Source organism: Rossellomorea sp. GAMAL-10_SWC (assembly GCF_049568075.1).
In the GTDB taxonomy this organism is placed as follows: domain Bacteria; phylum Bacillota; class Bacilli; order Bacillales; family Bacillaceae_G; genus Gottfriedia.
Map to the genome: position 1 here is coordinate 2,190,541 of NZ_CP144911.1, position 57,671 is coordinate 2,248,211.

A 57,671-nucleotide genomic window follows, 5' to 3' on the forward strand; every position below is an offset into this window, starting at 1 on the left:
ATCATGTGTTAGTTCAATACGAACTGGGTTCATCACAAGATTAAAATACATTCTTTATTCATCTTCAAATTTCGGATTACTTTCTGATTTTTCCATATACAATTCATATTCTTTTTTCTGTTCTTTAGACATTGATTTCGGGTTACTAGCATTAATTACATGTGCTCCTTTAGGAGCATTCATATCAAAAATACTTTGAGATATATGTGCATTAAATTCTAATTTCAATAATTTAGAATTTTCTACTCGAGTATAATTAGGATGAATTTCAATTTCTCTTACAAGGAATTCAGTTTCATTATCAAACCATAGTTCCATTTTTTCAGTATCTGATAATTGAACCAAATATTTATTTACAGACCGATTAAAAAATATGTCAGTTCCTAGATCTTTTATTTTGGAAGGATCAAGTTCAGAAAAGAATGTCTTTTCAAAGTTTAGGCTGTTTTTTTCATCATTTTTTTCAATTAAGAAAATATCTGCTTCCTTATCATATGAAACAATGATTTTACCATCTGAAATTAAATAGTTGCCATTTTGACTTTCGTCCCTTTCTTTTTTCCCTGAAATATATGTAGTAAAGACATCACCATTCTTATATTTTTCAACTGCCATAATGACACTATTAGATGGAAGATTGTCCATTTTCTCGAATTTATCAGCAATTAATAAATTTAATGCTGCTTTTATTGATGCTTTAACAGGTGGGACATTCATTAAACTGATACCCATTACTAAAAATACACTACAAGCTAAAACAAACTTTTTCCAACCTTTTATTTTTTTCTTCTTTTTAATTGATTGTTTTAAAGTTCTTTTTACTTTAGCACTTTCTAATTCATTTACTTCCATTTCCTCAAATTCATTTAAATCTATGTCAAGCTCATTCAATAATGCATATATATCTTTCATATTAAACTACCTCCTAGATTAAGATTCGTAGCTTTTTTTGAAAGTTTCTTCTTTCCTCTATAAATCCGATTATCTATTGAAGCTTTAGTTAGACCGAGCTTTGTAGCAATAACTTCCGTTTTTAATCCTAAAAAGAATTTCATAATAAAAATATCCCGATCGACTGGCTCTAATTGATTGATTAACTCGATAAGTTCTATTTTATTTTCCAAATAAATTAGTTCATCCTCTACTGACTTTTCAGCATTCAAATCCATGTAAGCAGATGTGAATTCTACATTTTTAATAAACTTTCTGTAATAATCAATCGCCTTAAACTTAGCAATCACACAAATCCATTTCTTGAAATCCGTTGAATTACCATTAAATTTTTTGGAATTATTCCAGATTGAAAGAAAAATATCATTAATACATTCTTCCATGATCCCATCGTTTCTAATGGGAGAGAGAACCTGATGTGTTACCCCCTTAATTAATGGCAAATATTGATCAACAATAAATTCTAATGCATCTTCTTTTTGTCGTTGTAATCGCTTTATAAAATTTTTATCATTAGACTTCATTTAACCATTCCTTTATTTTTTTGTAAAAGGCTTTACACTTAATACAACGTATATAAAATATTTTTTTCTCACATTTTTTTGAGGAAATTCCGCTATAGAATTTCAAACTTATTTTATTGAACTTTCCTGTCTTTTACTTTCAATAAAAAAGAGTACCGACTAGGTACCCCTCATCTTCAACTAACACATTCTTAGTTGCATTATGTATCTAAAAAATTACTTTATTATCCTTATCTTGAATTTTAACTTTCTCAATTTCATTCACTCTATTAAAAAAATATACTTTTTTATTTATTTCAATATCCTTTATAAATTTCTTACCTTTACTATCTACAATCACTAGCTTATTTCCTTGTTTTAATAGAGAGAGATTATCAATAACTACTCCAGAAAAATTCTGTTGATTGTCCATTTCTCCAAAAGTTGTGACAGTATTATCAGAATTTAATGAGGATTTAAACGAACCACCTTCATAAACTTTCCCGAATATCTTTGTTAATTCATAGTATCCATATATATTTTTATTTTCATAAAATAATATTGTTTTATTTCCAACATTTTCAATTTCTGGAGATTGCAATTTATGTTGAACGGCAAAATTTTTAGCTTCTTTTAATGACAAATGCTCTACACAAAATCTTTCAAATAAATTAAAACCTAAAAAAATTATTAATAAGACAGCTATAAAAATAAACAGCCTATTTTTAAAAACCATGCTTTTCTTTACAACCTTTAATAGCGCAAAACCTATTAAAAATATTACTGCTAAAACTATTAATATATTAATTAAGCTAAAATTACTCATTTCCGCTCTCCTTAAAAATTTATCTTAACAAGATTATTCGATACCAATATTAATTTCTTTGAACAACTAATCCGCTAACTCTTTAATTTTCAATGTGCATTCATCTTTATTCATTTGGATAAATTCTATCAATTGATTTCTTAGTCTGATTAACAATCTACGAAAGTGTCTGCACTGTTCAACAATATGTATTAATTCATTAAGTCATTTTCTGTTATCTTATTACCGTCTTTATCAAAATACTCATATTCATACTCAAATTTGTTGTCTTTGGCTTTTGGCATATCTTCTAATTTCATTAATACTGCTGATTTTGGATGTAAGACAAATACGATTTCTTTAGTTGATTCTCCTATAACTTTTATTTTCATTTTGGATACGGGATTTTCACTATTTGAAACGACTAGCATGTGTTTCAAGTTTAAATCCTTTCCTAATTGAACTAAAAACATCGAAAGAGGCTCCTCTGCATAACTTTCAATATTTGTCCATTTATAATTGCCATCTTTATTTTTATAGAAATGAATGTATGCAGGTTGATTGTTGTATAAGAATGCAACTGTCCGATCATTTTTTGTATCAAAAATTTTTAAGATTTCAATTGCGTCTTTGTCTTCATATCCATTTGTTGATTGAATAGCTTGCATTATACCTCTTTCACTGTTCCCATATACTTGCGTAGATGGTTTTAAGAAAATAAAGAGGACAGAGCAAAGTATTATTACGAGAAAAGCAATTCGTATTTTAGACTTTAACATACTATTCTCCTATGAAATCATCGTTATTGAGTACCTAATTTCGTTTATTATTTTGGTTTACTGTCTTTTTGTTTATAATAATTCTTAGCCTTCTCCAAACTTTTAGGAATTCATTGCCTATATCTAAGAGTTAGCCCTATATAAATTTAATTCATAAACTGTTCTTGAAGTAATTGGATTGTCTTTGAATCAAGTTTGTAAATTTTTCCTCCTATCCCAGATACAAGGTTTTGCTTGTAATTAACATTGTATTCATCTTTTTTACCCTCATCATTGATAAACCACAAAGTTATATCAGAACTTGGCATTACAATATCTCCTGATTGCTCTTTCTTTCCTTCGAATCCCTTTTCAAATGTTTCAATGCGATTATGGTCTTCATCTGCTGTGTATATAATCGTGTCGATATCTGTTTTCCCAACAAGTGCAACAGTTTGAGGATTTTTACTTTCTGTTTTCGTTTTCATTGAACATCCGAATAAAATTAGCGTACAACATAATAGCATGAAAATTCTCTTCATATAAACCTCCAGTTTTTAATCATACTCTAATCTTATTCCCTCAAATTGATACAACATCCTTCCCTTCAACTAAAAACACATCATTTGGAAGACTTCTTCCAATTGTATAAGTAGAAGGAACTATTCTCATACGTTGATACTAAAATATGATCTAAAGTAAATATTCTATTATTTTATCTACTTAATCACACTAATGTTTCTTTTCACATAATCAATTGTTTGTTGAGTAATTTTCATTAAAGATGTATCCTTTTTTAATTTTCTATTTTCTAATGGATTTTACAAACAGATTAACGCTTTTTCAACCATATCTCCATTTATCACTTCAACGTTTTCAATAAAGCTATTAATTTAGAAATCTTAGATCTACAAGAAAGTGCCTAGAAAAATAAAATTTCCTAGGCACTTTCTTCGTTTTTATCTTAAACATAAGTATCAAACCATTTTACTACTCTTTCATAATAATCAATTAAGTTCTTTTCACGCCATGTTCCTTGCCAGTGATCCTCATCATAAAGAACCATTTCCGCTATTTTTCCTAATCGATTAAGCGATGAAAATATTGGTCCAGCTTCATCTTTACAAATGTGGTCTTTTGTTCCCTGTACAATTAATACTGGTGCATGAATATTGTGTAATTCAAAAAAAGGTGAATTCCGAATATATCGTTCCTTATTCTCCCATAAAGTCACTGCCAAATTAGGTTGACCATCTTCAATCCATCCGTAATTATAATTTGGATAGTCAAACTTTGTGTACATGCTGATTAAGCTTCCCACCCCACCAGAAATAACAGCCGCTTTAAACTGATGAATGCGGGTGATTGCTACGAGAGCGGAATATCCTCCGAATGAGTGACCAATGATTCCAATTCTGTCAGGATCAATTGCTGGGTGCTTCACGAGTTCATCCAATGCACTTTCAATTGCATGAGTAATTTCTGTAGCTGGTTCATGACTGTTTCGATTCATTGGCAAGTCTGGTAAAAATATGGCATATCCTTTTGAGACAAGAAGTTGATGGTTATCCGCAAGATTTGAACTCATTCCGAATTTCCTACTATTTTCAGATTGCATCGATCCCCCATAGACTCGCATAATTACTGGAACCTTACCCGTTCGTTTCTTTGGAAGTAATAGTGCACCTCTTAATAATCGATCTCCATGCTTCCAAAAAATAAGTTCTGACTCGCCAAATTTAGTCGTATCAATCGTACTTAATTTTGAACTGAGACGAATTTGTTGAGTTTTTACATCCAATATTTTAATACTAGGAGGTTCATTTGCGGATTGAGAGAAGAAAGCAACTATTTCTGATTTATTGGTGTTCTTATATACGGCTCCTCCTTCGAACCAAGGTAAATGTGCACTTGGCTCTTCGACTAATTTCATGCATGCTCCCGTTATGTAATTTACTTTATAAAATCCATAGATTGCATACATCTTATCGATTGTTTGAACAACGACTTGATTTGCTTGGTCTGAATCTGGCATGACAGCTAAGATATCACGACCATCAATCTTAATCTCATTTATAATGTCTCTTTTGTATTTTCCGAAACGCCATAGGCATCCTTTTACGATTAGTAACAGATCACCATTAAGTAATGTTGTAGGTCCATCATATTCTCTCCCTAATAAAATAGTAGGTTGGGCACTGAAACATTTTACTTTTTCAGATGACTCAATATCAATTGATAATACCTCACCACCTAATATTTCTCCAATCGAAGTGTAGATTAATGAATCCCTGGACTGTTCCCACGAAAAACTTAATCCATATTCCATTTTGATATTTTTTTCAAGATGAACAAGCTCATTCTTCTGTTCAATTGATGTAATACATAAATCATAGATTAATTGTTGAGAATGGATATTCTGGGTCCCTAAACAATTTGTAAAAGCAAGATATTTCTCACTTTTTGATAATGCCATTCCAACTGGAAATACATCATGAAAAAGAATGTTACTTTGCCCTGTTTGAATATCAATAATTGAGATATTTGAATGATAGCGATTTATCCAATTATGATTTCCTTGCTGAGCTGTTTTTTCTTGATTCGTTTTAAATACTTTAGGTTGTACGTCACTTTTACTAGTTTGTATATCCTTCGAGAACTTAGATGAATAGAAATATGAATTATCAACTTCTTTTAATGGAATCGATTTTACAATAATGCACTTTCCATCATTCGCCCAAATAGGTTTTTCGAAGCCAAAGAATGGTCGAACAATAACTTCTGATGCGAGTTTCAAAGTTTTATCAGAAGGTGCCCATAACCAAACTTGGGCATTGTTATTAATATCTGCATAGAATGCTAGAGTTTCTCCATTTGGTGACCATACTCCACCCCAACTACTTTTCGCTTTATTTGTTATCTGAAATGTTTCACCTGTAATTAGATTACATACCCATTGTGAATTCCCATCTACTACTTGCGATACGCCACTGGTCACATGACAATGAGCTTTACCATTCAAACAAAAAGCAAGCCACTCTCCATTAGGAGACACTGACATCTGTACTCGATCAGCAGGTTCTTTGATTTTAAGTAGCTCACTCACGGAAAGTTTCCTCATTTATATCCGCTCCTTTATATGAAGTTTTTTTATATGATCGCTGCTAATACACAAATCTTATTTATGCTACGCTGAAAGAAAAAAGCACTTAACTAGACGTTAAGTACCTTGGAAATTTGCTCTTGTTACAGATATATTTACAAGTAGCCAAATGCTTTAAATTGTTTATACCTATTTGCTGCAAGAACTCCCATCCATTGTTGCCTTGCGATTTCAAAGTGTTTAGGGTAACTTCCCCAACTCCATGAAATGTCCCAAACTCCATCCTTATTAATTTGTTGTACATAAAAATCTAAATTTTTTTCGATTAAATGACCAAATCTTTCGCTTAGTGGATGGCTGGGATGATCAATAAAGTCTAATGGTAGAGGTTTATACCCTGTTCCCCAATTAGAAACGTCTTTAGCTATGCATTTTTCTGCTAAATCTAGTATTTTAGTAGAAATACTTTCTAAAGAGCGTTGTGTTCTAAGTTCTAGCAGTTCTTTATACGGTTCGATTATTTTTATAAATTGTTGATAATTATTTATTTCATGTCGATCCATTTCATTTTTTTGCATTAAATGTTTAACTGCATTTTCAATTGAATGCCATCCAATTTCCGCAGACCCACTTTTCACAGTCGACCAATGAACTAAGAAAGCAGCTAGTTCTACCCCAGGATTAAACATCCAATTTTCTTGCACACCCTCCGTCCAATGCCACCAAGGAGCATGTGGATAGTCATTTGTATCTTCTAACACTGAATCCCACATACCTGATTCCCTATCATTTGTTTGAACAAGATATTCAATCATTTGTTTTACCATTTGATGATCTGCATCCAAATCGATTTCCATCAAGATTTGTCCTGCAACCCACGTCCCCATTGGAGAAGAATTTGGTAACAAAAAATCTGGTTCTATGGCTTTACCAAAACCACCATCTTCATTCTGATACTTTTTTAATTCGTTCAACACTGATTCTTTATCACCATTCTCAAACTCAAAGTCAAACCTAGCGCTTTCTAATTTCCGACCGTTCATCTTAATAAATGCTTTACCTTTCTCGAATTGATTTATCAGAATTTTATTATACAAACCGAACTCTCCTTATAAAGAAATCATGTCATAATTCCTTAAAGTACGTAATACTTCCATTGTAATAATACTTTTCCATTCCTTCTCCCCTGTATCAGCTTCCCAGTTTAAGATAAAATTACCCTCGTCTTCTTGGGAAAGTATCTCATTCGCTAGACAAGGTATAGTATGTTCCATAAGGAGAGAATATAGTGGACTTCGGGGTGAGGGAGCATACCAATAAGGTTTTGCGCAATAGTCTTTTGACCAAATCTCTTTCCTTGTTTCGATTATGTCAAATATATTGGTTTCAACTTTTTCTACTATTTTTTCACGTAATGAATCTTCAACTCGTTCAGCTAATCGAAGAAAACAAAGTGTAGCAAACCAACCATCCTTATTAAGCAATGGTAGTTTTTTCATAGCCTGTTCTGTCACTTCAGCGAGAAAACGAGTAGGAACAAGTTCCTGATATTCATGTAAATAAGCAATTAACTCTGCACATGGATTCGCCCACTTATCTGTTATCAAATAAAATTCAACAGGCGAATCTTTTTGATTTGGATACCAATATTTGAGATCTTTATCATAGGAGTTCATTATATAATTTATACCTTTACGAACAATTTCCTCATTGCTTCTTGCGTTAATATCATGTAGGATTTGAAACGCCATATTGGTATCCATAGCATTTTCAAATAACCTTTCACCTTCACCTAAATTTTTGAATCCACCATTTTCTCCTTGATACTTTTCAAGTTCATAATTACAGATTTTTTACTCCCGTTTTCAAAATGGTATTTATATAGTTCTTTTTCTAAATCTCTACCTTTAGTCATTAAATATTCTCTTGCTAAGCTCAATTTAACTTTAGATAGCTTTAGGGTCACTTAGTTTCCTCCATGGTATTTTTCTCTAAACTTCCTTTAAATTGTGTATATTTTCATTTACCATTAATAGTTATCTTATTAGATACTTTAATCATCTATCTTTCCATAACCATTTGTATTTAGCTCCACCAATTTCCTGTGTTTTTACTACTCAGATTTACATACGAAGGAAATAGAAGAATAATAAAAACACCAAATATAGAAGATAGAGATCCCAAGGTTATAAAAACCTGTGTATCAAAAGAGATATATTGTTTTTGATCACAATTGGAGCAATTCACACCTTCCCTTGAGTAAGAAAGCTTCCACAAAGATTTCTTACTCCATTTATAATCGCAATTTTGACATCTTGCCATAATATCTCCTTTTCACGTTTATTTTAAGATAGTAAAATATGTATACCATTTTCACAGAAAGTCGATTTAGATTGATTTTTTGTTTTTTATTTTTATGAATTCATGCTTTTAAATAATGCATCTCCTTAGGTGTTGCATTCTATGAATAACCTAATTCGAAACATAGTTTCAATCCCGAATTCTCGTTAGTATAATTGTGTATACTATCAAATTCTACATTCTTATATTAAGTCCTTTTTAAGCTCTAATGTCAGAAAGTGAAAAAGAGCTGAATTTTCAACAGCTCCTTTTTTGGTTAAGATAACGCTAGCTTTATTTGAAGTACAATGCTTCAAAAATTAATTATCACTTTGATTTGCCATACAAAAAAAGAAGCCTTCCACTAAGAAACGCCCCTTCCGTATATGATATATTTAATCGAACTTTTGGCATTGTTTATTGCTATCTTCTTGCGAAATATGTTTCTCAATTTTTAAATTTGTCACTTGTAGCCCTGTTATGTTAGAATCCCTTACAGAAAAAGTAAGTTTATCATAATCTCCACCGTGGTGTCCTGAATAGTTTAAAGCACTCGCAAAAATGATATGTCTCCTGGGGTCCCCATCAATAGGTTCAATTCTGATTTTTGGACACATAAAAAAATCAGAATAAGATGGACCCAAATAATTTAAATACCGTGTATACAATGCCTCTTCAAGCAACTCTTCTTTAGTTAGTCCGTCCAATTCTTTTCTCCACCCTACTACAAGCCAATCATAAAGAGTTTGTGACTTTAATCGCATTTTTTGGTTATTTTCCGAAACAATTAATTCTCCATCTTTAGCCGTGCAGGTTTTGCGTTTATTGTCAATTACACACGTATAAGCGGGTTCAATGGTAATCACTTCATCGTTTGCCATTTTTAACGTCAATTTATTGGATGGATTATCTAAAGATACCTCGATTGTTCCATTTACTCGGCTAGAGTTATTAAGCCAGTGTACCACTTTTCTGACTACAAGTTCTTGAAAACCATCGTTAATACTGAATAAACGCTCTTGCCCAGAATCATTTTTAATTTTAATGTATTGAACCTCTTCATGCTTTAATGAGTGCGACATTAATTGTTCCAAAAAAGGAACCCTTTGATTGATATTATTCTTTGCTTCAGCTATTTGGCTGAATGAATTAATTAAATATCCTATGAGGAATAGAATAACAAAATTATATTTCCTCATAATAGTGATTTTCCTACAACTATAAATATTAAAAAGCCATTTCTTACATGACAAGTTGTATCATCATAAAAATTACCTGTTCTCAAAATAACCAAATGGTAACCTCCTAGCTTATATTAAACTCTAATTTTTAGTTTTGGAAATATCCATTACGATTATTCTTGTTCAACTATACTGTCATTTAGTTCAACAAGAAATATCAGGCTTGTTCTTAAACAAAGTCATTATTTAAAGTTTTTATCTATTGTACCTCAGACCTCTTAAAAAACCAGAACAAAAGTTCTCACTTTTAATAAATTATCGTATACAAGAACAGATGTTTGTGTATAATAAATAAAGATATAAATAAAAACGAGAACGTACATTCTGTTAATTGGAGGTACTTATTATGTACGATTATTCAACTTTTCCTGAAGACTTGGTTTATTTTGTTGATATGAAGTCATTCTTCGCTTCAGTTAGTTGTATATTAATGGGATTAGATCCACTTAAAGTTAAATTGGCAGTCGTTGGTGATACAAATAGAGATGGTTCAGTAGTCTTAGCAGCTACACCTGAAATGAAGAAATTAGGAATTAAAACAGGAAATCGACTTTTCGAAATACCTAAACAAAATGACATTTATATTGTCAATCCATCTATGAGTTTGTATGTAAATATTTCAAATAAAATTACTGAACTTATGCTTACTAAATACGTCGCTCCTATCGACTTCATGCAATATTCAATTGATGAATTTGCTTTTTCAATGAAAGGTTATCAAAAACTTCATAAGCTATCCCCTGTGGATCTAGCTTTTAAAATCCAACAGGATATTTACGATCATTTTGGCATTTCGAGTTCTATTGGAATTGGTAGTAACTTGTTACTCGCAAAAATCTGTATGGATATAGAAAGTAAAAAACATCCGAGTGGTATATCACAGTGGACCTATGTTGATGTCCCTACCAAAATGTGGAATATTACTCCCTTAAGTAAATTCTGGGGCATTGCTAAGAAAACTGAACAGAAGTTAAACAGATTAGGCATAACTACTATTGGTGAGTTGGCACGATACCCGAAAGAAGTTTTAATCAAACAATTTGGGAATGTGATAGGTACAGAATTACATCTTCATTCTAATGGAATTGATTACTCTCGAATTGGTGAAATGAAAGACTACAAACCGAAAGATAAGTCAATTGGCAAAAGCCAAGTTCTATTAAGAGACTATCATTCACATGAAATTAAAACTTTAATACTAGAACAACTTGAGGAAGTTTGTTTTCGATTAAGAAATCAATACAATCAATCAAGAACTATTCATTTTGGGATTGGTTATAGTTCTGGCATTGGCGGATTTTCTAAAAGTGTCACCATTGATGAACCAACAAATTTAACAAAAGACTTTTATCAAGTTTGTCTTAAAATTCTAGAAGAAAATTATAATCAAGAACCTGTAAGGACTATATCGATCGCTTTAAAGAACTTTGTAAAAACTGACTCAGAACAAATTTCATTTTTTACTAATCCAATTAAAAAGCAAAAGGAGCAAAATTTATCAGTTGTGATGGATTCAATAAGAAGAAAATATGGAAAAAATAGTTTGTTGAGAGCATGCAGTTTTACAGATTTCAGTACTATTAGAGGTAATAATAAGAAAATTGGAGGTCATTTCGCATGACACAAGATCGAATGGGTCGAGGAATTATTAAATGGCAACCTTTTGTATCGATTCCACAGCAGTTTAAAGGGATTGCTGAAATTATCGATAATCAAAAAAAGGTAGCTCATCCAATATTAAATGACGATGAGCAGGAACGTATCAATTATATTCTTGTTGAAGCAGTCGAAAGAAAAAATGATGTATCGTTAGTTTATTGGGTTAAAGGTAGTATCGAAACCGAAATAGGAAAAATCAAAAATGTTGATCAGATAAACGCTTCTATTAACTTTGTAGATAAATATGACTCTATTCGTACTATTTCTATGATTTCAATAGTTGATGTCATTTCAATGCTCTAGTCTATTTGCAAACAAACCGAAACACATATCAGTTTGTTAATATTTTTCTGGTCACCCTGAAAAATCGGATGTGACTTTTAAGACTTAATATGAAAAATCTTTTAAAAATAAAATATATTAAAATGTACCATATATTATGTAGAATATTTTAGTTTAAAAAAGGATCTTCAATGCTCCTTTGTTTCAGGAGGAAGAACTGTAATATAGTTCATAAATCTAAAATATAATTCAACGTTGTTATTTAAAGATAAAAGCTAAACAATAAAAGAGGATAATTACTTATCCTTTTTTTGATTTATCTTACGATTGATTATTCACTTAAAATTATCTCTTTTAAGTAAAACAGTAATTTTATAAATTGTCTTTGTAAATAAACTGACAATTTTAGTTCAATAAAAAACAACTAAATAATCTGCCACTTTATGTAAGCTACGCATGAGTTAGGTTAATATGAAAATTTCATATCTAATTAATTTAGCTACACGCTCCCGTATTTTAAACAACTACTTTTGTTATTTGATTCTTATTCTTAAGTACACCTATTCATTTAATTAATAAAAAAACGCAATTATTAACCGTCGAATACTGTTTTGACACCGATTTTCTTATTTTCTACTGCTGAATTGTTGTAGCAAAAATTCAATTATCTTTATTCACGTACTAAAAGAGCTTGAAATTATTCAAGCTCTTTTTACATTTTTCTTATTAAATGACTACATTTATATGACAGACAAACCGAATTTCCACTTGTTAATTTTATTCCCCATAAATGTTTCCAATTCTACTTCCAAACAACTCCCCATACAACTTATCCGCATAAGAATCTGTCATTCCCGACATATAATCAACTACAAATCTTTCCCACGAAATATCATGTTGTTTCATTGTATCCCACTTATTAACCCATTCTCTTGGCATAATTTTTATTCCATCTTCTGGCTTTTTAAAAACTTCTAATAATCCTTTTATTATTACCTCACCTCTTTTTTGGAGACGTTGTACTCTTATGTCTTCAACTAAAGTAACCCAAGCTAACTTTTTTAAAATAATCATAAATCTCCATAATTCTGAATCTACCTCTTGAGGATTTTCTTCTTTTACCAATGAAATTTTATACCAATTACCGTCTTCAATTATTCCAACTCGATTAGCAAAAATATTAACATAATGTCCCTTTAATTCTTGACGGGCAATTGATTCGTTATTATTGCATTTTTTCAATATTTTATTCCAAACCTTTAAATATTGAGCCATTACTTTATTAATTTCTTCTTCAATTGAAATGTCTTCCCAAATTCCAGGGTCTTTCCTCTTGGCATTTTCAACTTCTCTTATTAAGGATGATTTAAGCCATTCTGTTTCTTTTAAGAATTCAGAAGTAATTCGAATTTTACCTGCCTTCATACCATCCTCAATATCATGTGTGGAGTATGCAATGTCATCAGATATATCCATAAGCTGAGCTTCCAAAGTTGCTTTATCCTTTGGAATTTCCCATGCATTTCTTATACTTTCAATGGTATTCCATTCTAAAGTATAAAGTCCTTTACCATTTTTAGATTCATTTATATAATATGGATACTTATTAATTCCCAGTAATACCGCATGAGTTAGGTTTAGACCAGCAAAGTCTCCATACCTTTCTTCAAGATACATTAATATTCTGAAATTTTGAGCATTTCCTTCATAAAATTCAGTTTGTTCTTCGGAATCATTTTTAGGCTTTAGAAATTCATTCAAATCATGTTCGCCTTTATGACCAAATGGTGGATGTCCTAAATCATGAGCCAAAGCAGCACATTCAACTACAAGTGGATCAATTTTTAATCCTGGATTGTCTGGGAGTTTACTACAAGTATCTGAAACATTTAGCCTATAAGCTATTTGTCTTGCTATTTGGGCTACCTCTAATGTATGAGTTAATCGAGTTCTATAATAATCACCAGAACCTGCTCCAAAAACTTGTGATTTCCCTTGCAACCTTCTAAATGAAGGAGAATGTATTAAACGTCCATAATCCCTGTGAAATTCACTACGTGTATCATTGTTATCCCTTGGATTGCTTTCAACCACTCTTTTTATTCTTAATTGGTTAGCATTAATTTTTTCGCTCACAAAAAAACCCCCATATTTTAACATATATGGGAATTTTATCACAATTTTCCTAATTATTTCTACTATTATAACTTTTCTGTTACAAAGCTCAGCAACGTTTCTCTCTATGAACTTGAATTTATGTAATATTTAATGCCAAATCTTATACAGATTACATTTCCTATTGGCTTCTATACTCTGCCTCATTTATTCTTAAACTTTTTTATTTATAAATTTTTATTAATAATTTTGGTTAATAACAAATACTCAAATTCATCAAGCTCTTCATTAAATTCTGAACTTAAGATTTGCCAATTATTATAGATCGCAGGTAGTTCCGCATCCATTATATTCCATAATTTAGTTTCTAAATTTCTTATTGTTGGAATTGGGAAACCTTGTTCTGCTAAATATAAACCAAGTTTAGATCTAACACCTAACTCAAAAAAACGTATAATTGATTCAAATGCAATTGATTCTGTATTTATATTTTTAGTTGGTAATGAACAAACATACTTTAGAATATTACTAAAAATCGATAAAAATTTCGGGACTTTATACTCAATTATATTTCTAATATTAGAAAACACATCAATGTATATTTTATCAACAATTGAGTTCTCCAAAGTTTCAAAATCTTTATACTCATTTAGATGATACATAATTAACCTTATTAATCCATTAGATTTAGCATAATCAGATGCAACTTTCCCAAATTTTTTAACTTCATAATCATCTAACATTCCAATCTCTTTGAAAGCACCTAAAATCTTATATAATGTACCTTTTCTTAAAAATTCTCCAATATTAGAACATTCTAATACCAAACTCTTTAGTTCTCTTGTACTTTTATTCTCTAGATATTGGATTAAATTAATTTGATTCAATTTATCTACTAGTCTATTCTTAACGAACACAGAGCTGTCAATATTATACTCTTTAATCAATTCTTCCCTTTGAATTTTCTTTTGAATATTTTTTTCAGATAAATCCTGTTCATCAGCATTATCTAAATCGATGTTTGAAATCTCATCTTCACCAAAAGTAACAAAGTCTAATTTTTCACCTTGCTCTTGTAATTTGTCATATACCTCTTTTTCAAGGTAGAATATTCTTCCAACAAAATGGTGATAATATCTCCCTGCACGTCCATTTATATTTTTAATGTCAAAAGTCTTAAGTGTCTTTCGTCCCTTACTTGTACCATAAAAAATAATATTCTTTGCTTTCGTGTTAACACCTTCAGTGATTGAAGTTGTCGAGAATAGAGTCTTTAATTCTCCTCCATTAAAAAACTCCAGTATTGCATTTTGAATATATTTAGGAAATGCCCCGTGGTGTACCCCAATTCCTCTTTTAAGTAATTCTATTATTGTCCAGTATACGTGGGTTGGTTTATTCTTGAATAAAACAGAATACCTTTTTGAAAGGTGATCTACAAACATTTTTAACTCTAACGATTGATTCTCTATTGGTTCGAATAAGATTAGACATTCACGAGCAAGACTAGTGACTTTTTGTTTAGATTCAGCATAAACAATTGTTGCGCCATAATTCCTTTCCTCAATTAGCTGAATTATTGTTAATAGTTTCTCAATTTTCGTTTTTGCATTACCATACTTTATTTTAATATTATCTTCAAGGTAAATTTGGCTACTCCATGATTTAATATGAATTTTATTTACAAATTCAGTATCAATTTGAAATGGCGTAACTTCATTTTTATTTAAAAAATTTACAAGACCTCCCCCTAAATTTTCTAAGTTAATATATGGTCCCGCTAAATAAAACTCTTTTACAGACTTTGATAGTAAATATAGAACGATTCTAAAAACCTTATCCCTTTCATCTTCTGCATAAGTTTCATCTTCATCATTAGTTTCAAAAAAATTATCAATTTTATAGATTTCATCCATAAAAAAGAAATCAAACTCAATTTCTGGGAAATCATTCATAATTTTTAGGACTCTCTCTGGCGTCAAAATAAAAATATTGTTACCACTTTGGATTTCCATATGTGTATTACTAATTACTTTGTAATGTAAATCATATTTTCTAACAAACTCTTGAAAATTATCCACGTTCTCATTTAACAAAGAGATTGTTGGAAAAATTAATAATATGTTACTATACCTTTCTTTATTTCGAAAAATAATCTCTCTAATTAGAAATGTCTTTCCAAATGATGTCGGTGCACTTACAAACATTTTCTTACTTTCTATATTTTGATATGTATCAATAATTTCTTTTTGAAATTTATCTAATTGTATTCCAGTTTCACTAGTATAAAATTCATTAATAGCTTCATTTCTATAAATATATGAAACATTATTTTCAGTTAATTCATCAGGTAAATCAAGTTCATTTAATATGTTATATCCAAATGTCCTTAATTTTTGTGATGCCATATATAATAATTCTTTCGTTAATTGATCATCAAAACCTAATTTCTCATCTGATATTTTACAAATAAGGTTTCTTAAATCCTCAAACCTTTCTTTGGATTCATCATAATTATTTATTGCTTTAACAAGCTCTCTATTAATGTTCATCTAATAGCCCCATACTTTCTCTTAATGCTTTTAAATCCCTAATCGGAATAAACCATACTAAAATTTCATATTCATTTTGCAATAACGTTTCAAATTTTTCATCAAATTGGTCAATAATTTTTTCTAGTTCAGTTTCCAGTTCTGATTCAAGATTTCCTTCTACTTCGTAGAAACTTGGCATTCCGTATGCTAGTAAACACGGGAATACAATTTTAATTCGTTCATTTTTAAAAAACTCACTTAATGAGTCTGCTCTAGTTTCTGGAGATAGATCCTCATTGTCCCAGTATACTTGATTGATTTTCTCTAGAACATCTATTGCCTTTGGTAATGTTTTTGTCTCCTTATCAGAAACAAAGAATAATTGTTTGGCAGTATATAACATATTCGCTTTATCTGTTAAATCCTTCTTAATATCTGTAACACAATATGATCTAGATCCCATTTTTGCTTGACCTAGCCAAAGGAACTTGTTATCATCTTCATCAACAGAAATATGTAAACCGTCATACCCCTTCAGTTCTTGGTTATCTGTATCCTGTCTATAAACTGCTCTAGTAGCAAGCTTATTTACATTATTACTAAACATGGTAATTAATAAATCAAGCAGTAATTCGCTATACAAGCCATTGCCCGCGCCTTTTCTTTTTGGAAGCCTAGTATCTAGAGCAATTGTAGCAGCTTTTTCTAAATCATTTAATCTCCCTTTTTCGTAAGCCTTTATAACTTCTGTTTCAGAATATGCATAATAAAATATATACTTCCTCATAAAGTTTCCAAGTCGTTTTTCAGATTCAGTATCGAAATGATGTCTAAAAGGTTCGTATGTATGTGTCCCCTTTTTTGGCTCATGTTTAAAGATAATTGAATTCCTCAGATGTTGCCCAATTAATTCTTCAAATATTTCGTAAAATTTATCTTCACTCATAAAAATTCTCCATTCAAAATAATTTCCAAATATTCCTAATTTCATAATAGCATGATGTTTTATATTTGTATTTATCTTTAGAAAATTGAGACTCATTTAAAAAATGTAATCTAGATATTATTAATTGATTTTCTTTCTTAACATGATCGATTAATTTTCCTTCTTTTTTCATGCCAATTTTTTGTATTCCCCTTCCCGAAACAGGATTTGTATTAAAATAACGAGCAAATACTTTATGATATTGCTTTTCAACAAATGCAAATCGTAATATAGCTTGAGCTGCTTCTGTTGCATATCCACAACCCCAAAACTCTTCATCAATCCAATAAGCAATTTCACCATAATTAAACTTTTGGTTATTAGATAACGAAATTGCTCCAAATAATTCTCCTGTTTCTTTATCTGTTACAGGAATTCAATGACTTATTACTATTAAAATTTTCAATGTGATTATCAATTCAAGATAGCATCTTGGATCGAGTATGAGAAAGGTAGATAAAGAGTATTTTTATAGATATTGTAATTATTACAAAGCTTAGTAACAGCTGCTGCATCTGACTTTTGAAACAATCTTAGTACTAATCTATTTGTTGTAATAATTATCTTATTATTATCATATATCAACTTCGACATAAAAAAAGCGATAACCTTTATTAAGCTATAGCATGCATTAGTTGTATAAGATTTTCTCAAGATTGTCTAATTAGAAAATCTTTATTAGCTCAAAAAAACAATATTTATAAGAGACTAAATTAAAGGAACCACACATATTAGATATATCTAACTTGTGTGGTTCCTTTAATTTCAGGTGTTTTACCTGTTCAACCTAAATATAAGATTTCGGCTCTTTTTTGTTTATTCATAGAATTAAGCGTTTTGATACTTAACAGTTCTTCCGTCATTTCGATCGCTGATTTTAGTAACTCTTGGAGAGATTGATGCTCTTGTTTTGTATTCCTTCTGACAATCTGGACAATAATATTCCTCTAGTTCATTATGACCTGCTTGTTGGGTTACTTCTACTCGGTAAACACAACCACAAAAATTACAAGTCTCTTTATCATTACTATCTAAATACGGATTTCTTGCAGCCCAATCAGACATTTAATTCACCTCTAGTAAACATTTATTTGTTAAATTATACCATATAAATGAGATTGGTAAACTTAAAAAGTATATCTATATTACTACCTCCGAAATCACATGGCTATATTTATAAACTTCGGAAAATTTTCGATTGGTTTAATTGCTACTATAAAATGAGTACTCTAGTAGTTACTACAATACCATAAATAGAAAAAGAGTTGCCGAAGTAACTCAAGCTATTGAACTAACGCATACGTTAGTTGAATAAGAATTTATTAAATTTTAAATTTATTACTATCTGGAAGATTCGAATACATATCAAATAAATCCTTTGCAGTTTGTTTGATAAATTCATCCCCACCCGTTCCAGTGAATGCAGTAACAAATCTTGTATAAATTATCATTAAGAGAGTTTTAGCAGATGATTCGTCTAAATGTTTAATTTTTTCCCTTACTTCTTCAATTTCTAGCAATACAAGTACCTCCTAATAAATGTTCACTAACCTATTGGTTACCTAAATCAACTAACGCGCCAGTGAGTTGAATAAGGGTTCCTAACCTTTCAAGCCCAGTCGAGTTTCACGGCTTTCCCGTGAAGTAGCTCCCAGGAATGTGAAGTTACGTTAAAGCGATAAACCGCATGAAGTTCGTCTTCAGTAAAGCCGTCAATGACGCCTTGCTTCGTTGACCCATCACTATACTCCTGTTTTATTAGCCAGTCAAAATCAAATACTCGTTCCCACCCAAATCGTTCAGGGAGAATGTCTTCGTATGGTTCTTCTTCCGCAGATGTTAGTCTGCCCTCGTTCAGTGGTACATGCCAAGCGTCATAACAACTCCACAACACTTCCTTCTCGCTATGCTCGAAGATAAATAAATAATTTTCTTTATAACCTTCTTCAATGTCCCAGTCCGTTGCACCATCACGGTACCCTTCAGGAATTTCTTCCCATACCCATATCAGTGCAGATGCACTCGTTTCACGGATGTGTTTCTTAAACTGTTCGAGCATCCAGGTATACGGCGTTCTCATCAATTCATCGAAGATGAATGAAGAATCAGCTTTGTAATTACCGCTTTGACGACAGACTTTCCACCAAGCTGTTTTTTGAAAAGTGTACAGTTTCACTTAAGCTCTCCCTTTTCTCAATATCTTCTTTTAGTATATTTTTTACTAAATTCTTATGCAACTAAACTGCCATTTTGTTGAATAAAGAAATCGACTAAACTGCCGATCTTGTTGTACAACTAATGCATGCTTTCTAGTTGTTTAATTGTAGAGTTATCATATTTTGCACCAAATTAAAAGTGCTTTTGCAAAGAAAAAAAACACTGGTACGACTTCACATTCTTTTAGAAGACAAAATAAAAAAAGCCAGAGAACTACCCCTCTAGCTTAAACCAATTTCACTTCTTTTATCTCCTTAACTAATCTTTCTAAAATCTCCATCGTTTCTTCATCTGTATAAAACTCATTATTAATTGAGTTAATTGAGTAGTAATCAATATCGTTATCATCTATAACATTAAGTAAGATTGCTCTACTTTTGATACTCTCAACATGTTCACTTTCATAAACAATATTAAATTCTGCTATTTTATCTAATTCATATTCATCATCATCATTATGATCACCATATTTGACGTGTTTTTTTAATCCGCCAAAAGCTGTTTCAATCTCATCGGAGTATTCACAATCGTCTAAGTAAAATAGTAAATCTTCTACAATGTATTCATGTAGACTATGAGCATATTTCATCAATTCATCATCATCTTCATCTTCATTGATAGATTCGATATATTCTTTTTTTATTTCATTAAAAGCTTCACTGTACTTTTCTTCAATCATAATTTTAGAAGCGAAAAGTTCAGTTACACTTTTTGTGTATTGTAAAACATCATCATACCCTTCTGTATCTTCAAACCCTTTTAATTGGTTCAACATATATAAAGCCATTTCTTTCGTTAATCCTTCTTTATTCATGTTTATTTACCTCTCCCTCGCCTTTTAAACTGTATCTAATATCCCGCGACATACCTGAATCATAAACAAAATCGCAAAAATGACATCTATATGCTTTCTGTGAAAGTACAAATTATAAATACTTGCTAATAGAAAAACGAAAAACAACATGTTGCAGGATGAACGCTTACTTCTCTACCTGTAACATTATAAAACTTGAATATCATCGAATTCACTCCTCAGTTATGAATCTTTCTACTACTTCAAATTTACCAATTTATTATAGCATTCCTTATTAAACTAAACTGCCATTATGTTGAATAAGGAAAAGGAGTTTTGTTCAAAAGATTGACCCAAATTGACTTTATTAGAACGCTACATAATAAGGGTCTTCTTCTTCATTTAGTGGTTTTTTTATTTTTTCTGTGAAATTTGACTACGTAATTCCCTCAATGTCTCCTACTGTAAAAAACCTACCTCTTATCTTTCGCACTTCAGGTTTGCAATTCTCCACCTATAGTTTATTCCAATTGTTGCATCTATTAGCTTGTCTAGATTCAATTATATAATTTCAATCTCTTATATAAAAAAATAATGACCCAAATAAAAATAGGGTCATTTCTATCTACATAACACAAATTTGTTGAAGTACCTTAAAGTAATCCTCATTATTTCTCCATGCATACGAAGCATTATTTAAATGAAATGGATTGTGCCCCGACCAAAAATGTAATCCCAAATCAACCAAATAATTTGTACCTTCTCCATCATTTAAAGAATACACCAAATTAGAATTTTCCTTCTTAAAATACCAATCAAATGGTCCATTTATACGCTCTGTGAAATCGATACGATTAAAAATTATAGGAATAGCAGCTACATAACAAGCCTTTTTATAGTCTTTATGATCATTTTTAAAATATTTTAATAAGAATTCATAATTGTTCTCGTGTTCTGGGCAAATAAAGTACATTAATTTCCCTCCTTATTAAAAGCTGCTTGAAAAATTAATTAAAATAGTATATGTGGACAGCATCTGTTTCATGATTACCGACTATTTATTAAATCAAATGAGATAGATCAATAAACTTATATTAAAACACAAATATTTGAAGGGAATATTCTTTATTTATCGAAATTATGTTTAATAAAGCCTGATTCGGAGGGAAATTATGTTACTTGACCTGGGTGAAAAAATGCGGGAATTACGGCTTCAAAAAGGGTATGGTTTAAATGAATTTGCTAAAATACTAAATATTTCACCGAGTTACTTAAGCCAATTAGAAACAGGAAAAACGGAGAATATCTCGTTCTCGCTACTTCAGAGATTTCAAGAAGAACTTGCCTTACTTCCTCTAAATGTAGATGAAAACTCAAGAATTAGTCGTCTATTTCAACAATTAGAATTGCTAAGAGAAGTGGACGAAGAATCGTATGAATTTGTTTTATTTAGTTTAGAATCAAATATTAACTGGTTAATTGAAAAGAAAGTTAGATAACAGTAATCTCAGTTTTTGCATTTTTATTTAGTATTAGATTATTAAAGAAAATAGCATGCATATTACCTAACATTCGAATATTCATCTACATTGTAGATTAGATATACTGGTTGTTGTTATTCTTCGTTATAAGAATTAGTGTATTATCTTGTATCTCAGAAACAGCATATTATTAAGCTGAGTTTCGTTCATCTGAAACATGTTTTTATTTTGGAAAACACAATTACTCAGTGGCTGATTTTACAAATAAACGCTGTTGTAAAAGACATGATACATCGGAATTTAATTATGCGCTCAGTTCATTGGTGTTTCATCCTTAATTTATTTATTCCCATCCTTTTCAAAATGTTCAGCTGCAACATATTTGGCTGTCAGTTTCAAAAATGGTTTACACATTTCAAACTGTTTTCCTGAGTATAAACATTTATATTTCTTTTTATCTATTGGTTGGTTCCATTCTGAAATTCTATTTAATAATACATTTTTGATACTCCTTAAAATTTCTTCTTTATATTTTGAAAAGATATCAAATGATAATATTGAATGCATTGCATCTAGAATTTGTTCATCATTAAAGGGTAAATTTGTATCCATTAATTCTTCCTCATTAACTGTTTTCTCTTCGAAAAATGCAAGTTGAGTAGTTCCATCCTCTTTTTTTGAATTATTTTTTGACTTACTTTTACTGGTATCAGTATTATTTAAGTCGCTTTCTTGTAGAGAAATTATTATTTGCTTAATTAAATTCAAATTTTCATTAAAACTTGACATACTGTTTGTTATCTCGATTAATTGATTTTCAATTGCTTTTATTGATACGAGTTCCTCTGCTTGTGCATGAAAAGAATATGTAATCTTTTGTTCAATAGATCCTAACTTTTCGGTTAACGTTTCAATTGAACTTTTTATTATTTTTGAATTGTTAAGTAACTCAAGCATTTTAGGCTTCTTTTCATCGATAAAATTCAATAGGTCTTCCTCTCTAATATAATAACAGTGATCTTTCTTCTCACTTTTTATTAAATTTTTGCTGACCCATCTAGTTACAACTTGTTTTGATCGAGAAATTTCAAATTGCTCTAATAATTTAAACGCTTCGTCGACAGTGTAATATTTCATTACTCATCTCCTTATGAACGATATTAACTAAATTAATTTTATGAGAGGAAAATTAAAAAATTGACTAATTTAATGCCTGTTAATACTAATTAAATTTCAAAAATTACAAACAGTAAGAGGTTGATAAATAAAAAGTACCCAAAAATGATAAATAGGTAGCATTTATCTTCAAGAGATTATTTCATAAGAAATCCTAAAAATCTATCTTATAAGATGCATTCCTTGCAATTGTTCCATCATCTAGAAAAACAAAAGTAAGCCATTGAAATTTCCAACAGCCTACTTTTGTTATTTCTTATATTGTACTTCTGCAAGTAATATTGATTGATGTGTTTAAGACAGGAACGGATACGAAATTATTGTTTTACTAAACGTTTCACATTTCAAATCATTTTTTTATGTCCATTGTACACCACATTCAAATAAATCAGTTTGTAACGAATTATATTAGTATTTAGGCTTTCATTTTCTAAAAATTCCTTTAATCAGTACTCCTTTTCTGCTACTTATGCTTAAAGGTTTTTATAGCAACTATTGACGTTAAGGAATCACTTAAAAAGATTTATTTGGACAAGCTCTTTAGCTACTGGAGTAATATTACTTAGGTAAACTGTATTCGACGCCTTTCTCTCTAAATCGAAGTCATCCTCTATAATTCTACTAAAGATTAGATATAATTTCATTTAACCGAATAATCTTAATAACCGCTTGTCTTTAACCGAGTAATCTATATAGCCGAAAATAATCAGTCTAACTATTCACAATTTTTAAACCAATGGACAAATCCCCTTGAAATCAATGGGGACAAGCAATTTTTTAAATTTTTTTTCGGTAAATAGGATGTAAACCGATCGGTTTACATCCTATTTACCGATAGGTATAAATATGGATTTCCTAATAACCGAAAAAAATGCCATCTAATTTATTCAAATCTAATAAAGTATTACTCAATTAAGCTAGTAAACAGATATTAGTCGTTCTGATTGTTCGTATTTATTCCTCCAATACAACTTGTCCAGTTGGATCTTTTTCGGATATTAATTTTATTCTTCAATTTCCTACTTACGAAAAACGGTTCACCCCCTTCGTAATTCGTTGTTACTATTATTTTTTTCATTTTTCTTCATTTTTTTAATCATTTTCAACTTAAGAATTGATAAAAAATAGATTTTTGCAAAAAAATAAACCAAAAGCTTCATTAGCCCTCGGTTTACGTTGACACCATTTAATTGATTACATCTAAATGCAGCTTACCATCTAGATCCACATATAGATCAGAAATTAACTCCAATATCATTTTTCTAAATTGAACATGACTACTTTCTTCTGTTAATTGAAAACCTTTAAAATGGATTGAGTGAGGACCTTCCGCATATTTTATTGCTTTTTCTAGCTGTTGGCGCTTTTGTTTTAATTTTCCTAGCTGATTGTACATTTGTTCTCTTTCTTTTTTCATAAACAATTGATAATGAAGTAGAGACTCTAAGAACAATGCATTTTCCTCATTCTCTTCTAGATCTTTCTGGAACATTTCTTGAAGGAGCATTTCCATTTCATTAATTTGAATGCTTTTCTCGCTTGTTTGCTCATTTAAATGAAGAATAGTGTCTTTGATGTTTTGTTGGTCAGCTATTAATTGTTGTGTTGCTTTATTGAAAGCCTTCTCTTTGCTCGATGCTAGTAAGTTTGATAATAATTCATCTTTAAAATAATCATGGATCTTTTTTGCTGTTACTTTTAATGAGCATTGATCGGACTCACAATAATAATAAAGGTCGCCGTAGTTGTTCTCACCAACTTCCTTTATCTGATTCTTCGTTTTTAATAATTGCTTACATTGTTGACATCTAACAATATCCTTTAATATAAATGGTGTATTGTACCGTTTCGGATTATGCCCTTTACTTTTCTTTTTTTCGTATAATTGCATTACATATTCCCATTCTTCTATTGAAATGATGGGAATAATTGTCGGATTCCTTGCAAATTTCCATGTTTCACGATCAGTCAACGTATTCTTTTTCAACCGATTCGCGGTTATATATCCTGCATAAAATGGATTTGTAATAATCATTTTTATTTTATCCTTACTCCATTTTTGAACACCATCATTCAGCTCAGATTGTACTTTTACGACGATTTCATTAAAGCCATAACCACGTTTAAACCAATCAAATATTTTAATAACAATTTGTTTTTCTTCTTTCACAAGTGAAAATGTTTTTGTTTGACAATCATAACGATAGCCATAAGGAGCTTTTCCGCCAGTCCATTCCCCCCGTTCTTGCTTGCTTCGTAAAGTATCTGCTGTTCGTTCTCGAATGTAAATATATTCCATTCTCGTCATACCATCTTTTACTGCACGCGGAATTACTTCCATCGATGTATATAATTCTCTGTCTAACACACTAATTACTGGCATTCCTACTTCATTCATATCTTTTCTAAACTGCTGATGTTCTACTGTGTCACGTGCAATTCGGTCATCCTTATAGATTGCTATAAAATCAAATTCTCCCATTTTCGCAGCAGCTTTTAATTTTTGCAATGCAGCTCGTTCTTTAAGTGGTGTTTTAACAGCGGATACCCCTGCATCTATGTATTGATGATTTTCCAAAAAGATACAATTATGTTCAGCTAAAAAATTCTCAACAGCATTTTTTTGCATTAAAAAGTCTTGTTTATCAGTCGAATATCGTGCATAAAAAGCTGCCTTTCGATTAGGTTGAATTACCTCATGATAAGTTAGTGGTTTTTGTGTCATGATTATACATCTCCTTTGCTGTAAAAAATGGATGTTTAAACTGAAAATCTATTTCGTATTTTCCGATATGAACACTTTCAATAATATCCGTATAAAAAATGTCCAATTCATCAATTGATACTTTCTCTAATACATTTCCTTTAAATAGATCATGTGACTTTTTAATTTTATCCATAAATTTATTTATTTCTTCTAACTTTTCAAAATAAAAAGCTATTTCTTTCTTAATCTCTTTTAATTTACGGTAACAATCTACGAGATTATCTTTATGAAGTTGGTTTTTACTTTTAATAAACTTTTCCGTTCGCTTAATTGCTTCATCTTCTAATCCTTTGACCAATTGAAAATTCTTCTCAATGATAGTATTTAAACGATTTACGTTTGCTTTTTGCTGCCGCTTATAAAGCTCACTAAAATGGTTAGAGAGTAGATTTTGAAAGTAAAAGTCAGATTGAACTTTAATATTATGCTCAACATCATCTAAAAAGGCTCTTGTTTTACATTCCTCGTTTTCACAATTTACAATCCGATAGTTAGTACCACCCACCATTTGCTTACTTAAAACTAAATTCGCTTTACACTCCTTGCAATAAAGGAATTTTAGAATAGGACAGCGAAATTTTACTTTACCCTTTTTATTTTCGAGGATTTTTTCAAAAATGGCATTTGCATCAAGCCATTCTTTTTCTGTAACGATGGCTAAATCGTCGTATTTTCTCTCATATTTCTCGTTACCAAATTTCATGATTCGAGTGCCTGCATACATCATGTTACCAATGATCTCTTTTAATTGTGTCTCATCCCAAGAACGCTCTTTTCCTTTTTTGGTCATTCGAATAAAATCATTTTCCCTTAAATACCTCGTAATAGATGAAACATTTTCATGATTTCCATGTAAGAGTGTATCAAAAATGGCTTTTACAATTTTAATCTCATCTTCATCTATCTCGATTTTGGGCAACTCATTTTCTACTTCAATTTTTTTAAAACCAAATGGGAGATTACCAAGTTTAATCCCTTTAGTATAATTCGCGATCCTTGTTTCAAGAATTCGAAGCGCAATTTGTTTCCCTTCGTGCTCAGCCATCGCACCTAATATGGTTTCTAAATATTCACCAACAGGTGTGTACATCATCGGTACTTCATTTTGTGAAGTAAAATGAACTTTAATATGATGTGTTTTAAACAGTTGGTACAATTCCAAGTGTTCTTGCACATTTCTTGCCAGCCGATCACGCTTATATACAACAATTCCTTCGATTAAACCTTTCTCAATTTGTTTTTGAATTTTATGAATTCCTGTTCTATCTTTTAGCCCAAGTTTCCTTGCAGACGTATCAATATCTTCAAACTCTTCATCAATGATAATCCGATTCTTACTAGAGTAAGTTAACGCCATTGATTTTTGCATTTGAATCGAATTTTCTTGTAGATCTGTTGAATTACGATAATAGGCTACTGTCTTTTTCACTGTTCTGTTCACTCCTTTCTTATTCAATATACGTCTGTCCATCTTTTTTAGACGCATTCGTGATAAGCATTTCTTTTGCAAATTCTACATATAAGTCAAACCATTTTGTTGCTGCATGTTCATCATAGACATAGCGAATTGATCCGATTGATAATTCATGAATTTCATGTTTTTTCATTTGATAAATTTCCTTTCAATTTATATAGATAGTATGACCAGCTAACAGTTTATTATTCTTAATTAAAAATAAACTGTTTTTATATAAAAATACTTTGCAATATCAGCATACGCACTAAGTAAAAACCCAAAAAGACAACTGCCAAATTCATAGCAATTGTCCGAATTACATCATACAAATGATGGAATGAATGTTTCGTTTTAGACGCGTAAAACTCTAAAGTACATAAAAATCATTACCAAATTATTATTCGACCTATTGAACAAAAGTGGGAAATCAAACTAGGTGAAAGACTAATATTATGGCTTCAATGCTTTGATCTTCGAAAGAGAAGGGTGGCTTGTTTTACATCTAGCTACTAAATTACAATTTGTAATTTTACTAAGTAATGCAGTTTTTAAGTTAAATAATAACAATAGGTAGAAAGTAGAAAGTGCTATGTATTTCATTTGAACAAGAAAAAAAGCTGCGGAAGCAACTTAAGTAGTATGATTTTATTTAATAAATCAATTTATTTTCTTTTTATCCTTACTGTATACAATAACCTTAACTTTTTCATCACCAAGTAAAGACAAAATATCATCTGATTTTAGGTACTCATTGATAGCTTTATCAATTTTCATTCCTAATTGTTTTGCTGTTGGATCATAACTTTGTATGGAAGTTCTTATCATAATCATAAATGGTTTACTTTTATAACCGACTCCAGTAACCTTGTACTCTTTTTTTGACAGTAGTCCTTCAGCTATAGCAGGAATAATCTGACTTCCTTTATCAGCTGCTCTAACTTCTACCGTTACTCTAGTTACTTTAATGTTATATCCAGGATAATGATTTGATTCAGCAATTTCCTTCGCTACCTGTTCAACATCCCGTTTCACTTCGTTATAATACTTTTTTGACCCCTCCATATTAATAAAGATGGTATCTTCCGTCGGGTCAGCTTGAACCATGTTAAATGTATAATTTAAAGTTGTTAATCTTTTCGTAATTTCACTTTCAAGTATTGTTTTTTCTTTCTTTTCTGCTTCATTTAATTCATAGTCGATCCGTTCTTGAAATTTGGAAATTTTCACGGAATAAGAATCGTAGCCCTTTGATTTGAGTATGTCGTTTACAGTCTTATTGATTCCGCCTTTTACCTCATTATAATATGTCTCTGATCCATCTACCCATATATGGATTGTTTTCTTAGGTGAATAAGTGATACCGAAACTACCTATTTTGTATCCTCTCTCTTTCAGCTCTTCCCAAATCACTTTCTCTAAAGGTTTCGATTTAAAAATATGATTAAGATACGGTATTTTGGAAATGACTTCTGCCATCGTAGGTGAAATAAAAGCAGCGCTGATGAACAAACTGAACAATAATACAGCTACACTGCTACCGTAAAGTATCTTCCGTCCAAGTGTTCTTTGTTTACTCTTTCCATTCTTGATTGCAGCTTCTATGGCATGATTTAATTTTTCTTCTGGAATCTGTATGTTCTGAATTTCTTGTTTCAATTTAGTTGAGAAATTATTCATAAGATATACTCCTCTCGCAGATCCATTTTCAACTGATTAATCGCTCTATGTAAGTTTGTTTTTACAGTTCCTTCTGGACATTTCATTGTTTGTGCAATCTGTTTAATCGTGAAATCGTTGAAATATCGAAGAATGATTACCGTTTTATATTTTGAATCCAGTTGGTCAATTGCATGAAGAAGATCCATATTTTCTTCAAGTTGCTCACATCCTAATTGTTTGGATTCAACTATTCTTTCTATTGGAATCATTCTACTTTTTTTCTTCATCCAATCTAACGCATTATTAATTAAGATTCGAGTCAACCAGGTTGAAAAGTACTGTTCTTCTTTCACATTTTTTATTGCAATAAATGCTTTATAAACCGTTTCTTGTACTATTTCCAATGCATCATTTTCATCTTTTACGTACAAATAAGCCGTTCTATACAGTTTCTCTTTCTCAACTTCAATTAGCTCCTGAAATGCTTTACTATCACCTTTTTTGGCTTGATTGATTTTTTCCTCCATCAACAATGTCACCCCTCCAATCTTTACAATTATTAGACTGAAAACTATCCCAAAACGTTTCAAATTTAGCCATTAAAATAAAGAAAATAATTATACAACTAAAAAAAACCATGTTTTCATCAAGTTAAATTCTTTAAAATATATACTATTTTCGTCTGATTTTACTAAAGGTCCTTCTACGATAAATTTTATTTGAACATTTACAGCGAACTTTTTTAACACTAAGTCACTTGGTTCTAGTTCTTTTCATACATTCCCCCTAATAACTTAGACTAAGATTAGGATGGAATGTATAAAGATAAAGCTAATTAATAAAAGTGGGGATTACAATGAATTGGGAAGAGACATATATCGGGAAGCTTAGAAATTTTGTAGGTCATCAAAAGTTAATAGTTCCATCAATTAGAGTAATTATAGAAGATACGATTGGAAACATCCTCTTTATTGAGAGAATAGGTGAGGGTAGATGGAGTATGCCTGCTAGTTCAATTGAATTAGATGAATCTATTTTTGAGTGTTTGGTTCGAGAAGTAAAATAAGAAACAGGCTTAGATGTAATTTCTGCAAAAGTAATTGCAATCTATTCCAATCCAAAATATGGTAAAAAAATAAGTTTGGTGATGAGTACCAATTATTTGAATTCTTGTTTTTGGTTGATACATGGAAGGGATCGTTGATAAAATGTACGGAAGAAACAAGTGATGCAAAATTTTTTATTTTAGACGAAATTCCTCAATTCACGAATGAATTCTGGACATTATTTCATAAAGAAGTAATTGAGGACTATATACAATTCAAAAACAACGAGTGATTAATATTAAAATAACAAAATAGAGGGAAACCAATTTAGGTCTCCCTCTATTTTGTTTCAATACCAACATTAAATTTGTTCCTCTAAAGCATGCGTTAGTTGTATAAAATGGAATAATTTGTTGGACCATAAAAAGGGTTTTTATCATTTAAATAATAAGGAATGAATTCAATTGTTTTCGCTTGATACATTTTATCACGATATTCATAAACAATAATAATATCTCCAATAAACATCGCAGGTGATATTTGTCCACTAACTCTGACCATTAGTTGCTTCTTTATTACCTCATAATCAACAATACTCCCAAAACCAATATCCTCAAATAAATGTGATGGTTCAATCGATTTAGTATCAACAATAGATTCTTTGTCACCTATAATAACTTGGGCTTTTTCTGTGGTTAATTTTGTTTTTACATTTTTATATATATTTGCTAAAGGATTATCAACAAGTACGTTAATCAATCCATTAGTATATCGGTAAACGTAAACCTCTTCATCTAATACGCCTGTGCCATAACCTTTAGTTAATGTAATAATTAACTCTTTTTTTTCATCTCTATTAATATCTTCATAATTAATTTTTGGTGCATATGTTGGATTGGTTACATTCATCCAGAAAGGTCTAAAATACGTTTCACCCTTAAAATCAATTTTAAAATCCCTATACAGACCTCCAAACTTCTTAGCATACAGGGTTATATTTTCTTTGTCTGACTTTGAAACTACCACATATTCTCCACTCTGGGCTTCTATATTTTTGGGAACCAATAAAAGTAATATTGTCACTAAAATCATATATTTTTTCATCAAAAAACACCTCATTTTAGTGTTCCAAATGAGGTTTTTCTTATTTAACTAATCTGAAACTTAGCTCAATAAAAAAATCAACTTTTCAGCCAATCGTGTTTTTTAATTAATGCAAGAGTTAGTTGTACATGCCATATTTCTTTTCTTCCAATCTGTCACTTAATTTGTTAAAGATCTGAACGACCTCAGGCATTGATAATTTTTTTGCTAACAAACTCCCTTTTTCAATTGATTTAGAAGCTTCTTCGAATAAATTTGATTTAATTTGAGCATCTGCAAGGCAATACCAGTAAAACCACACATTCATTTTTGAAATTTTATCATTATAAACCTTTTCTATAACAGGATAGTATTTAGAATATAATTCTTTATCATAAACTAACTTTTCACCATTCCATTTTAATACATCTACTAAATAACTATCGGCAATATACGCTCGCCAAACTGCCATACCTACTTTTTGATTATCATACACTAGATCGATTTCATGATAAGGAACTTTTGCGATATTTTTAAATGAGTTATCAATCCACTGAAAAATTTCAAGGTTGCTTCCTACTGCTGCACCAACTGTAACACCAAATAAATATTCTTTTACACCATCACCAGTAATATCAGCTAATCCTGAAAAATCTAAATTTACTCCTTGAGTTTTTGTCTCCCATACTTTTCTCCACTCGTTATTAATCTTCTTTAATAATATTACTCCATACTGGGAAGGAGAAGGTTGCTCTTTTTCTTTAATTTTAAAGGTTACGACTAATTCTTTCTGCCCATCCTGGTTAAAGTCATAAAGTTGAATTGGAGAAGTAGACAAAGGTTTTTTAGGGTTTACAAGTATAGCGTTCGAAGGGGTAAACTCTTTAACAATTTTCATTAGCTCTTCATCTGGTTTTTCGTCAGCCTGAACAAATATCGGTGATAGATTTAGTGCAACAAATAGTAAGGTAAATTGCATTATTTTCTTCATTAAATATGTCCCCTTTTAATGGTATAGGACTATATTTCCCTATTATCGATTTGTATAGTATGGACTTTATTTAGAAAACCCTTGTTCAACTAATCTGCCATTTTGTTGAATAAAAAAAGAGCTGATCACAGCTCCAAAATGTTATCAAACTAACGTATTGCGTTACTTGAATAACAATTTATTTATCTCTGTACTTTTCTAATTCTTCTTCTATATATTTTTCATTAAAATGAGTGTCCTTTTGTTTTAGTAGAATTTTTATTAAGAGTCTAAGTTTGTTATTCATACTTAATATTGCCCATGTAAAAAAAGCAATCGCACATAACATAATAAACGATATTAAAGCAAACCCATCTCCCATAAACTCTTCTCCCATAAAGTCCCCCCTATAAATGGTTTGATTACCACTAATATAATCTTATTCAACATGCTACCATTTACTTCAAAAAAAATAAGCTGCCGTAGCAACTCATGATGTACAACTAACGCATGCGTTAATTGCATAATATTTTCATTATGTTCTTTTAGATTTCTTAATTAATTTATTAAATAGTGCAATAACTCCAACTATAATTATTAAAACTAAAGCTGGAAAAAGAATATTGTTCATTTTACGACCTGCCTTTTAGTATTTATTTATATATAAATTCATCAAATCTTTCTTTATTCCTACTTTTTCTTATTGAACTAATCTGCTATTTAGCTGCATAAGATAACGATCCTTCGTTATGGAAGAATCTCATCAGTTAGTTGCATAAGGTATAAATTTTCACTACACATTAATGATTTTGTGGAGTACATCGTAAAGTCGTTTTGACACATAAATCGGTCCTTTTTTGTACACGATAAAATCTTTGTACACGGGCATGCTTGGTCCTGCCGAAGACTGGATGTTTGGCGGGTGACTGATAGTATACGCTTTCGCGTGATGTTTAACTAAATACGGTTTAAAGCTATCAGCGTTGTTTTCTCTTTTGTTCAGCGAAACCGTCGTCGTAAACGCTGCTTTAGGATGAAAATAGAAAAACAATTTCGTGCGAATCGCAAGCGATGGGGTTGCATGCAATCCAAGGTAGAAAATGCAAAAAATAATGGTTATGAGTATGAATTTTTTACGAGTCATTGAAATCCATCCTTCTGTTCTGTTTAATGGTATCTTTAAAAAATTATACCTACTGTACGGATACTTGTAACTTGGGGGAATTTCTCCTTTTTTTCGTAGAAATTATATTATTCTTATACAACTAATCTGCCTTGCTTAATAAAATAAGATTGACTAAGTAGCCGATCTTGTTATTAAACTAATGCACTGCGTTAGTTGAATAAGACTTATATGTATTTAAACACTAATTCTTTATATATAATTTTATTATTCTGATTCCGTCTTTTACAATATCGACTAATATTTTTCTTTGTTCGTTATTCCAAGTAGGTTTATATTTTTTGCCTTTGGGTGTTACAATTGGTAAGTTATTACCCCAAAACAATTTTTCATACACTTTATTTATTGATTCTTCTCTTTCATCTCCATAAAAATTTTCTCCTACTGAATAAGCTAAATCTGATATGTGGTTCCAATAATCAAGAAAATAAACACTTTTAATTATTGGATTTTTACGAGTTAGCCAATTTATAGCATAGTCTATTGAAATTGAATTTATTTTGTTATCCATAAATTGAATGTTCTTTACTTTAGCATAATCAAACAACATATTTTCAGTTTCAAAAACTTTTATTTTATTATTTTCCGTAAGAAAACCATCTTTATCTGCACTATACCAAATGCAATAGAATTCATTTTTATTAATATAAAATAAAAAAGGGTAGTATTCCATCCAAAGACCTCCATTTATGATTTTAATTATACAGTATCTTATTTAACTAAACTGCCATTTACTTTAATAAAAAAAGCCGCATATTAGCAGCTCTTGATCTTCAACTATTGAATTAGTTAGTTTAATAAGTTGGCGAATAAATATAATCAATATCAGTATCAATAACAAAATCGATTTCGATTTCATCATCGAAAGGCAACTGTTCAAAACGGTGTAATCGACAAAAAACATCTGGTAGATTCCTAATGTCATTTACCATACTTAATGCCTGTAAATATTTTTGTTTCAATTCTTTTTTAGAACACTTCCTACCTGTAAGTAATGCTTGTGTAAAGTATCCATCAATTTCGACGATCATAATGTTCACCACTGGTTGCTAACCAATCAATATAGCTTCAATTTTTCTTATGTAACTAAAGCGCTGCATTAGTTGTATAACATTATTCTTTAGTGTCCAGTTTATTTTTGATTTCCTCAAGCAACTCCTTTGGATTCCAATCAGTACCAATTAATTTATCACCTTTTAGATTTACTCCCAAAACAAGTGCATTTTTTTGAAGTTTAGGTAACCAATTGCTAATGAAGTCTTCTAAAGATATTTCTAGTGGATGGTATTCACGGTAAAAATTAACGTTTTTAATAATGACCTCAGTTCTTAATTCTGATGACCAAAAGGGCATTGATTCTTCTCCATTATCGTTCGTCGTGGTTGGTATTCCTTCTTCGTTTTCTATTGTAAATACCTTTTGATGTTCTATTATTTCATTTATGAAGCTATATCCATAATATTCATCCACTAACTTTATACTTTCAATTTCAGCTTCACTCTCTGCTTGTTCTTCATCAAAATCAGGATCCTTAAGCCATTGATGGTAGTGTATAATTTCGTGTGCCATACAATTTAGAATTGCAAAAATTGCACTCCCTTCTCCTCCTTCCATAACTAGTTCTTCATAGTCTCCTGTCGCAACTCTAATGTAGGGTTTTTCATTTTTATCGTAGGGTCCTAAAAAAGTTGCACTAACCATTTCTTTATCAATTGCTTTTATTTGTTTAGCTTTTTTTAGATAAACAACAACTCTAATCGGAAAATTAAATTCATTTCTTAACCACTTTGCAAAATCTAAGCAAGATCTCCTAACCTCTAAATGAACGCCTTTTTCACACCTAATTCTTAAACCTATTCGTGGATATTTTTCTATCATGTTACCACCCTAAATGCACAAATTTCGATCTTATATTTTATTCTTTTCACTGTCTTAAAAGTCCTTTTCTTATGCAACTAATCTGCCATTTTGTTCAATAAAAAATGACCGACAGATTGCCGATCACGTTGTTCAACTATCGCATGCGTTAGTTGTATAAGTACTAACTAATCAATAATAAAAAAGTCATCAAAACATTCGCCATTTAGCTTGAAAAGCATTTTATAGACTCCAATTTTATTATCTTTATAAACGATTGGAACATAAGAAGTAACGTAATCAAAACCGTACTGCATATATGCATCTTTATTCCAAGCATCTATAAAAAGACCTAGTCCTTCCATATTAATAAACAACTGCTCTTTATCAAAATCCTCTCCAAAATTTTTCTGAAATTCATCATTTTGTTCCTTTTGATAATTTACAAATACTTCCCAAAAACTTTCAATTGTATAACTTTCAATAGAATGTTTTTCTGCCCATTTTCTTAGTTCATTTGTATCCATTTATAATTCCACCTTTCATGAAAAAACGGAGTTTACATCTTGAAAAATTAAATCATAGGTTTCCTTTTCCTTATTGAACTAATCTGCCATTTTGTTTAATAAAAAAAGCGATCTTCTATTGAAGAATCGCATGAATTAGTTCAATAAGAACAAAGTTTAAAATTTAGTTAATACCCTGTTAATATTATTCCATTCATAAGTCAGAAGATTTAAATCCTTACCCGCAATTTTTATCTTCTCAGATTTCAATAATTCAGCACCAAAATACTCATAGAAAAAACGAGTTTTATTATCTTCTAATACCTCAACAAACACTCTATTAAAACCTAACTTTTCAAATCGATTAAAAAGTTGTTCCATTAGTTGCTTGCCAATCCCTTTTCCTTGATATTCTTAAAGTAGATAAATTGATGTTAAATCCCCTGAATTATCGACTTGATTCTCTTCTCTTTTTCCACAAGTAGCAAATCCAATAATTTCTCCTTCATTATTTTCTGCTACAAAAACATAAGTACCCTCTTCAGTTAGATTCTTATTCCACGAATCAGTTCTTTGGTCGTATGATAACTTCTGCAATAAAGCATCTGGCATAATATTTTTATAAGTAGTTTTCCAACTATCAACATGGACTTTCGCAATTCCACTTGCATCTGTTAAAGTTGCGTTTCTTATGTTCATTTAAACCACCTCTTATCAAAAGTTTAATATATACATTAAACTTAACATTCAAATAGTCCTTTAATTTATTCAACGAATCTATCATTTACCATAAAAAAAATTGACTAAATAGTCGATCTTGTTGTTCAGCTAAAGCATGCGTTAATTACATAAACAAATGAATTTTTCTGTATTATTATCAAATACTAACAATACATGTTAATTATAGGAGGAATTTATAATGAAAAACGCTTTTTTAATGATTTTTGCTACTATAACTCTAACGATTTTTAGTTCTAATTCCGCATGTGCTTTATCGTTAGAACAACTTCCCACAGCAAAAAACTCTGACCACTGGAAGGTTACCTTTGATAAGCCAGATATTAATAACGTAAAGCAAAAAAAAGACGTATTCAACCTTTATAGTTTAGACATAAAAAACATTGGAAATAAAGTTTATGACCCTCAAATTGAAGTTTATAGGGATGAACCAAATACACACACTATGTATTGGTTATTTACTAGTGGAGTATCTCCTATAAAACAAGATTTACATCATCAAAACATGCCTGTATCTTCCAATGCTAAAAATATCGAGGTAGTTATTACGTGGAGAGAACAACCTTATGAAAAAATGACAAATGGTGAAAAGTATCCAGCAAGAAAATACAAGCAAACATTTGTATTTAAACAAAAATAATTAAATCATTATTTCTTAACAAAAGGACCAAGTGAGAGGTCCTTTTGTTTCGTAAAATACTCTTAATTTATTATTATTTACCTTAACACTTATCGAATTAGAAAAAGAACTACTAAACAACACATGATCGTCAGCTAACGCATGAGTTAGTTACATAAGTTTAAATATTTAATGGTTTATCAGGTCCATTTGGACAATAATCACATTCGGGGTCATTACATTTTGATTCTGTCCAATTATTACATTTAGGACAGAAATACGCATCGAAATCCTCATAATAAGCAAGGTTGTGCTTGCAAATTGAACAGAATTTTTCTATATCAATAAAACCTTCTATTTCAATGCCATCGATAATAACAACGTCATCTTTTTCTACTATTTTCATAAGTTCTCCGTTTCTAACTAATCTTATGTTTTACTCTTTTTTACTCCAATAATAATAGCATAATTTCAAAATTCTTATTCAACTAAACTGCCATTTAGCTGCATAAGAAATACGATCCTTCGTTATTGAAGAATCGCATTAGTTAGTTAATTCAATTATATTTTAATTAGCTTTAGCAAAACGGTTTTGTATAACAAATGCGATAATTACTGATAACATTGTAATAATGAATGGAGATACAGAAGAACTGTCCACAAAAACCACCTCATTTGGCAATTTTGAAATATTACTCCATTGATTAGCTATATCAGGCTGATAAAATACCGTTAAAATCATACCTGAGAATACATTTAAAGAAACAAATAATATGATAAAACTTACTGAAAACAAAAGAATTTTTTTCATTTTTATTCTCCTTTAGTTACTCGATTTATTATATTCACTAAGAAGATTTTCCTAAGATGATACTACTAACATTAACATATTTTTCCATTTTTAACTATAAGTTTGCAAATTCCTTATTGAACTAATTTGCCATTTACTTTAATAAAAAAAAGCCGCAATCAGCAGCTCTTGATATTCAACTATCGCAATGCGTTAGTTACATAAGCATGAATTTATATCATTAATTATATCCTTGATTTTTAATTCTCCATTTTCCCTTTTTGCCATCTCTAACCAGAGTCCAGCTATAATCAGTTTGAGTAGAATTCGGTTTGTAAAATCCGTCACTACCAGAAGAATCAACTTTAAAGTTAGAAAGTAAAACCATTCCATAGCCGTAACCAAATTCCTCAGATTTTGCGGTTTCTTCTTCTGAGTACCATATTTCCGTAAGTTTGCAGCCCTTTATATTAAAATTTTTCTTAACAGTGTTTACAGCTTCATTTACTTCTCTATTGGAGAATTCTTTAGGATGTCCTAAATTTACCTTTACCGTATCAGCATTCGCAGTATTCGTTTGATTCTGATAGATTAAAATTGAGATTCCAACAACTAGTAATAGAAAAATAGCAAGAAAACGTTTCTTATTTTTCACAATGTGTACTCCTCTTTGTTTTTTGAACTTCCAGTAACTCCCATAAAGTTCATTATACATTGTATATTTTCTATTGTAATTTGGGGGAATTTCACATTTTTTTCTATAAAATCATACAATCCTTATGCAACTAATCTGCCATTTTGTTGAATAAAAAAAGCGATCTTCTATTGAAGAATCGCTTGCGTCAGTTGCATTAGGATTTTCATTAAATAACTTAAAATAAACCATCAACTATTTTACCAATTATAAAAAGTATTAAATAAAAAAGACCAAATTTTATGATTTTGCCCTTTGTCCATTTCTCTAAAAAATAAAAAGAAAAGATAAAATAAAACAAAAATAAAACTGGGAAAACAATATCAGGAAGATTGAAATAATCACAGAAAATGGACATAGACAAAAACGCTAGAAAATGGACACCGTCATACTGTTCCTTTTTCTTTTTTATTTTTGTTTGACATGAAAATTCTCCCTTTTAAAATCATTTATTTATATTATATTCTGTATCTCTTTTTTTTCAGTTCTTTTAATTGATTCTCTAGTTTCTTCATTTTTGATTCAATCTTAGGAACCTTACCTAAGGTGAAAAAAGATAGGATACGAATGAGAATATAGTATTCCCGTGTGATACCTTCACAATCTTACGGTTCATTAATAATTTTTCCCATAACATATTCACTCCAGATTCTTTAGTTCACACTCGATTCTTCAAAGCATTGTGTTAGTTGTAAAAGCTAATATTAAATTATGACCTTTTAATTTTTTTAGCCAATCTATAAAATAGTGCAAAAACTGCAACTAAAATAATTAAAACTAAACCTGGAAAAATAATATTGAGCATTTTGAAACTTACCTTTTTTTATATTTTATATACTAATTCGTCGTTCAATCTTCTATTACCTTCGAATTCACTGTTCTACTAAAATACCTTCCTGTGAGTGAAACAAAAAAAGAGTCACCGAAGCAACTCTTAAACTACTAATGCAATGCTAGTTGAATAAGCTTAGGTAGATTTTTTTTCAAGAACTTCAAGTAATTTGTCTAATTTATATTCTATATTTTGTAGTAATTCTCTGTTTTTAGCTTGATTTCTAATTCTTCTTTTAAAAAGGAATCCTAGTGTAGTTAATATGCCAATTATTATTATCCAAAAAACAATTGGGACAAAAGCAATCACAGGGTCGTAAATATCTGTTGTTTCTGTAATCTTGCCCGTAACATCTCCTGATAAGAAATACATATTTTTCCTCCTAATAGTTTTTCTTGATAATAGGATAATTCGTTAAAAACTAATTAGCTCCTTTGTTTAATTAAACTGCTAATTTCTATATAAAATGAGTGGTTATTATTCTCCGCCATCATCTCCATCATTACTTTCACCGTTATCAATACTTTCGTTGCTACCATTCCCACCGAAAAAATAATTTATTCTATCTATCAGACTTTCCTTTTGATTTTCATTGTCATTTAAATGATTATTATTTAAAAAACTACTAATAGTAAATACTTGAATTGCCTGTTTTTTGTATCTAGCAATAAAGTAAATAGAAAAAACTTATTAAACAATATGATTTTTTTGTATTTTAAATTACATATTTAGGGAAAACACATTTCCCTTATTTAGTTATTTAATTACTGTATAATCATTGGTTTTCTACATATCTTTGTGTAATCTTCACTCTCGGCTATTTTTCTTACATTTACATCTTTAATAATCCAATCTGTTAGAGATTTGTTTTCAACCTTCAAAGTAAAGAGGTGGAATGGAGGCATTATTGCCCTTTCATATGTGACAAATTGATAGGTTATTTCATATCTGTATCCTTGTTCTGGCTTCGTCTTAACCTCTAAAATCTTACAAAAATGAGATAGGTACATTTCTCCAAAATAATCATTAATTGCTTTTGTTTCTAATGGGGATAAAAATGTATAAATTATATCTTCAAGCATCATTTCATAACGTAAAGCATCAGTTTCGGCTTGACTTTAGAAAATGTAATAAAAGTAATCAGACAGCTAATCAAAATGATTTTTCTCAAATTTAATACCTACTTTCTACTATTTGGTAGGTATTTTCTCCAAACACTTACATTCTTATTGAACTATCCTGGCTTTTACTACAATAAAAAAAGCCGCATATTAGCAGCTTGTGATCTTCAACTATTGCACTGCGTTAGTTGAAGAAGAATTATTTTAAAAATAAAAATCTTACTTAAATTTCTAATTGAATCATTGTTATTTCCTTCTCTCTATTTACCCATAAATACATATTCTTACATTTGTGAGCAAAATATCTAATCGCTACAGATTCTATTAAGGTTTCATCTAAAACAAGACATACCCACGAAAATGATAAAAAGTGTTTATCTTTTTTTGTACTAATTAGATATTCGAATAATAGATCAAAATCTTGATCTTCATATTTTTCTATTTTTTCTGGAACTACTTTGTAACTTAACGATGGACTCCATTCTGGTTCAATTTCACTAACCTTACCAAAAAGATCGCTAATAATAGGATTGATCCCTTTTTTATGAATCTCATTTAAAGACACCTTTTTAGGATTCGATAATCTTACTTCAGTCGGTAAATTATTTTCATAAACAACTCTACAATTATTAAAATGTAAAATAACTTCTGATATCAGCTTGTTATCCAACTTTTTATTAATAAAAACAGAAATTTCCCCGTTTTCAAATTGAACTAAAGCATGCGTTAGCCATCCATGCATCCTCAGATTCACAACAGTGAATGGAAGTTTATATCGTACTCCCATGGTAGTTCAATAAGATTTGATATGTAATTTCTGTTTATTTTACAATATCAATCTGTTGTAACGTTGCTTTTCCTTCACTGAATATAGTAGTATACATTTTACTTGATTTAAAGCTCAATACCATAAAATATTCGCGTTTTTTTTCAATTAAATTCCAGACATTTTCTTCTTTTACAATTACTTTTCCTGTTATGTTTTTGTCATTAACACCAACAACCTCAATGATGTATTTATCTTTTGAACGTATTTTATCTATTACTTTCATAGAGGTAGTTGTACTATTATTTACGGGTTTATTTGTAGAAGAATAAGCTCTATATCCTGTAAATATTAAAATCAATGCAATTACCGTTAAAAGAATACCACGTAATTTCATTATCATTTTACTCCCTTTTTATTTGTTAGAGAAGATTTTCATTAAACTTCCTTCCATCATCTTTTTCTATAACGCTCTCTTAAATACCTGTTTTCTAATTCAACTATCCTGCCATTTTGTTGAATAAAAAAAGCCGCATATTAGCAGCTCTTGATGTTCAACTATTGCATGCGTTAATTAAATAAGCTTTATTACACTACACATTCGTTTGAACCTCTGGATGTTCTATATTTTTCTTTTCTAAAACAGTTATGAGTATATATCCAAAAATTAGGGCAGCAACGAGATATATTTCACTAGACAAAAGCACAGTGCCTATATAGTTTGGTAACATCAAGATACGTGCTTTGGCATAAATCAAAGGATACAATGCAAAATATAGTGCTGGTACACCAACAAATACCAATTTTTCTAATTTGAAAGCCCATCTTCCACTTTTACTGTTCTCTTTAAGAATCGTTGGTAATCCGAGGAGTATCCCAATGATGATGTATAACAAAGGGGCATAAATTATCATTGGGATGAAATTATAAGTTTCAGCTGCATGTTGTTTCAACAATCGTTGGAGTTGTAATACTATGAAAATTGTAATAAAGAAACCAACCGAATATAAGAAGTATCGAAATGCTACCTTCAACGAAATAAGAATCACTCCTTTTTAAGGTTTACATTTATATATTCTTCAGATTACAGATTATACCTTTTGCTTGAGAATACAATACGCCTGCTAATTAGTGCGATTGGTTTAGATCAACACTAAAGGGATTTGACTACATTTGTTATAAAGGATCAAAAAAGTCGACTTCCGTCTTCGAAAATCGACTTTTTAATATACTCTTGTTCAACTAACGCACTGCGTTAGTTCAATTACCATGCCAACTATTCCATACACTTTTGAAATACCCCGACAATAAACCTTTTCCCTGGAATCTATCCTCGAGAACAGCTCGAACCTGCTGAAATTCATATTTATGTTTTCCGTATGTATTAGGAATGGAACCCATATAAGAATATTTATACACTGGATCATTTGGACAAAGATCGTATGCACGTTTTAGCATAGATTTACCTTTTTCTTCCCATTTCTCAAAGTCACCAAAATAATATGGAAAAAGTGAAATCATATAACCAAAACACCACAGAAAATCCTCGTTCGCCATAAAATTTTCCAAGCCAAAATCAGTGATCTGACGTAGTACAGACTCTAATTCATCAAAATCTACACCTATAATACCTAAAGGTCCTTCTTCTACTAGAACAAACCAGCATAAGAATCCAAGGCGAATAACAGTTTTTATGTCATTACGATTTTGGTTCCAATGTTTAACCAAGATAGTTTTTGCTTCATTCCACTTGCCTTGACTTTCTAGGGCATCTACTTCAGCCCATTTCCAATTAATCACAGCGATTTCACCTTCTATCTTGAATATTTGTTAAAATAACTTCTAATGGATCTTCAACTACTATGGGAGTGCGAAATAAACTTCCATTCACTGTTGTGAATCTGAGGATTAATGTATGGCTAACGCATGCGTTAGTTGAATAAGATTTTTTAATAAACTACCAGCATTTATTCTATTAAACCAATAAAATTGGTTCGAATTCCAAGTTTCTGTCCAATTTATTTTTCTTAATAAATCGGAAAAATTCTTGAGAAACTAAAATTATTCTTGCACACATATGACCGTCTCCAAAGGTTTCAGCAGTCTTGATAATATCTACATTTACATTATCAAATACATTTTTTTGGAATATCAAACTCCTTCCACTTAAAATATATTTGGTTCCTCCACATTTTTGACAAAATAATGTGATAGCTATTGCATTACTTTCTTTTATCATTCCAGGTTTAAGTTTATCACTAATATAAAGTTGGTGTACGTCATCAAGTATTACATTATCTTTAGCATTTTTTTTAACTTCATAAAAATCAAAACCTTTTAGCGTACTCTTTTGCAATTCATCCTTCGCTTTGCTACTAATAAATAATTCATCTTCAATCCAGTTAAGCATTAGAAAATTCTTACTAGACCATTTCGGTGACTTTTTCATTCTAAAACTATCTTTCTGAAGTAGTCCACTCCCACAACCCTCACATAAATTTTCATCGTTATAGGTGATGTGTTCATACGCCATATTTCTCTCTGGTTGAGGGTATGCCCATCTCCATTTACTTCTTACGCTTAGCCATTTAGCATTATTAAACTCATTAGTTGAATAAATAGATTCCCCTAATGATGGTATGTCGTACTGATCGGCAATTCTTTTTACTTCCTCCCAATGTTCATTATCTTCAAATATTTCAAAAACGATGATACCGTACGAACTTTCATAGGGAATTTCATTTGAACTTAAAAAGTCTTTGAGTCTTATATTCCCTTTATCAAACGCATACCTGTGTTTATATCTCATTTTCTCCTCCAATGACTTTACTTTACTGCAATGTTACCATATTCTTTTTAAGATTTTTATTAAATAATTTTCAAAGTCTTGTACAACTAAACTGCCATTTTGTTGAATAAAAAAGACCGACAAATCGTCGATCACGTTTAAACTAACGCATGCGTAAGTTGAATTAGAAATTTTATAAGTTACGTATAGTTTAATAAGTTAATTTGATTTAAGGGTTAGTCTATTAAACCTTTAAGTTGACTATTGTTCTTCTTCAAGAATAGCCAAATAATACATAGAACAGTAAAAATAGAAACAAATAAGATGGGTAGCTGATAGAAACTCAAAATATTAGGTCCATAATATTTTAATTGATGATACTTCTCTATGATATTTTCGTATGAAGTTTTGTATTCATATTGCACTACCCAATTTTCGCTCTCCATAACTACATTCCCTAAATCATAATCACTTGGAAGTATTTTTTCTTTGCTTCTAATAATACCTTCATTTCCAAAAACAATTGCTGCTTTTTGATAATTAATTGGGTAAATTGTTGTGGGTTCATTTCTTACAAGAGCGTTTTCCTTAATCCAATCTTCTACATTGGTTTTAGGAAATATAGCCAACAAATTAAGTTTGCTATTATACTTTTCAAATACTTTAAGAAGTTGTTCTTCTTTTTGATTTGTAAGAACATTTGAGTCTCCAAGTACGTTGATTGCATCATTCATAATGGCTTTTTTTTCTTGCTCTACTACACCAAGCCTGTTTACTTCTTCTTTATATTTTTTCATTTCATTATTCGAATTAGCTAGAAAGTAAATCCCAAACAACAATGAGATGAGTGCAAATATAAGTATATAATTTGTAAATTTCTTCTGGAAGTTTAAAAATCCAGATACTTTTGTAAACGGTTTTTTCGTCTCCAACCTTTCAATTTTATAAATCTCATCGGAAATATTGATATCGGATTTCATAGTACCTAATATTTTTCCGCAGTTTACACATGTAGTTAAATGTTCTTTAATAAACTGATTGCTCTCTTTGCTACATATATTGTCTATATAAGATGGTAGTAGATCCCTCACAATATCACACTTATTGTTCATTCTCCATCTTACCCCTTTCCCTTAATTTAATTTTAGCCCTATAAAAAGTAACCCTTGCCCAGTTTTCATTCTTCAATTGAATTTCACCAATTTCTTTATAACTAAGTCCTCCTAAAATTCTAAGAAGTAAAACTTCTTTATATGGTTCTTCTAGTAGGTGAATTCTTCGGAATAGAGCAACTTTATCCTCCGAATTAATCAATTCAGTTTCAGGAGAGGTATGTATGGTATTTCCTTGGTAAATCTCTTTTCGTTGCTTCTTATTTTTTTCTAGGTACTTATAGTAAGAGTGCTTTGCTATTTGACATAACCAAACTGACATCTTACATCCACCATTATAACTATCAATGGATCTCACAGCTTGATAGAAAGTTTCTTGTGTCAATTCTTCTGATAATTCTGCATCATGGCAAAGACACATCAAATACTTAAAAACGACTTCAGCATAATTATTATAAATTTCATTAAGATCTCCCAAGGCTTTTCCTCCTTTCGCTCTATATATCGGATTAAAGTCATATTTGTTACAAAAAATATGATAATTTTTATAATTTTTTTCAACAGCAATAAAAAACCGCCAACTATTGGCGGTCATAATGGTTAATTTTAACATATTTACTTATGTATTTTACTAGTCTGCTATCATAAATTAGACTGCTGCACTCCACTTCATGTAACTACCGTATGCTTTAGTTGATGATGAGGTAATAAATAATACTCTTCAGATAAGTTCCTGTTTTGGTCGATACCACTTCGGAATTAATAGATAAGCTACATATCCCAATAGATTAAATAAAGCAAAAATAATTATCCAGCCTGTGTTTAATCGTTTATGATGATACGCATTGATCGTTGCCCAAATTGTAAATAAAGTCCAATTAATTGTTAATCCTGCTATTAATACATAACCTGCAAAAGTATCAAAACTTCTGTACTTCATTTCGACATACCACTCTTTATCTCCGTTTCCATAAGGGAAAAAGTCATGAGCTAACCATTCTGGAGACCAAACGATTTTTTTGTATTGATAATCTGGCTTTTCTATTTCCGTATTATAAAAAATCGTGCCATCGTCTTCCGTTCTAATCTTCTTTGAACTATAAATGCTAACATCAGAAATAAAATCCGTACTTTCTACTAACCTTGCTATTTCTTTTTTCATTTCTAAAGAAACTAATTTCTCACCTTTTAATTCGTCTGCTATTTGTGTAGCGATTACAGACAATTCGTGTGAATGTTGTTCTTCATATTGCCAAACGAACCCAAAGATTGATAAAAATATTAAAAGAAACGCTACGGAACAGAAAAGAACCCACTTGGCAAAAGTTTTTTGTGCTTTAAACAATTGAGCCACTATTGAACGTATTTCTTTTTCTCCACCAAAACGCTCAATAGCAAGTTCAATGGCTTCTTGTTCGGATTTTCCTTCTGATTTCAATTCGTGAACAGCTTCTAACAAATGACCTTTCATCTCTGCTTTCAACTCTTGGACTTCCTTCAGGTTTCCGCCAACATTTAGATAAATCGAATCGACAAATGCTTCAATTTGTTTCATACTGAATCGCTCCCTTCTACAAATGAATCAATAATACGCTTAACAAAAATCCATTCCTTACGCTTTAATTCAAAATTTTCTTTTCCTAAAGTTGTAAGGCTATAATACTTTCGTCTCCCACCAGGACCTTGCTCATCTGCCCAATAAGAAGAAATCCAATCAATTTTTTCTAATCGCTTTAATGAAAGATAAAGAGTACCTTCCTTCAATTCAAATTGTTCATCACTTTTTTCACGAACATACTTCGCCAATTCATACCCATACATTTCCTTCGTGTGTAAAAGAGAAAGTATGATTGTATCAATGTGACCTTTTAATACCTCTTTGTTAATATCCAATTCCCTCACCCCATTCCCTTAATATTTTTATTACTTTGTTATACAAGGTATTCAATAATATTAAATAATATCCTTTTAAAAAAAATCGACAAATAAAAAGAACGATCTTCTACTAATTAATCGTTCTTTTAAAATATATTAAAAAACTAAACTGCATTTACAACAAAAAAACGAGTTGCAAGCAACTCGTTATCTTCAAATATAGTATGTGCTAGTTAAGTAAATTTCTAATTTTCATTTATTTTTTAATGAAGTCAATATTTCTAAAGCATCTGAAAGTATATTCTGCTCTCGCTTATGTCCTTTCAGTGCTACCTTTACGTTTAAAATTCATTCTAATAATACTTCATCGTTTACAACTGAATTAATATTTTCTTCGATTAATTGAAACGAGTTTGCTTGGACTTCGAAATTTCCAGTCAGCAAATGCTGAACTAAAGTTTTTAAGTGTGCAGTACAATTTCGTTCAATTGAATCACTCAACAAAACTACCAATATTAATTAGGATCCCATCCTTATCGAGCCTGAGATGATTGTATGGAATTTGACATAACTTTTTGTACTTTTCATTCCAAATTATATCTATGAAACCGTTTGATTCTTGAAGTATACAATCAGCTTTGACGTTCACTAAACAATAACATTCATTAGGATATACTTCATCGAGACCAAATAATGAAATTACATCTTTTTCGATTGCCATTCCACCTATTTTAAATTCAAAAATGGAATACAAGTCTTTAAGAAAATTAGTAAAATCTGTAATTTCTTCATTTTGTATTCCAATCTGATCCCACTCTATGGCATCAATTGGAGAACCATAAAACCAAAAATTAACCATTGCAGTATTAGAAGAGACCATTTCAATTTGTAACGTTGCTTTTCTCTTCCTAGATAAATAGACGTATAATCTGAGTTGTAGGGAATGTAAGTAATTTGATTTAGGATCTTCTTCGTTAAACGGATAGCCTTCAGCAAAGAAATCGATAATTTCATCAACATTTTTGTCATTGATTTCAATTCTATTTTTTAATTTTGATATATTTAATATAATTTCTTGTATTGTTTCTTTTTTATTTTTTTTTGTTCCAATAAAAAACTAATCTCAAGGAAAGGACCACCTTGTAACCATTGAGACCACTGCATGTGTTTTGCCTCCAATTTTAAGTAACTATTTTATTGTATTAGTTCATTCATTATTAACCCAATAGAAGACTGATCAATTTCTGTAATATTTGATATTACATTTAATTCAATTCCTTCTTTCAATGCTTTTCGTACATTTTGTCAGTAACATAATAAAAGATCGTAGAGAATTTTAATGAATGCTGCGTTTTTCTTCGCAATACTCTACGATATATTCATAAATACCTTTATTTTCAGTTCCTAGGGGACCTGTATCACCTTTACTTATTAGCTCTTTTGCACTATTTATTGCACTGTTGTATTTTCCAATTTGAATATAAGCTAACATTTTCATCAAATCTACATGGTAAAAATCTGATTGTTGTACAACGAATTTATTGAAATTATCTACACTTTTTTCCATAGAATTTATAAACGTCTCGTAGGTATCAATAAATTCTACTACGGTTTGACGAATATCATCTTCTATATTCTCTAAACTGTTTTCAACAATTTTAATCTCTTTGATAGGATAGGTTGGTGCTACAAATGCTCCTATTGCTCTTAAGCTCATAGGTTCTCCTGCATTTTCCTGTATATCGAATACTTCCCAAAATAAATCATCAAAAATAAATGGTTTTATTTTACAATACATACTAATTGAAATTTCATTATCATCTGTAAAATTTGTTCTATAGTCTCCCGTTACAAAAAAATCTCCTACTTTTTTAAATATACAGTACGACCTCTTTTTTAAACCAAATTCTTTAGCTAACTCTCTCATAGACTTTTCTTGAATTTTTTCAATTTCTTTAAAAAGAGCTTTTTGTTCTTTTTTCAAAATTAATTCACACCTTATCTCAATTATTTCTTTAAATAAAGTCTATATAAACCTCATATAAGCAATAATATTTTAACAAAAATTCGCTTCAGTATCACATGGCTTACCAAGAATCCTTTTTAATCTATACTGTCACTTACTTGAATTAGAGGTTTTAGCTATCATACCAATACGTATGCAAAATCCTTTAATAGCTTACCTATATCAAAGTCATCTAATCAATGGAGCATTAAAATTGATCAAGCTGATCAAGATAAGGTAAGTGAGCCTATACTTACAAAGGCAAAAAAGGGTGTTTTTAATGTTTATAGTTTGGATATAAGCAATATTGGGGATAGAAACATAAATAACGTTAGAATTGAGGCTTATCGAAATGAGCCTCATTCAAAAACTTATTACGAGTTATTTACTCATGATGGGGATATTTTAATTAAAGATGGTAGCTCTTATCATCATGCAAACTTTCCTAGATCGGTAAAAGCTAAGGTATTTAAAGTGGACATTACTTGGGAAAAGACAATAAAAGGAAATCAAATCAGACATTTTAAAGAAACATTTGTTTTTCATCAAAAATAATTCCAATAAAAAGAGGAAGATCCTAAGATCACCCTCTTTTTGTTGTTTAACTATTACATACATAGTTGTACAACAAATTATCTTAAATATGAATAAACAATGTTCCATTAGTTTTTACTGTAACTAATGGATTTTCAGGTAAGTTTTCTTCAGTAAGAATGATTTCTTTACCAATTATATTTGATAGTTTAATCATAAATTCAAATACGTAACTAGCTTCATTTAGCCCTATAATTTCTTTAGGATTTATATCAAATTCTATTTCATCTTCTACAAAGAAATGGCAATTTACCAAAACACTATTGATGTCAATAGACATTAAAACACTTTTATTCTTTTTTTCCTCAAATATTTTGGATACATTTATTATTTTATTTGTGTTTTTTTGTCCATCTATATAAAACTCAATAGCCCAATCAGATAAACATAACCAGTCTATTAATTTTTGCCAGTCATTTATATTCGCATCTAAAATATAAATATCCCTTAAACTTCCATCACCGAAAAATACATTATCCAAAACTTCATTAGTTATGTGTTTTTCCATAAAAAAGATTCCCCAATACCAAATAGTTGTATCGATTTCTGTTTGATTTTTTTATTTTTTATATGCATTTATGCGAAGTACATTCAAAATAACTATTAATAAAACTAACGTAAACCATATAGATACTGTATATCTTAATGGATGTATTGAGATATATTTACCCAAAGCAGGGAGATTACTCAATACGTCATTTACAATTAGCTTTATACCCGTATAGCCTAGAGTAACAGTTAAAATTGTAGATAATATTAATACAAAAAGCTCAGTATTCTTAATTCCAGTTTCTCTATTCGTATTGATATTTTCTCTAATATCATTAAGTAGTTTTTCACACTTTGTTACAAGAGAATTTACTCCAGTTTTTTCTAATATAATCTTATATAATTCTTTTGGACTCCCATCGGATTGTAAGATTAATTCTTCATCGAATTTTAATTTAACAAAATTAAAATCTTCTTTTAATTGATTGAATTTCTTTAAGTTTTTTGTTCCTGATAAAATATCATTCAATAATTTAGATGTATAATACCTTTTAATAAAAGTAAGCTCATAAAATCTTAGATGCTGATACATGTGTGTTAATGTATATGCTTTATATAATTCATTCACATATTTGTCATATTCATTTTCCTGTTTAAGTTCCTTTTCAATATGTTTTACTGATTCGTCAACAGCATCTTTAAAGAATGTATATCCAATACTTAATATTGAAGAAAAGGGTGTGCAATAAAAATGTAAACCCTTCATCCTAAAAACTTGAGCAACCTCGATTTCTTTTGTTATTTTTTCTTCTTCCATTCTAAAGGTTAGTTCAGAATTAGCGTTTCTTAGGTAGCTATAATACAGATGTTTGTTTTGTTCTATAAATTTCTGGTGTTCAGAGTTTTTATTTGATGCAAAATCCCCAAAAACCCAGGAATAATTATAAAACTCTTCATCATTAAAATAATCCCCACATAGCATCTTCAAGTAACTTTGATAATATTCAAAAATTTGAGTAAGATTTAGTGTTTTTGCAGTAGTTTTATTATAGTAATCACTTGATTTATATTTCTTCTTACTTTCATAGAATTGAACGTTTGAAAGAATAACATTTTGAGGTGTAGTTTTGGGTGGATTTTCCACTTTATTGGTCTCATAGGCTATGCTTATTTGTAAAGTAACAATACCGATATCATAAAATGTTGCAATAATTATTGGTTGTACATACTCGTCTTCAATTTTTGCTAAAAAGGGTAAAAATGTAAACCTTTTTTGGTTCTTCATAATAAAATTTTTACTTAAGAATTGACGGTTAATCCCTTCAATTGAATTATCAATTATTTTAGTTTTATCTAAAATTTGTTCTTCAATCAAATCTACAAAATGGGTGATTATTATTCCGTTATCAACATTATTAATCTCGATATTATGTTTATAATCATCCTGCATCCCAAATTGTTCTAAGTATTTATTTATCTTTTCTTGATCAATATTTTTGTTCGACAGGAGCATAGAAAGCTTTCTATTTAAAGGCTCTTTGGGTGGGTCACTCAAAATATTACTGGTATAGGCAGATTGTTTTAATCTCAGATACATTTCGTACCTAGGATTAACGATTCCATTAGTTTTATTGGGATCGATATAAGTTGTATAGCCGTATGAGTCCTTTATTAAATTTGTAAACTTTGCGTAATGTTCTTTATTAAAAGACAAAATATTGTATGCATTTAAAACCTTAAAAAACATATCTTCACCATTTGTACCTTTTATTATTTATTTTACATTTATAAATTAATTTTTTATAGTTCGTACTTCTTTTCCTTTAAAAAATGTTCAATCAATCATTAAAGCTTTCTATAAGCTGTTACCGAATGCTATTAAAGAAACAGTAGAAGTGTACACTTCTCAAGCGTTTATGTATATAAACGAAGTATTCATATTTATGAACAACCCTTATTCCGAATGGTCATAAAAATAGACTACTGATTAATGACATTAGTACATTTTTCTTAATTTATTTATTAAAATCGGTAATTATAAAATAGTGGTTAACTAGACTTTCTCCATAAGTTGTGCCTGAGATCATAAATAACAGCATTTAAATTTAAGAAGAACTTAATTTAATGAATTCTTCAGCATCTTCCACACATAATTCTATTCCTTTTTCCCAGAATTCTTCTGAAGTAATATCTTCTCCTAAATGTTTCATAACTAAATCTTCCACAGTCATACTTCCTGAATCACGAAGTAAGTTTAAATAATCTTTCTCAAAATCTATTCCTTTCTCCTTTGCCTTTGCATAAATGCCCAAAGCAAATAAATACCCAAAAGTATATGGGAAATTATAAAAAGGCGATTGAGTAATATAGTAGTGTGGAGTCCAAACCCAAGAATGGATTGAAGGTTGTTCTAGGGAACCAGCATAAGCCTCATTTATTGATTCTTCCATTAACTGATTTAGTCGATTGGCTGAAACAATCCCTTCATTTCGTTCCTTGTAAAATCTCTGCTCAAAAATGAATCTCGAATGCATATTCATAAAGTTCATTACACTACGTTTTAATTTTTCATCCAATATAAATAATTTTTCTTCTTTTGACTTTGCCTTTTTCATAGCCGCATCAAAAATAATCATTTCGGAGAAGGTTGAAGCAGTCTCGGCAATACTTAACGGATAACGCTTATTCAACCCATTAACCGACTTCATGGCATAATTATGGAAAGCGTGCCCCAGTTCGTGAACAAGAGTTAACACATTTAAAAAAGCACCTCTAAATGTCATAAAAACTCTTGATTCACCTGTTAGTGGAAAACTAGCACAAAATGGAATGGCAGACTTATTTGGACGATTTTCTGCTTCTATCCAACCTTCATCGAAAGCTTCCTTAACGAAAGCTTCTAATTCCGTTCCAAACTGTCTAAAATGTTCCGTAATAAGGGTAGCAGCTTCCTCGAATTTTATCTCTTGATTACTTTTTGTAATGGGAGCCCAAAAATTATAAGCCTTCATACTAGATTCGCCTATCATTTCAGCTTTTTTATTCAAGTAATTTGAAAAAGGCTGTTTATATTTACTGATCACTGTCCACATCGTATTCAGCGTTTCTTCCTTCATTCTGTTCTTTTTCAAAGGTTCTTCTATTTCACTTTTTATCCCGAGTTTGTTATTCACTTGTATACGAAAGCCAACAATGTGATTTATAATTTTACTAAATAATTCTTCTTTCTCTTTCCATGTAGACTCTAATACATAGTGAGCTTCCTTTCTCACTTCTTCATTATGGTGTGACCGCAAGTTAATGGCTTGTCCAACTGATAGAGTCTCTTCTTTACCGTTAATTTGAATATTTAAGTTAATACTACTTACTAGATCCTTATAGAAATGTCCCCAAGCATGGTACCCATCAATCATTAAATCAGAAATCAAATTTAGCTCCTCTTCTGACAAATTCTTAGCTGCATTTTCACGCCATTCGTTTAGAATAAATCTATATTCTTGTAATTCTTCGGTTTCTAGTATGCTTTCCCAAACATCTTCCTTTGTATTTCTTAATATCTTCTTTACTTTCGATAATTCTTTTTCAAAACGAGATTCAATTTGAGCAACTTTTCCTCGTAATACCGCCGCATCTTGATCCTTTGGATTTTCTGCAAGGAGACAAGTGATAAACGAATTAGCTTGCGTTAAGTACAACCGAATGTTTCCGATGTTTTCTACTAAATGCACCAATCTAATTATTTCGTTTGTTGAAAGTGGAGTAATAAATGTTTTAACATTACCTTCTAGTTCATGTACTTGAGCTTCTAATCGATTGAAATGATTTAAAAATTGAATTGATGTGCTTCCGCCCATAAAAACCTTATCTAGATTCCACTTTTTAGAATAGCTTGTTTTCTCCATTAGTTACCTCCCAGTAATATGTATTTACCACAAAAAACGAACATACATTCTTATGATAACATATATCTGATGTTAAAAATCCATACAATTATAAGAGATAGTAATTTTGTAAGATTAATGTCAATTGTTCTACTCTTCTTCCAATTTGTTCAATAAAAGACCGACGAATTGCCGATCATGTTGTTCAACTAAAGCTTGCTTCGTAGTACAAGAAAATAATTTATTTAGTAACAGCAACTAAATCATCCATTGTTAGTAATTAGTACCTTATAATAGACTTCTAGTTTTATTCAACTAATGCATTATTTTGTTGAATAAGCTAACTTTTTATCGCAACTACAATCAAAGATAGTAAGCCAAGGTAATCACTTTGATTTCTTCTTTTAATAACGTATTATTCACATCTTATTTTCTACATAAATAAAATCCTACATCTTTTGGATCACGCCAAACTCTTCCAATACGGACTAATCTATCCTCCGTTTCTAATTTCAACCAGTTTTTCATATCAGTGTATAAGTCCGTATCGTGAGGTATATTTAAAGATGGAAACATGCTGATTATATAATTCACGATTGGCTCAGGCTGTCCAAAAATTAATGAATTAGAGATCACTTTTTCTTCTACTTTATCAAACACTGAATTTAACAGTTCTTTTGCATTCTCTATACAAAATGGAGCAGCAGGAGAAACTCTCTCAGGGAAACCAAATTCTATTAGCATGTCATTACAAAGTTCTCTAATTTTTGGTAATGAATCACGAGAATTTGTAGTGGTAATTAGTCCTCCGTTTGGTTTTATTACTCTTTTAAAACCTTCTATTGTTCCTTGAAGATCTGGCACATGATATAGCATATGTCTTGCTACCAACCAATCATATGAATTACTTGAAAAAGGAAGTTTTCTTGCATCTCCAATAATCCATTCAATATTTAAATTCTTTTGATTAGATTTCTTTTTTGCTTCTTCAATCATTTTAGGTGACTGATCAAGTCCAGTAAGTTGTCCTCTATGACCCTTTGTTTGTAATATAGAAAGGAATGCCCCAGTCGCACATCCAATGTCTAGTATCTTTTCATCATTTGTTAAATTTAATAGTTTAATAACCCATTCATCTAAATCTACACGTTTTTCTTCGTACAATAAGTGTGTATCAATTCGTACTTGCAAATTTGTACTTGCTCCATATTGACGTTTAACATCATTCATTTTTTGTGATACCACTTTTGCACAAAAATTTTGAATCGCGTGGGTTAGGAATTCTGTTTTATTTATTCCTTCATAAATTAATGCGTCTTCAAATTTTTCTAAAATTGTTTCATTGATTCTAAAGTGAATGCTCTTACTTTTAATATTCGTCCACTCCCAAGCATTTATAATAAGAACATAGCACGCTTTAATATTTTCCGTAAGCATTTGTGTACACAAACTCTGTTAGAAGATACCCTATTTTTTGATTAGAATTTTCATTTATAACATATAAAAAAGCCAGCAATTTAATGCTGACCGATTCTATCCTTATTGAACTTACGCTTGCTTTAGGTACATATAAAGCCTTTCGCTTTCGGAAAAAAATTTTTTAATTGAATTAAATCATCAATTACAAAATCAGCTTGTTTGAGTTCATCTTCTTGTGAAAAATCAAAATTACAACCAATCGCCGTTAAACCATTATCCTTAGCTGCATTGATGTCAGATAAGCGATCTCCTATAACAGCGCCACTTTTAATTTCATATTTGTTAACAATAGTTTTGACTAAATCTCCCTTATTAAGCGTTTGAATTTGTTGAATACTAAACGTTTCAGTAATCCAATTATCTAACTTATAATACTTTACAATTGCATTTAAATAGTCTGTTAAACCATTACTCGCTATGTAAATTGAATAATTATTGTACTTTAAAAATGTAAAAATCTCTTTTACATTTGGATATAAACCTCCCTTCCCATTATTAATGTTCTCAATTAATCTTTCCTGAAAATAAGCATCTGTTTGTTCTCTTACTTCCTTAGAATAACAAGGTAATAACACTTCCCAGACTTTAGGTAAAGGTACACCCATAATTTCACGGTATTTTTCAATAGGGGTTACTGTATCCCATAAATTTAGTGAACGTAAATGGTTAAAAGTATCATTAAGTGATAACTCTAAAATTTTATCTGTTTGAAATAATGTTCCATCCATATCAAATATTAGTGATTGTTGCAATGCCGTCATCTCCATTTGAAATCTGATTAGTATTTTCTTTAGTTAGTTTATTAAAAACTTCCTAGAGATTAATTTATGTATTTTCTATATTTAATAGGGATCTATATTAAACTAAGCTTCAATTTAAATTATGATCTAACTGCTTCTAATAGGATTTATGAATAACCGAATTTGGAAGAATTGCTCTGTAATATTTACCTATCTTCTCAACCTCAGACATTATACGACTAATTCCTATTTCAGATAAATACCAATTATCTTTTGTTATTCCAAACCGATCAGTAACAGGCGATACAATAAACTCAGCTTCTACTGGAAACTCGGTTTGATAGCATAATAATGCACGACGTGAGTGACCTGCTTTACATACTATAATAACCTTTTTAGGCTGTATTCCTTTTTCTTTTAAGACCTCAAATGAAAAACGTGCATTTTCCAATGTATGCTGTGCTTTCTCTTCTTTTAAAATGACATTTACTGGAACACCATTTTCAATACCTATTTGCTTCAAATATTCCCACTCAGTTGTCTTTATACTTTCCTTATATCCTCCAGAAGGTAGTATATAGGGTGCAAAACCTTGTTTATACAATGAACTAGCTTTTTCCATTAACTGAGGGTGGTCTGATCCTGGAATAAGAATTACATCTGCTGATTTTATCTCATTTTCAACAAAAATAAAGTCTGTAATACATTCAAAAGGATTATTCACATGATTTTACCTCTTTTATCTTCAAGTACTATTAAATAGTTTTTTTATTTCAATGTCGATATCAACTCTTCGTTTCTAACCTCCATACAATATTCTTCTAATACATGATTTCTGCCACCGTGTTTTTCGTACCATTCTTGAACCCGTTTTACATGTTCTTCATCTCTTCTTACATTTGCTTCAATTTCTTGATACTTTTCATAACTGTCATACTCCCAAATGGCGAATATTTCTGTGGTTGTTGTATCATGAGAAATCATCCATCTTCCTGTCAATCTTGCACCGTGCTTAAGTTGATTTGGTAAATTCGTTTCATTAAAGTGTTCATTAAACGCCTCAACGAATTCATTTTTTACAATGTAAAATTTCCTTCTATAAAACATATAATTTTTCTCCCTATTTCTCTTATTTGTCAATTAATATTTTAGTTTTTTTCAGAATGTTCCTTTAGTTAATATTAAAATTTCAAAGTGCGCCAGCCGTTACTTTTATCAAATGTGGCAATGCTAAATAAAAAGCACTTACTGTAAAAAGTTGATTAATTTCTCCACTTTTTATTTTAGAGTACATATCCGCTACATCAACCAACTTGATTTCGATAACTTCAGTGGGGTCTAGTTCCTGTTCAAATGCTTGATAAGCATCTAAAATTAAATATGTTATAACTTTATTATTTTGTGTTGCTGGATTAATAAAAAACTCTCCTAATAAAATTGGCTCAGTTTCTGTTTTATATCCAGTTTCTTCTCTTACTTCTCTTAATATAGCTTCAATATAAGTTTCAATACCTTCAGATTTTCCTGCTGGAATCTCTAGAAAATACTCCTGTCCAGCGTATCTATACTGCTTTACCAATAAAATCTTTTTCTCTTTTGTTACCACAATAGCGTTTACCCAATTAGAATATTCATTTACATAGTAATCTTGTATTATATTTCCATCAGGCAATTGGCA

The 57,671-nt window shown here is 30.2% G+C and carries 65 protein-coding genes and 1 pseudogene (1 of these 66 running past the window's edge); 7 read left to right on the plus strand and 59 right to left on the minus strand.

Features of this window, described 5'->3' with window-relative positions; genetic code table 11:
• Positions 1-54 precede the first annotated feature (54 nt).
• From V5E38_RS10675 to V5E38_RS10720, 10 genes are all read right to left on the minus strand, one after another.
• Positions 55-912: a LolA family protein gene (locus V5E38_RS10675; protein ID WP_499213265.1), complete on the minus strand. Its 858-nt coding sequence runs from the start codon at positions 910-912 to the stop codon at positions 55-57.
• Positions 909-1,475 (minus strand): sigma-70 family RNA polymerase sigma factor, encoded by a 567-nt coding sequence (locus V5E38_RS10680; RefSeq protein WP_499213266.1) that lies wholly within the window; start codon positions 1,473-1,475, stop codon positions 909-911. Before V5E38_RS10680 ends, V5E38_RS10675 begins: the two co-directional genes overlap by 4 nt.
• Before the next feature lie 208 nt (positions 1,476-1,683).
• Entirely contained in the window at positions 1,684-2,280 is a 597-nt protein-coding gene (locus V5E38_RS10685; RefSeq protein ID WP_499213267.1) for a hypothetical protein, read from the minus strand.
• A gap of 191 nt (positions 2,281-2,471) precedes the next feature.
• Positions 2,472-3,038 carry a hypothetical protein gene (locus V5E38_RS10690; protein WP_499213268.1) on the minus strand — a complete coding sequence of 189 codons (567 nt, stop codon included), beginning with the start codon at positions 3,036-3,038 and terminating at the stop codon, positions 2,472-2,474.
• A gap of 146 nt (positions 3,039-3,184) precedes the next feature.
• Entirely contained in the window at positions 3,185-3,559 is a 375-nt protein-coding gene (locus V5E38_RS10695; protein WP_129692244.1) for a hypothetical protein, read from the minus strand.
• 422 nt (positions 3,560-3,981) lie between these two features.
• The gene (locus tag V5E38_RS10700; RefSeq protein ID WP_499213269.1) at positions 3,982-6,138 is read right to left on the minus strand and encodes a S9 family peptidase; all 2,157 of its coding nucleotides are present in this window, start codon (positions 6,136-6,138) and stop codon (positions 3,982-3,984) included.
• A gap of 137 nt (positions 6,139-6,275) precedes the next feature.
• Positions 6,276-7,217, minus strand: a complete 942-nt coding sequence (locus V5E38_RS10705) for a hypothetical protein (protein WP_235832975.1) — start codon at positions 7,215-7,217, stop codon at positions 6,276-6,278.
• Positions 7,218-7,229: 12 nt separating this feature from the next.
• On the minus strand, positions 7,230-7,871 hold the full coding sequence (locus V5E38_RS10710) for a hypothetical protein (protein WP_499213270.1): 642 nt from the start codon (positions 7,869-7,871) through the stop codon (positions 7,230-7,232).
• Positions 7,872-7,912: 41 nt separating this feature from the next.
• Positions 7,913-8,086, minus strand: a complete 174-nt coding sequence (locus V5E38_RS10715) for a hypothetical protein (RefSeq protein WP_499213271.1) — start codon at positions 8,084-8,086, stop codon at positions 7,913-7,915.
• A 769-nt stretch (positions 8,087-8,855) separates the two neighbouring features.
• On the minus strand, positions 8,856-9,659 hold the full coding sequence (locus V5E38_RS10720) for a hypothetical protein (RefSeq protein WP_499213272.1): 804 nt from the start codon (positions 9,657-9,659) through the stop codon (positions 8,856-8,858).
• 388 nt (positions 9,660-10,047) lie between these two features.
• Here V5E38_RS10720 and V5E38_RS10725 point away from each other — a divergent pair, with 388 nt between their 5' ends.
• Both V5E38_RS10725 and V5E38_RS10730 read left to right on the plus strand, forming a co-directional pair.
• Positions 10,048-11,322: a Y-family DNA polymerase gene (locus tag V5E38_RS10725; RefSeq protein ID WP_499213273.1), complete on the plus strand. Its 1,275-nt coding sequence runs from the start codon at positions 10,048-10,050 to the stop codon at positions 11,320-11,322.
• Positions 11,319-11,663, plus strand: a complete 345-nt coding sequence (locus V5E38_RS10730; protein ID WP_499213274.1) for a YolD-like family protein — start codon at positions 11,319-11,321, stop codon at positions 11,661-11,663. Before V5E38_RS10725 ends, V5E38_RS10730 begins: the two co-directional genes overlap by 4 nt.
• Positions 11,664-12,419: 756 nt before the next feature.
• Here V5E38_RS10730 and V5E38_RS10735 read toward each other — a convergent pair.
• The 9 genes from V5E38_RS10735 to V5E38_RS10775 form a co-directional block, all read right to left on the minus strand.
• Positions 12,420-13,820 (minus strand): deoxyguanosinetriphosphate triphosphohydrolase family protein, encoded by a 1,401-nt coding sequence (locus V5E38_RS10735; RefSeq protein WP_499213275.1) that lies wholly within the window; start codon positions 13,818-13,820, stop codon positions 12,420-12,422.
• A gap of 164 nt (positions 13,821-13,984) precedes the next feature.
• Positions 13,985-16,309 carry a DEAD/DEAH box helicase gene (locus V5E38_RS10740; protein WP_499213276.1) on the minus strand — a complete coding sequence of 775 codons (2,325 nt, stop codon included), beginning with the start codon at positions 16,307-16,309 and terminating at the stop codon, positions 13,985-13,987.
• Positions 16,299-17,237, minus strand: coding sequence for a Hachiman antiphage defense system protein HamA (locus tag V5E38_RS10745; protein ID WP_499213277.1), 939 nt, complete (start codon positions 17,235-17,237; stop codon positions 16,299-16,301). Before V5E38_RS10745 ends, V5E38_RS10740 begins: the two co-directional genes overlap by 11 nt.
• A gap of 13 nt (positions 17,238-17,250) precedes the next feature.
• The gene (locus tag V5E38_RS10750; protein WP_499213565.1) at positions 17,251-17,652 is read right to left on the minus strand and encodes a GNAT family N-acetyltransferase; all 402 of its coding nucleotides are present in this window, start codon (positions 17,650-17,652) and stop codon (positions 17,251-17,253) included.
• Positions 17,653-18,104: 452 nt separating this feature from the next.
• Positions 18,105-18,341, minus strand: coding sequence for an RING finger protein (locus V5E38_RS10755; RefSeq protein ID WP_499213278.1), 237 nt, complete (start codon positions 18,339-18,341; stop codon positions 18,105-18,107).
• Between the two features lie 257 nt (positions 18,342-18,598).
• Positions 18,599-18,796: a hypothetical protein gene (locus V5E38_RS10760; protein WP_499213279.1), complete on the minus strand. Its 198-nt coding sequence runs from the start codon at positions 18,794-18,796 to the stop codon at positions 18,599-18,601.
• 89 nt (positions 18,797-18,885) lie between these two features.
• Complete coding sequence (locus V5E38_RS10765; RefSeq protein WP_499213280.1) at positions 18,886-19,452, minus strand: DUF3841 domain-containing protein; 567 nt, start codon at positions 19,450-19,452, stop codon at positions 18,886-18,888.
• 267 nt (positions 19,453-19,719) lie between these two features.
• Positions 19,720-20,307 (minus strand): hypothetical protein, encoded by a 588-nt coding sequence (locus V5E38_RS10770; RefSeq protein ID WP_499213281.1) that lies wholly within the window; start codon positions 20,305-20,307, stop codon positions 19,720-19,722.
• A 604-nt stretch (positions 20,308-20,911) separates the two neighbouring features.
• The gene (locus V5E38_RS10775) at positions 20,912-21,259 is read right to left on the minus strand and encodes a DUF2538 family protein (protein ID WP_499213282.1); all 348 of its coding nucleotides are present in this window, start codon (positions 21,257-21,259) and stop codon (positions 20,912-20,914) included.
• Positions 21,260-21,458: 199 nt separating this feature from the next.
• On the opposite strand from V5E38_RS10775, the gene V5E38_RS10780 reads away from it, so the two are divergent.
• The gene (locus tag V5E38_RS10780; RefSeq protein WP_499213283.1) at positions 21,459-21,785 is read left to right on the plus strand and encodes a helix-turn-helix domain-containing protein; all 327 of its coding nucleotides are present in this window, start codon (positions 21,459-21,461) and stop codon (positions 21,783-21,785) included.
• Positions 21,786-22,106: 321 nt separating this feature from the next.
• Here the strand turns inward: V5E38_RS10780 and V5E38_RS10785 are convergent, their stop codons facing one another.
• The 6 genes from V5E38_RS10785 to V5E38_RS10810 form a co-directional block, all read right to left on the minus strand.
• Positions 22,107-22,904, minus strand: coding sequence for a helix-turn-helix domain-containing protein (locus tag V5E38_RS10785; protein WP_499213284.1), 798 nt, complete (start codon positions 22,902-22,904; stop codon positions 22,107-22,109).
• A gap of 1,225 nt (positions 22,905-24,129) precedes the next feature.
• Positions 24,130-25,668, minus strand: coding sequence for a recombinase family protein (locus V5E38_RS10790; RefSeq protein ID WP_499213285.1), 1,539 nt, complete (start codon positions 25,666-25,668; stop codon positions 24,130-24,132).
• Complete coding sequence (locus V5E38_RS10795; protein ID WP_499213286.1) at positions 25,640-27,139, minus strand: recombinase family protein; 1,500 nt, start codon at positions 27,137-27,139, stop codon at positions 25,640-25,642. Before V5E38_RS10795 ends, V5E38_RS10790 begins: the two co-directional genes overlap by 29 nt.
• 19 nt (positions 27,140-27,158) lie before the next feature.
• Entirely contained in the window at positions 27,159-27,317 is a 159-nt protein-coding gene (locus V5E38_RS10800; protein WP_429900068.1) for a hypothetical protein, read from the minus strand.
• A 506-nt stretch (positions 27,318-27,823) separates the two neighbouring features.
• Positions 27,824-28,843, minus strand: coding sequence for a hypothetical protein (locus tag V5E38_RS10805; protein ID WP_499213287.1), 1,020 nt, complete (start codon positions 28,841-28,843; stop codon positions 27,824-27,826).
• Positions 28,840-29,352 carry a sigma-70 family RNA polymerase sigma factor gene (locus tag V5E38_RS10810; protein ID WP_499213566.1) on the minus strand — a complete coding sequence of 171 codons (513 nt, stop codon included), beginning with the start codon at positions 29,350-29,352 and terminating at the stop codon, positions 28,840-28,842. The genes V5E38_RS10805 and V5E38_RS10810 overlap by 4 nt, the downstream gene beginning before the upstream one ends.
• A 329-nt stretch (positions 29,353-29,681) precedes the next feature.
• Here V5E38_RS10810 and V5E38_RS10815 point away from each other — a divergent pair, with 329 nt between their 5' ends.
• Both V5E38_RS10815 and V5E38_RS10820 read left to right on the plus strand, forming a co-directional pair.
• Positions 29,682-29,891, plus strand: a complete 210-nt coding sequence (locus V5E38_RS10815) for an NUDIX hydrolase (RefSeq protein WP_499213288.1) — start codon at positions 29,682-29,684, stop codon at positions 29,889-29,891.
• A gap of 134 nt (positions 29,892-30,025) precedes the next feature.
• Complete coding sequence (locus V5E38_RS10820; protein WP_499213289.1) at positions 30,026-30,163, plus strand: hypothetical protein; 138 nt, start codon at positions 30,026-30,028, stop codon at positions 30,161-30,163.
• A 95-nt stretch (positions 30,164-30,258) separates the two neighbouring features.
• Here the strand turns inward: V5E38_RS10820 and V5E38_RS10825 are convergent, their stop codons facing one another.
• From V5E38_RS10825 to V5E38_RS10865, 9 genes and pseudogenes are all read right to left on the minus strand, one after another.
• Positions 30,259-30,975: a hypothetical protein gene (locus V5E38_RS10825; RefSeq protein WP_499213290.1), complete on the minus strand. Its 717-nt coding sequence runs from the start codon at positions 30,973-30,975 to the stop codon at positions 30,259-30,261.
• Positions 30,976-31,093: 118 nt separating this feature from the next.
• The gene (locus tag V5E38_RS10830; RefSeq protein ID WP_499213291.1) at positions 31,094-31,945 is read right to left on the minus strand and encodes a hypothetical protein; all 852 of its coding nucleotides are present in this window, start codon (positions 31,943-31,945) and stop codon (positions 31,094-31,096) included.
• A 178-nt stretch (positions 31,946-32,123) separates the two neighbouring features.
• Positions 32,124-32,321 (minus strand): hypothetical protein, encoded by a 198-nt coding sequence (locus V5E38_RS10835; protein WP_499213292.1) that lies wholly within the window; start codon positions 32,319-32,321, stop codon positions 32,124-32,126.
• Positions 32,322-32,717: 396 nt separating this feature from the next.
• Positions 32,718-33,068 (minus strand): YjcN family protein, encoded by a 351-nt coding sequence (locus V5E38_RS10840; RefSeq protein WP_499213293.1) that lies wholly within the window; start codon positions 33,066-33,068, stop codon positions 32,718-32,720.
• 223 nt (positions 33,069-33,291) lie between these two features.
• Positions 33,292-33,780, minus strand: a complete 489-nt coding sequence (locus V5E38_RS10845) for a hypothetical protein (RefSeq protein WP_499213294.1) — start codon at positions 33,778-33,780, stop codon at positions 33,292-33,294.
• A gap of 121 nt (positions 33,781-33,901) precedes the next feature.
• Positions 33,902-34,138, minus strand: coding sequence for a hypothetical protein (locus V5E38_RS10850; protein ID WP_499213295.1), 237 nt, complete (start codon positions 34,136-34,138; stop codon positions 33,902-33,904).
• An 82-nt stretch (positions 34,139-34,220) separates the two neighbouring features.
• Positions 34,221-34,985, minus strand: a complete 765-nt coding sequence (locus V5E38_RS10855) for a DUF2750 domain-containing protein (protein WP_499213296.1) — start codon at positions 34,983-34,985, stop codon at positions 34,221-34,223.
• A 167-nt stretch (positions 34,986-35,152) separates the two neighbouring features.
• Complete coding sequence (locus V5E38_RS10860; RefSeq protein WP_499213297.1) at positions 35,153-35,491, minus strand: hypothetical protein; 339 nt, start codon at positions 35,489-35,491, stop codon at positions 35,153-35,155.
• A gap of 156 nt (positions 35,492-35,647) precedes the next feature.
• Positions 35,648-36,169 (minus strand): annotated as a pseudogene (locus tag V5E38_RS10865) (GNAT family N-acetyltransferase).
• 220 nt (positions 36,170-36,389) lie between these two features.
• Between V5E38_RS10865 and V5E38_RS10870 the strand changes: the two are divergent.
• Positions 36,390-36,848 carry a YozF family protein gene (locus V5E38_RS10870; RefSeq protein WP_499213298.1) on the plus strand — a complete coding sequence of 153 codons (459 nt, stop codon included), beginning with the start codon at positions 36,390-36,392 and terminating at the stop codon, positions 36,846-36,848.
• Positions 36,849-37,008: 160 nt separating this feature from the next.
• Here the strand turns inward: V5E38_RS10870 and V5E38_RS10875 are convergent, their stop codons facing one another.
• The 17 genes from V5E38_RS10875 to V5E38_RS10955 form a co-directional block, all read right to left on the minus strand.
• On the minus strand, positions 37,009-37,233 hold the full coding sequence (locus V5E38_RS10875; RefSeq protein ID WP_499213299.1) for a hypothetical protein: 225 nt from the start codon (positions 37,231-37,233) through the stop codon (positions 37,009-37,011).
• A gap of 162 nt (positions 37,234-37,395) precedes the next feature.
• Positions 37,396-37,638, minus strand: coding sequence for a hypothetical protein (locus tag V5E38_RS10880; RefSeq protein ID WP_499213300.1), 243 nt, complete (start codon positions 37,636-37,638; stop codon positions 37,396-37,398).
• 220 nt (positions 37,639-37,858) lie between these two features.
• Entirely contained in the window at positions 37,859-38,272 is a 414-nt protein-coding gene (locus tag V5E38_RS10885) for a hypothetical protein (protein WP_499213301.1), read from the minus strand.
• Positions 38,273-39,278: 1,006 nt separating this feature from the next.
• The gene (locus V5E38_RS10890; protein ID WP_499213302.1) at positions 39,279-39,515 is read right to left on the minus strand and encodes a hypothetical protein; all 237 of its coding nucleotides are present in this window, start codon (positions 39,513-39,515) and stop codon (positions 39,279-39,281) included.
• A 392-nt stretch (positions 39,516-39,907) separates the two neighbouring features.
• Positions 39,908-40,228, minus strand: coding sequence for a DUF3888 domain-containing protein (locus tag V5E38_RS10895; RefSeq protein WP_499213303.1), 321 nt, complete (start codon positions 40,226-40,228; stop codon positions 39,908-39,910).
• Between the two features lie 259 nt (positions 40,229-40,487).
• The gene (locus tag V5E38_RS10900) at positions 40,488-41,006 is read right to left on the minus strand and encodes a hypothetical protein (protein WP_499213304.1); all 519 of its coding nucleotides are present in this window, start codon (positions 41,004-41,006) and stop codon (positions 40,488-40,490) included.
• Positions 41,007-41,085: 79 nt separating this feature from the next.
• Positions 41,086-41,427, minus strand: a complete 342-nt coding sequence (locus V5E38_RS10905) for a hypothetical protein (protein WP_499213305.1) — start codon at positions 41,425-41,427, stop codon at positions 41,086-41,088.
• A 196-nt stretch (positions 41,428-41,623) separates the two neighbouring features.
• Positions 41,624-42,064: a hypothetical protein gene (locus tag V5E38_RS10910; protein WP_499213306.1), complete on the minus strand. Its 441-nt coding sequence runs from the start codon at positions 42,062-42,064 to the stop codon at positions 41,624-41,626.
• A gap of 226 nt (positions 42,065-42,290) precedes the next feature.
• The gene (locus V5E38_RS10915) at positions 42,291-42,830 is read right to left on the minus strand and encodes a hypothetical protein (protein WP_499213307.1); all 540 of its coding nucleotides are present in this window, start codon (positions 42,828-42,830) and stop codon (positions 42,291-42,293) included.
• 175 nt (positions 42,831-43,005) lie between these two features.
• Positions 43,006-43,839, minus strand: a complete 834-nt coding sequence (locus V5E38_RS10920; protein ID WP_499213308.1) for a hypothetical protein — start codon at positions 43,837-43,839, stop codon at positions 43,006-43,008.
• A gap of 215 nt (positions 43,840-44,054) precedes the next feature.
• Positions 44,055-44,930: a zf-HC2 domain-containing protein gene (locus tag V5E38_RS10925; RefSeq protein ID WP_499213309.1), complete on the minus strand. Its 876-nt coding sequence runs from the start codon at positions 44,928-44,930 to the stop codon at positions 44,055-44,057.
• Positions 44,920-45,408: an RNA polymerase sigma factor gene (locus tag V5E38_RS10930; protein ID WP_499213310.1), complete on the minus strand. Its 489-nt coding sequence runs from the start codon at positions 45,406-45,408 to the stop codon at positions 44,920-44,922. The genes V5E38_RS10925 and V5E38_RS10930 overlap by 11 nt, the downstream gene beginning before the upstream one ends.
• A 243-nt stretch (positions 45,409-45,651) precedes the next feature.
• On the minus strand, positions 45,652-46,485 hold the full coding sequence (locus V5E38_RS10935; RefSeq protein ID WP_499213311.1) for a permease prefix domain 1-containing protein: 834 nt from the start codon (positions 46,483-46,485) through the stop codon (positions 45,652-45,654).
• Complete coding sequence (locus V5E38_RS10940) at positions 46,482-46,823, minus strand: PadR family transcriptional regulator (protein WP_499213312.1); 342 nt, start codon at positions 46,821-46,823, stop codon at positions 46,482-46,484. The genes V5E38_RS10935 and V5E38_RS10940 overlap by 4 nt, the downstream gene beginning before the upstream one ends.
• A 330-nt stretch (positions 46,824-47,153) precedes the next feature.
• The gene (locus tag V5E38_RS10945) at positions 47,154-47,306 is read right to left on the minus strand and encodes a hypothetical protein (protein WP_499213313.1); all 153 of its coding nucleotides are present in this window, start codon (positions 47,304-47,306) and stop codon (positions 47,154-47,156) included.
• On the minus strand, positions 47,299-47,685 hold the full coding sequence (locus V5E38_RS10950; protein WP_499213314.1) for a hypothetical protein: 387 nt from the start codon (positions 47,683-47,685) through the stop codon (positions 47,299-47,301). The genes V5E38_RS10945 and V5E38_RS10950 overlap by 8 nt, the downstream gene beginning before the upstream one ends.
• Positions 47,686-48,141: 456 nt before the next feature.
• On the minus strand, positions 48,142-48,789 hold the full coding sequence (locus V5E38_RS10955; protein WP_499213315.1) for a hypothetical protein: 648 nt from the start codon (positions 48,787-48,789) through the stop codon (positions 48,142-48,144).
• A 144-nt stretch (positions 48,790-48,933) separates the two neighbouring features.
• Between V5E38_RS10955 and V5E38_RS10960 the strand changes: the two genes are divergently transcribed.
• Complete coding sequence (locus V5E38_RS10960) at positions 48,934-49,365, plus strand: YozF family protein (protein WP_499213567.1); 432 nt, start codon at positions 48,934-48,936, stop codon at positions 49,363-49,365.
• Positions 49,366-49,447: 82 nt separating this feature from the next.
• Here the strand turns inward: V5E38_RS10960 and V5E38_RS10965 are convergent, their stop codons facing one another.
• The 8 genes from V5E38_RS10965 to V5E38_RS11000 form a co-directional block, all read right to left on the minus strand.
• The gene (locus V5E38_RS10965) at positions 49,448-49,912 is read right to left on the minus strand and encodes a hypothetical protein (protein WP_499213316.1); all 465 of its coding nucleotides are present in this window, start codon (positions 49,910-49,912) and stop codon (positions 49,448-49,450) included.
• A 51-nt stretch (positions 49,913-49,963) separates the two neighbouring features.
• Positions 49,964-51,640 (minus strand): hypothetical protein, encoded by a 1,677-nt coding sequence (locus tag V5E38_RS10970; RefSeq protein ID WP_499213317.1) that lies wholly within the window; start codon positions 51,638-51,640, stop codon positions 49,964-49,966.
• A 358-nt stretch (positions 51,641-51,998) separates the two neighbouring features.
• Entirely contained in the window at positions 51,999-53,795 is a 1,797-nt protein-coding gene (locus V5E38_RS10975; protein ID WP_499213318.1) for a M3 family oligoendopeptidase, read from the minus strand.
• 405 nt (positions 53,796-54,200) lie between these two features.
• Entirely contained in the window at positions 54,201-55,211 is a 1,011-nt protein-coding gene (locus V5E38_RS10980) for a class I SAM-dependent methyltransferase (RefSeq protein ID WP_499213319.1), read from the minus strand.
• Positions 55,212-55,333: 122 nt separating this feature from the next.
• Positions 55,334-56,005: an HAD hydrolase-like protein gene (locus V5E38_RS10985; RefSeq protein ID WP_499213320.1), complete on the minus strand. Its 672-nt coding sequence runs from the start codon at positions 56,003-56,005 to the stop codon at positions 55,334-55,336.
• 145 nt (positions 56,006-56,150) lie between these two features.
• Positions 56,151-56,717 (minus strand): YdcF family protein, encoded by a 567-nt coding sequence (locus V5E38_RS10990; protein WP_499213321.1) that lies wholly within the window; start codon positions 56,715-56,717, stop codon positions 56,151-56,153.
• Between the two features lie 44 nt (positions 56,718-56,761).
• Positions 56,762-57,100, minus strand: a complete 339-nt coding sequence (locus tag V5E38_RS10995) for an NIPSNAP family protein (protein WP_499213322.1) — start codon at positions 57,098-57,100, stop codon at positions 56,762-56,764.
• 82 nt (positions 57,101-57,182) lie between these two features.
• Positions 57,183-57,671: the 3' portion of an NUDIX hydrolase gene (locus V5E38_RS11000; RefSeq protein ID WP_499213323.1), read on the minus strand. 72 nt of this gene lie beyond the right edge of the window; only the last 489 of its 561 coding nucleotides appear in the window; its start codon lies beyond the right edge, outside the window; it ends in the stop codon at positions 57,183-57,185.

Bases quoted from the DNA above. Each gene is read 5' to 3' on its own strand.
- V5E38_RS10675 (WP_499213265.1), bottom strand. From the start codon at position 912: ATGAAAGATATATATGCATTATTGAATGAGCTTGACATAGATTTAAAT.
- V5E38_RS10680 (WP_499213266.1), bottom strand. From the start codon at position 1,475: ATGAAGTCTAATGATAAAAATTTTATAAAGCGATTACAACGACAAAAA.
- V5E38_RS10685 (WP_499213267.1), bottom strand. From the start codon at position 2,280: ATGAGTAATTTTAGCTTAATTAATATATTAATAGTTTTAGCAGTAATA.
- V5E38_RS10690 (WP_499213268.1), bottom strand. From the start codon at position 3,038: ATGTTAAAGTCTAAAATACGAATTGCTTTTCTCGTAATAATACTTTGC.
- V5E38_RS10695 (WP_129692244.1), bottom strand. From the start codon at position 3,559: ATGAAGAGAATTTTCATGCTATTATGTTGTACGCTAATTTTATTCGGA.
- V5E38_RS10700 (WP_499213269.1), bottom strand. From the start codon at position 6,138: ATGAGGAAACTTTCCGTGAGTGAGCTACTTAAAATCAAAGAACCTGCT.
- V5E38_RS10710 (WP_499213270.1), bottom strand. From the start codon at position 7,871: ATGGCGTTTCAAATCCTACATGATATTAACGCAAGAAGCAATGAGGAA.
- V5E38_RS10720 (WP_499213272.1), bottom strand. From the start codon at position 9,659: ATGAGGAAATATAATTTTGTTATTCTATTCCTCATAGGATATTTAATT.
- V5E38_RS10725 (WP_499213273.1), top strand. From the start codon at position 10,048: ATGTACGATTATTCAACTTTTCCTGAAGACTTGGTTTATTTTGTTGAT.
- V5E38_RS10730 (WP_499213274.1), top strand. From the start codon at position 11,319: ATGACACAAGATCGAATGGGTCGAGGAATTATTAAATGGCAACCTTTT.
- V5E38_RS10740 (WP_499213276.1), bottom strand. From the start codon at position 16,309: ATGAACATTAATAGAGAGCTTGTTAAAGCAATAAATAATTATGATGAA.
- V5E38_RS10745 (WP_499213277.1), bottom strand. From the start codon at position 17,237: ATGAGTGAAGATAAATTTTACGAAATATTTGAAGAATTAATTGGGCAA.
- V5E38_RS10755 (WP_499213278.1), bottom strand. From the start codon at position 18,341: ATGTCTGATTGGGCTGCAAGAAATCCGTATTTAGATAGTAATGATAAA.
- V5E38_RS10770 (WP_499213281.1), bottom strand. From the start codon at position 20,307: ATGAATAAAGAAGGATTAACGAAAGAAATGGCTTTATATATGTTGAAC.
- V5E38_RS10775 (WP_499213282.1), bottom strand. From the start codon at position 21,259: ATGTACTTTATTTGCCCAGAACACGAGAACAATTATGAATTCTTATTA.
- V5E38_RS10780 (WP_499213283.1), top strand. From the start codon at position 21,459: ATGTTACTTGACCTGGGTGAAAAAATGCGGGAATTACGGCTTCAAAAA.
- V5E38_RS10785 (WP_499213284.1), bottom strand. From the start codon at position 22,904: ATGAAATATTACACTGTCGACGAAGCGTTTAAATTATTAGAGCAATTT.
- V5E38_RS10790 (WP_499213285.1), bottom strand. From the start codon at position 25,668: ATGACACAAAAACCACTAACTTATCATGAGGTAATTCAACCTAATCGA.
- V5E38_RS10800 (WP_429900068.1), bottom strand. From the start codon at position 27,317: ATGAAAAAACATGAAATTCATGAATTATCAATCGGATCAATTCGCTAT.
- V5E38_RS10805 (WP_499213287.1), bottom strand. From the start codon at position 28,843: ATGAATAATTTCTCAACTAAATTGAAACAAGAAATTCAGAACATACAG.
- V5E38_RS10810 (WP_499213566.1), bottom strand. From the start codon at position 29,352: ATGGAGGAAAAAATCAATCAAGCCAAAAAAGGTGATAGTAAAGCATTT.
- V5E38_RS10815 (WP_499213288.1), top strand. From the start codon at position 29,682: ATGAATTGGGAAGAGACATATATCGGGAAGCTTAGAAATTTTGTAGGT.
- V5E38_RS10825 (WP_499213290.1), bottom strand. From the start codon at position 30,975: ATGAAAAAATATATGATTTTAGTGACAATATTACTTTTATTGGTTCCC.
- V5E38_RS10830 (WP_499213291.1), bottom strand. From the start codon at position 31,945: ATGAAGAAAATAATGCAATTTACCTTACTATTTGTTGCACTAAATCTA.
- V5E38_RS10835 (WP_499213292.1), bottom strand. From the start codon at position 32,321: ATGGGAGAAGAGTTTATGGGAGATGGGTTTGCTTTAATATCGTTTATT.
- V5E38_RS10840 (WP_499213293.1), bottom strand. From the start codon at position 33,068: ATGACTCGTAAAAAATTCATACTCATAACCATTATTTTTTGCATTTTC.
- V5E38_RS10845 (WP_499213294.1), bottom strand. From the start codon at position 33,780: ATGGAATACTACCCTTTTTTATTTTATATTAATAAAAATGAATTCTAT.
- V5E38_RS10850 (WP_499213295.1), bottom strand. From the start codon at position 34,138: ATGATCGTCGAAATTGATGGATACTTTACACAAGCATTACTTACAGGT.
- V5E38_RS10855 (WP_499213296.1), bottom strand. From the start codon at position 34,985: ATGATAGAAAAATATCCACGAATAGGTTTAAGAATTAGGTGTGAAAAA.
- V5E38_RS10860 (WP_499213297.1), bottom strand. From the start codon at position 35,491: ATGGATACAAATGAACTAAGAAAATGGGCAGAAAAACATTCTATTGAA.
- V5E38_RS10870 (WP_499213298.1), top strand. From the start codon at position 36,390: ATGAAAAACGCTTTTTTAATGATTTTTGCTACTATAACTCTAACGATT.
- V5E38_RS10875 (WP_499213299.1), bottom strand. From the start codon at position 37,233: ATGAAAATAGTAGAAAAAGATGACGTTGTTATTATCGATGGCATTGAA.
- V5E38_RS10880 (WP_499213300.1), bottom strand. From the start codon at position 37,638: ATGAAAAAAATTCTTTTGTTTTCAGTAAGTTTTATCATATTATTTGTT.
- V5E38_RS10890 (WP_499213302.1), bottom strand. From the start codon at position 39,515: ATGTATTTCTTATCAGGAGATGTTACGGGCAAGATTACAGAAACAACA.
- V5E38_RS10895 (WP_499213303.1), bottom strand. From the start codon at position 40,228: ATGATGCTTGAAGATATAATTTATACATTTTTATCCCCATTAGAAACA.
- V5E38_RS10900 (WP_499213304.1), bottom strand. From the start codon at position 41,006: ATGCATGGATGGCTAACGCATGCTTTAGTTCAATTTGAAAACGGGGAA.
- V5E38_RS10905 (WP_499213305.1), bottom strand. From the start codon at position 41,427: ATGAAATTACGTGGTATTCTTTTAACGGTAATTGCATTGATTTTAATA.
- V5E38_RS10920 (WP_499213308.1), bottom strand. From the start codon at position 43,839: ATGAGATATAAACACAGGTATGCGTTTGATAAAGGGAATATAAGACTC.
- V5E38_RS10925 (WP_499213309.1), bottom strand. From the start codon at position 44,930: ATGAACAATAAGTGTGATATTGTGAGGGATCTACTACCATCTTATATA.
- V5E38_RS10935 (WP_499213311.1), bottom strand. From the start codon at position 46,485: ATGAAACAAATTGAAGCATTTGTCGATTCGATTTATCTAAATGTTGGC.
- V5E38_RS10950 (WP_499213314.1), bottom strand. From the start codon at position 47,685: ATGGTCTCTTCTAATACTGCAATGGTTAATTTTTGGTTTTATGGTTCT.
- V5E38_RS10965 (WP_499213316.1), bottom strand. From the start codon at position 49,912: ATGGAAAAACACATAACTAATGAAGTTTTGGATAATGTATTTTTCGGT.
- V5E38_RS10970 (WP_499213317.1), bottom strand. From the start codon at position 51,640: ATGTTTTTTAAGGTTTTAAATGCATACAATATTTTGTCTTTTAATAAA.
- V5E38_RS10975 (WP_499213318.1), bottom strand. From the start codon at position 53,795: ATGGAGAAAACAAGCTATTCTAAAAAGTGGAATCTAGATAAGGTTTTT.
- V5E38_RS10980 (WP_499213319.1), bottom strand. From the start codon at position 55,211: ATGCTTACGGAAAATATTAAAGCGTGCTATGTTCTTATTATAAATGCT.
- V5E38_RS10995 (WP_499213322.1), bottom strand. From the start codon at position 57,100: ATGTTTTATAGAAGGAAATTTTACATTGTAAAAAATGAATTCGTTGAG.